Origin of the sequence: Corallococcus sp. AB045 (assembly GCF_003668895.1) — a bacterium.
Taxonomy (GTDB): Bacteria; Myxococcota; Myxococcia; order Myxococcales; family Myxococcaceae; genus Corallococcus; species Corallococcus coralloides.
Window position 1 is genome coordinate 1 of record NZ_RAWN01000049.1, and the last position, 53,531, is coordinate 53,531.

Genomic DNA, 53,531 nt, shown 5'->3' on the forward strand with positions numbered 1-53,531 from the left:
GCGCTCTGCGCATGTCTCGTGGGCTCGGAGATTGTATAAGAGACAGGGGCTTGGGCGGGGTGGCAGCGGGCTTGGGTCCGGCGACCGGGCCGTCCGGGGCCGCGTTGCGGAGCACCTGCTCGAACTTCGCCCAGTCCTCCTTGAAGTGCGCGGGGTCCGGCAGTCCCTGCTCGCGGTGCTTCAGGGACGGGGCCCAGCGCAGGGCGTACGCCTCGCCCACGTGGAAGCTGGGCGGGGGCGGCACTCCGTAGGTGGCCGGGTCGAAGAAGGCGTCATCCAGGTCGTCGAAGCCGTACGCGCGCGCCTTCTGGATGAAGTTGGGGATGATGCCGGTGGGCGCGTGGTAGCCCAGGATGTTCTCGTGCTCGTCCTTGGCGACGGGCGTGAAGACGAAGATGTCCTGGGTGCGGTACTCGCCCTTCTCGTTGAGGGGCAGCACCTCCGACAGGGCAATCGTCTTGCGGCTGCCGTCGTGGAGGCGCTCGCAGCAGATGACGAAGTTGATGGCGCTGGCCACCTGGGCGCGCACGGCGACCATGGGCAGCTCCACGGACGACATGAGGCACAGGGACTCGATGCGGCGCAGCGTGTCCGTGGGCGTGTTCGCGTGTGTGGTGGCCAGCGAGCCGCCGTGGCCGGTGTTCATGGCCTGCATGAGGTGGAAGGCCTCGCCGCCGCGCACCTCGCCCACCACGATGCGGTCGGGGCGCAGACGCAGCGCGGAGTGCAGCAGGTCTCCCATGTCCACGGCGCCCTTGCCGAACTTGTCGGCGGGGCGGGATTCGAAGGCCACGATGTGGGACTGGTTGAGCTGGAGCTCGGCGGAGTCCTCGATGGTGAGGATGCGCTCTTCGTCCGGGATGAGGGACGAGACGATGTTGAGCAGCGTCGTCTTGCCGGAGCCCGTGCCGCCGGCCACCAGCATGTTGAGCTTGGTGGCGATGCCGGCCTCGATGAGGCGCGCCATGGGCTTGGTCAGCGACTTGAACTTCAACAGCGAGTCGATGGTCAGCTTGTCCTTGAAGAACTTGCGGATGGAGATGGTGGTGCCGTTGCGCGCGATGGGCGGAATCACCACGTGGATGCGGCTGCCGTCGGGCAGGCGCGCGTCCAGGCGGGGTCGCTCCTCGGACAGGGGGCGGCCCACGAACTGGGCCATGTTGCGCGCGGCGCCGATCAGACCTTCTTCGGAGAAGAAGGCATCCGTCTTGATCAACCGGCCCTTGCGTTCGATCCACACGTCGGTGGGGCCGTTGATCATGATTTCCGACACCGACTCGTCGTCCAGGTAGGGGAGGACGGGCTTGAGAAAGGCGCGGAGCGACTCGGTGTACATCGTCATGGCGGGAGCAAGGCTAGCGCGCTCCGGCCCGGGCCCCAAGCTCCCGCCTTGAGTGCCTGCTCGCTTTCCGGTGCAGCGTTCCGGCACGATGCCGCCCAGGGGCGGTCATCCGCCCTCCGTTTTCGGGGAAGGAGTGCCAGCCCATGCGCGGTCCCTGGTGGTGCTGCCTGGTGTGCTGGCTTGGGGGCTGCGCGTCCTCCACCGTGCTCGACCCGGACCTCGTGCGGCCCGAGCCCGGACCATGAAGCGGCTGCTGCTCGTAGGCGTGGTCCTATGCGCCGGGTGCATGCGACGCGAGACGAGTCCGTCCGATTCGCTGGCGTCGGAGGACCGCTCCATCGTCTTCCCGGAGATGTTCGCGCGAGAGGCGCTGACCATCGGGGCGCCGGGGCAGCCGTACTCGCTGGAGGGCAGCCTGCTTCGGGCCATGGTTGTGGCGGCCGATGACTTCCTTCCCCGCCAACAGGAAGGCCAGCCCTGTTGGAGCAGGAGGGAGGCCCACCTCATCCGGATCCTCCGTGAAGGAGACATCGTCTTCATTCGCATGGACCTGGACCCGCGCGCCTGTGAACCCAGCGGGCTGCTGCTGGACGGAGGCGCCACCTACGCGGTCCGACTGTCGGACGGATGCATCCTGCGGCGGCTCCATGATGGCGAGCCGGATGGACCGCTCGTCCCTGGCGGCACCGATGCAGGTGTACCCACCGGCCCTTCGGACCCGTCCATCCCCGTGGGAGACACCTCCTGGGGCGAGCCGCAGCCCTCGTTTCCATCCCAGTGGCTGGATGCCGGGAGCCCCAATCCCTAAGCGGGCCGCCTCAGAACGCACGCGCTGGTCTAGGGTGCGGCCCACGGAGGGACACAATGAGCCTGGCGGACGGGTTGCCCGAGGACTGGAAGGAAGTACTGCAGGACGCCATCCACGCTCCGTCGTTCACGGAGTTGGAGAAATTCGTGCGCAAGGAGCGCCAGGAACACACCGTGTTCCCGTCGGAGGAGGACGTGTTCTCCGCGTTCCGCTTCACGCCCTACGCGGACGTGCGCGTGCTGCTCCTGGGCCAGGACCCCTACCACGGCCCCGGTCAGGCCCATGGACTCGCCTTCTCCGTCCAGCCCGGCGTGCCTCCTCCTCCCTCGCTCGTGAACATGTTCAAGGAACTCCACAGCGACGTGGGCGCGCCGAAGCCTCGCGACGGGTCGCTCATCCCTTGGGCGAAGCAGGGCGTGTTCCTGCTCAACACCGTGCTCACCGTGCGCCAGGCCTCCCCCAACAGCCACGCGAAGCACGGCTGGGAGCCCTTCACCGACGCCGTCATCCGCGCCGTCAGCGCCAAGGAGGACCCCGTCGTCTTCCTGCTCTGGGGCAAGCCCGCGCAGAAGAAGAAGGCCCTCATCGACGCGAAGCGCCACGTCGTCCTGGAGGGCGTGCACCCCTCGCCGCTGTCCGCCAGCAAGGGTTTCTTCGGCAGCAAGCCGTACAGCACCACCAACGCCGCGCTGAAGAAGCACGGCCAGCACACCATCGGCTGGGAGCTGCCCTCGTAGGAGCGTGTCGCGTGGGTTGGCTATAGTGCCTGCCCACGATGGCCACGACCTTCCTCGAAGACGCCGCACGCACCCAGGCCGCGGAAGCCGTCGCGGCCATTGAGTCCCAGACCGCCGCGGAGGTCGTGGTGTCCGTGCGCCGCGTCTCCGGCGACTACGCCCACACCGATGCACGACTGGGCGCGGCCGTCGCCTTCGTCATGCTGTTGGTCCTCCTGTTCATCCCGCAGGAGGTCCACCTCTTCGCCTTCCCGCCCGTGGTGCTCCTGTCCTACGCCGCGGGCGTGATGGGCGGCCGCCTGCTGCCGTCGCTGCGCCGCGCGCTCACCCCGCGCAAGCTCCAGGAGGACTCCGTGCGCACCGCCGCGAAGGCCGCCTTCACGGAGCTGGGCGTTTCGCACACGTCGCGCCGCACCGGCATCCTGGTGTTCGTCTCCCTCCTCGAGCGCCGCGTGGAGGTCGTCACCGACTACGGCGTGGACACCTCGCTCATGGGCGCCGAGTGGCAGGACGCGCTCACGCAGCTGTCCGCCGCGCTGTCCGCGTCCACCGCGCCCGAGCCCTTCCTCCAGGCCCTGCGCCGCATCCAGGCACCGCTTTCGCGCGTGCTGCCCCGCCTGGAGGATGACGTGAACGAACTGCCGGACATGCCCGGAGCCGTGGCGTGAGGCGCGCCCACTCCGTCCTCCTCCTCGCCGTCGCGCTGTTCCTCGGGCTGGGCCTGGCCTCCCTCCCGGACGCCGAGGCGCGCCCTGGTGGCGGCAGCACCTACCGGGGCTCCAGCCGCAGTTCGTCCAGCTCCAGCAGCCGCAGTTCGTCGAGCAGCCGCAGTTCGTCCAGCTCCAGCAGCCGCAGCTCATCGTCCTCCTTCGGCTCCAGCAGCAGCCGGTCCTCGTACAGCTCCGGCCCTCGCTCCTACAGCTCCAGCGGTTCGTCATCCTCGGATGGCGGTGGAGCGTTCGGGGGCTTCTGCCTGCTCATCGTCGTCATGGGCGTGGTGGCCATCGTCGTCATGAACCTGAAGACGGGCGCGAGTGAGAAGGACTGGAGCACCACCACGCCCCATGCGCCTCCGCCGCCCCAGCGCCAGGGCTCGCTGCGCACGAAGCTCGCGCGCCTGGCCCGCGTGGGGCCCAAGGGTTCGGACGGGTCGACGCAGCCGTTGGATCCGGAGTTCTCCATCGTCCTCTTCGAGGACTTCGTCTATTCGCTCTTCGCCCGCGTGCACGAGGCGCGCGGCGGCGGACGCCTGGACACGCTGGGCGGCTGGCTGTCCGACGGCGCCATCGCTTCGCTCCAGCAGTTGGGCACCCCGGACGCGGTGAAGGCCGTGGTGGTGGGCGCCGTCACCTACGAGGCCGTGGAGGGCGTGAGCGCGAACAGCCGGCGCGTCCGCGTCGTCCTGCGCTTCGAGGCCAACTACACGGAGGTCACCTCCGGCTCCGAGCAGAGCTGGTACGTCGCGGAGGAGTGGCTGCTGGAGCGCGACGCGTCCGCGAAGTCCCGGGCGCCCGAGGACGCGCGTGCGTTCAAGTGCCCGAACTGCGGCGCGCCGCTGGAGTCCGTGCACGGCCACAAGTGCTCGTACTGCGACACGGTGGTGAACACCGGCGAGTTCGACTGGGTGGTGACGCGCGTGGCGTCGCAGGAGCGCGAGCGGCGCGGCCCGCAGCTCACCGGCACCACGGAGGAGCAGGGCACGGAGCTGCCCACCGTGAAGGACTCGCGCGCGCAGGAGCGGCTGAACGCGCTGCTGCATGACGACCCGGAGGCGACGCCGCTGGCGCTGCGCAAGCGCCTGGAGTTCATCTTCCACGAGATGCAGACCGCGTGGGCCGCGCGCGAGTGGAAGGGCATGCGGCCCTTCCTCAGCGACAACCTCTTCCAGACGCAGCTGTACTGGATCAACGCCTACCGTGCGGCGGGCCTGCGCAACATCACGGAGAACGCGCACATCACGAACATGGTGCTCGCGCGCGTGACGCGGGATGAGTACTTCGACGCCGTCACCCTGCGCGTGTTCGCCTCCAGCCTGGACTACACGGTGCGGGACCGGGACGGACAGGTCGTGGGTGGCAGCCGTTCCCGCGAGCGCGCCTACAGCGAGTACTGGACGCTCATCCGCGGCCGGGGCGTGCAGGGCAAGCCCTCCACTCAGAAGCAGTGCCCGTCGTGCGGCGCGCCGCTGTCCATCAACATGGCGGGCCACTGCACGCACTGCCAGGCGCGCGTGACCTCCGGCGAGTTCGACTGGGTGCTCAGCCGCATCGAACAGGACGAGTCGTACCAGGGCTGAGCCACGGTCCTTCATGCACACGCTCCATGGGTTTTCGTTGCTCGGTCTCCTCGTCGCGGCCACTGCGGCCGCCTCGGCTCCCCAGTCCTTCGGTGCCTGGTTCGATGCGCGCGTGAAGGCGGAGAAGGCCTTCGTCCGCGAGCGCTTCCAGGTGGACCTGGATGGGGATGGCCAGGAGGACGACGTCGCCTGCTACGTCTTCGAGACACCCAAGGAATGGGTCACCACCGCGCCTGTCATCCTGGTGGGGCTCGCCACCGGTGAGCGCTTTGCCTTGCGCGGCCAGGGGCTGGGCCCCGGGTTCGCCGAGTGCCCGAGGGCTCTCCTCCCGAGCGCGGTGAATCCCCTGAAGCTCCTGCTCGTTGGCATGAGCGCCCCGACGGGCTTCCGGGCAGAGGCATTCCTCCGCTTCGACAAGAAGGGGCCGCTGCTGACGAGCAGCAGGACCCTGGATCAGCACCACATCCAGGTCGTGGACCTGGTGCGGCAGGAAGCGGAGCGCATCTCCTTCGAAGCGGGCAATGCCACGCCCACGGACGGCGGCGACATCGATTCAGGCCAAGAGTCGCCCCCCGTGCGGTCCGCCGCGATGCTCGCCTCCGGCACGAAGGTTCCGGCGCCCCCCGCGCCGGTCTGGCCGAGCTGGGGCTCGAAGGACTGGGGAGGCCCCTCGGATGCGAACCTGAAGGTGCAGTGGCTGCGCAAGGGCGACGCGGTGACGCTCATCGCGTCGCTCCAGGACGACCATCCGGTGCCGGCCACCGACACCCGCGTGAAGGCCATCCTCGTGGCGGATCACCTGGAGCTGTGGTGGCGCGAAGGGAAGGCGGGTTCCGCGCGTCCGGTGCGGTTGGGCGTGGCACGCACCGCCGATGGAAAGCCCGTGGCCACCTGGCTCCAGCCGCCCGACCGCAAGGACACGTCGCTTCCTCCCGTCCGGTGGATCGCTCCTGACCGGCTGGAGGTGGACCTTCCCCTGAGCTGGATTCTGGCCAGGCCCCTGACGCCGACGGGAACCCTCCCCGGCGACCTGGAGCCGCCGTCGGAGAGGACGGATCTCACGGTCGCTTTCTCCGATAATGATGGCAAGGGACCGGAGACGCTCCTCTCCACCACCGAGGTGCGTCCTGGCGGGGAGGCCTTCAGCTTCCTCTTCATCGCTGAACCGGAATGCCCCTACCCCCGGCTGAGCAAGCGCGTGCTCCAGTGGGTGCCCGTCAGTCAAGGCACCACGCTGCGTGAGCTCGTCTGGTAGTGCCAGCCGGCCGGGCGTGGAGTTCCCCGGGACATCCATGCCGGGGACACTAGGATGCGGTGCATCATGACCGCGCCCTTCCTCGCTGCCACCCTTGTTGAACCGCTGGAACCCGGGCACTACCGCTCGCGCTACGAGGCGCCCTGGTATCAGGGCCGGGGCGCCTACGGCGGCGTGGTGGCGGGACAGGTGCTGCGCGCGCTGGAGCACCACCTCAACGACGCCAACAGGCAGGTGCGCTCGTTCACCGTGCACTTCTGCTCGCCCGCGGCGGAGGGCGTGGCGGACCTGCACACGCGCATCGAGCGCGCCGGCAAGTTCGTCACCCACGCCACCGCGCGGGTGGAGAGCGGCGGCGTGGTGGTGGCCGTCGCCACGGCGACCTTCGGCGCCGCTCGCGGTGGAGCCCCCGAGTACATGGACTTCGTCATGCCCAAGGTGCCCGCGCCCGGGGCGCTCACGCCCGTCCCCGACGACGTGCCCATGCCGGACTTCTGCCGCTTCTTCGAGTACCGCTATTGCGTGGGCTCGGCGCCGTACTCGGGCGGGCTCGAGGCGGAGGTGGGCGGGTGGCTGCGGCCTCGCGTTCCCACGGCGCTGGACTCGGCGCTGTGCGTGGGGTTGATGGATGCGTATCCGCCGTCCGTGCTGTCGCGGCTGGACGGCTTCCGCGCGGCGGCGTCCGTGGACTTCAGCGTGCAGTTCTTCCAGCCGTTCCCGGTGAAGGGCGTCGCGCCAGACGCGCACTTCCTGCGCACCGGCCGCTCGCGCCAGGCGGCGGACGGCTACACGGAGGAGACCCAGCTCCTCTGGGCGGAGGACGGCACGCTGCTCGCGCAGTGCCGTCAGCTCGTCGCCGTGCTCGGCTGATCAGGACACCAGCTCGGCCACCACGGCGTGGTGGTCGGAGACGGCGGCGGGCAGACGCTCGTAGCGGGTGAAGCGCAGGGCGTGGGAGATGAGCACCTGGTCCAGGCGCTGACGCGCGTGCGGAACGGGATACGTGGGCTCGCCTTCGGAGGGCGTGTGCAGTCCCAGCTCCGCGCACAGGCGGACCACGGGACCGTCCACGTCCTCCGCGTTGAAGTCGCCCATCACCACGCGAGGCCGCTGTGGCCGCTGGCGCAAAGCGTGGACGAGCTGGTCCACCTGCCGCCGCCGCACCGCCGAGGAGAACGGATCCAGGTGCAGGGACACGAGCTCCGGTCCGTACTCTCCGGAGAGCGTGGCCACGACGTAGCCCTTGTCCACGCGCCGGTCGCGCCCGAAGTGCGCAGTGTCGCATGACTCCAGCGGCAGCCGGCTCATCAGCGCGGTGCCCTGCGCGAACAACCCGGGGACGCCGGAGTGCACGCCGTGATGCACGTGCGGATACCCGGCCTGCTCCGCGATGCGGGCCACCTGATCCACCCGTCCGCTGAAGAGGCTGGAGCGGTCCGCCTCCTGCAACGCCACCACGTCCGCGCCTTCTCGCGCGAGCAGCGCCGCCACCCGGTCCAGCGTGCCCAGCAGCGCGGACCGCCGCCGCAGGAAGGGCATGGGCACGGCGAACGGCGCACCGTGTGCCACGTTCAGGGTGAGGACCTTGAGTCGCACGGGCCCGATGCGCGCGGAACGGCTCAGGCGGCGATCTGCTTGCGCAACAGCCGCGTCAGCTCCGCGGGATCCACCGGCTTGGGCAGCAGCTCCGCGCCGTAGCGGATGGCCACGGGCAGCAGGTCATCCAGATCCGAGTGGCCGGTGAGGAAGATGAACGGCGCGCGGCACTCCTGCAGCTCGCGCATGGCGACAAGCACGTCGGAGCCGTTCATGTCCGGCATGTTGTAGTCGCACAGGATGGCGGCGATGCCGGAGAGGTCCAGGTGGAAGGCCTCGACGGGGGACTGCACCGTGAGCACCGTGTAGCCCGCACCCCGAAGGGTGTCGCCCACGGTCGCGAGCACGAAGAGGTCATCGTCGATGACCAGCACGGTTGGCATGGGCGGTCCTCCAGCGCCTGAGTGGCGCGCCGATGCGCACGAGTGTATCCGAGCCCGCGCGTCCGCGCGCCACACCCCACCGGGCAAGTCGCGGGGTCGAGACCACCCCCGTCGTAGGGTGTGGGCGTGGCGGGCCCATCAGGGCTCTCAGTGTTTCGAGGGCGTGACAGGGGACGGGATGAGGATGAGCTGCTCCTGGGGTGGGTTGAGGTATTCGGCGCCGGTCTCCGTGATGACGGCCATCTCCTCCACGGAGAGGATGCGCAGCGCGTCCGGGCTGCTGCCGTCCTTCCACGCGTAGAAGCCGTCGAAGGCGAACACCTGTCCGGGCTGGAGCTTGCGCAGCGCGGAGCCCGCGGGCGGCTTGCCGGACGCCGCGCCGGACAGGGCGGGGCCTGCGTCGTGGGCCCAGTAGCCCACGGGATGACCGGTGCCCCACATCACGGGCTCGGAGCCCGCTTCACGCATCCAGTCGCGCTGGGCCTTGTCCACGTCGTAGCCGCGCACGCCGGGCTTCATCGCCGCGAGCGCGATGCGGCTGCCCTTCTTCGACTTCTCCCACTTCGCCAGCGCCTCCGCGGGAGGCTGCTTCTCGCCCGGCGCCAGCACGTACGCGAAGCGCTGGATGTCCGTCACCCACGTGCCACCCACGCGGATGCCGAAGTCCGTCTGGATGAAGTCCCCCGGCTGGATGACGCGGTCGGTGGCGTTCGAGTGCCCGCGCGTGGGCCCGCTGTTCACGTTGGGGTTCTGGTCCGGCTGCCACCCGTCACCCACGCCCAGCTCCGCGATGCGCTTCTTGAGGAAGCGCGCCACGTCCGAGTCCCGCGTCTTGCCGGGCACCACCGTGCGGTACGCCTCCTCCTCCAGCTTCGCGGTGATGTCCGCGGCCTTGCGCATGATGTCCACCTCCTCGGGCGTCTTCACGGACAGCCACTCGGAGACCAGGTCCTCGGAGGACACCAGCTTCTTGCGCAGCGCGGGGGACAGCGCCGCCTCCAGCTTCGCGCGCTGCGTGGCGGACAGCCCGTCCGCGATGGACATCCGCTCCGACGAATTGATGGCCACCTTCGCCGGCTTCGCCTTGGACAGCCGCGCGGCGATGAGCGCGTTCACGTCCGCGCCGCGCTCGAAGGCCACCACCTCGTCCACCACGCCCATGTCCCGGAGCGCGGTGGCCTCTCCCTCGGGGGAGAGCGCGGTGGAGCGCAGCGTGTCGCCGTCGCGCAGGAACAGGAACGCGGCGGTGCCTCCCGCGTTCTCCCCGCCCACGTGGGCGGCGAGCGGGTCGTTGTCGTTCTCGCGGCAGAGCACCACCCACGCGTCCACGCCCGCGCGGGCCATGGCCTGGGGCAAGAGCTTCTGGAGGCGCTCCTTGCGCACCCGGGGCCACGCGCCTTCCGCGGCGGGCACGGCGGGCGCGGCGTGGACGAGGGAGGCAGACAGCAGGGCGGAGAGGAGGACGGGCCGGACACGCGTCATGGATGCGCTCTTCCTGGTGGGGGAGGGCGCGGATTGTTTCACGGCTTCGTCGCGCGACAACCCACACGCCGTGCACCTCGCCGGTGCTTCACCCGGAAGTCCCGGTGTCCGGTGTTCAGCGCGGGACGAGCGTGCCCTGGAAGTTCACGGGCATGGGCACCGCGGCCAGCCGCATCCGCACCGCGCCGGGGTCCTTCAGCTGGATGCGGTAGCGCAGGATCAGGAGCCGGCAGAGGAGCATGAGCTGCGCGGTGCCCAGCCCCGCGCCAATGCACGCCGTGGGCGCCCAGCCGAAGGGAACGTAGCTGGACCGGGGACAGGCCCCGTGCGGTGCCTCGGGGAGCCAGCGCTCCGGCGCGAAGGTGTCCGGCGCGTTCCAGTGCTTCGGGTCATGGTGCAGCAGGTACGGACTGACGATGAAGCGCTGGCCCTTCTTGAGCCGGGTCTCGGCGACCTGGAGGTTTCCGGTCGCTTCCCGCGTCATGAACATGGGCGGGCCCCACATCCGCAGCACCTCCTTGACGAAGCGGTGGGTGGCGGGCGCGGTGCGGGTGGGGTCCTCCAGGAAGTCCGCCGCGGACAGCGGCGCCAGCTCCTCCACCAGCGGGGCCACGCGCTCCGGCTGATGCGTCAGTTCGTACAGCAGGCTCGCGGCCGCGGCGCCGGGCGGTCCCGCGATGGCGGTGATGACGGCGGTGACGGCGTCGACGGCGCGGTCCACGCCCAGCGTGGGCAGTAGCTCCACGATGGGGTCCAGCAGGTCCGCCTGACGGGGACGGCGGCCGGAGGCGCGTCCACGCAACTCGCGGCGCACCGCGTTCCCGCTGCGCACCTGCCCGAGGACGAAGCGCAGCTCCTCCCATCGCGTCGCGCCCGAACCTCCGGCGCCCAGCAGCCGGCGCAGCTTGAACTCCTGGTCGCGCTGCACGAGCGCCAGGTCCGCCGCGGGCAGGGCCTTCACCACCACCGGCAGCAGCGAGCCGGTGACGACCTCATGCGCGGTCCACATCAGGTCCAGCGGCCGGTCCAGCCGGGCCTCCAGCAGCGCCACCATGCGCTCCTCGAGCTGGCGCAGCCCCTCTCCATCCGAGAGCCGCCGCAGCTGGGTGAGCCACGCGGCGCGAATGTCCTTCCAGGAGAAGGGCTCGCTCTGGCGGCCTCGCACGACGTCGCTGAGCTTGTCCGCCAGGGACAGGTCGGCGAAGTGGCACGCGTGGAATCCGCGAGCGGCTTCGGGTTCGAACACGCCCAGCTCATCCGGTTGGATCCACAGGACTCCGCCCTCCGCGGCACACCGCGCACGCAGCTCGCGAACGAAGTCCGGCTCCTCGGGTGCCGCGTCCATGGGGACTCCCCTGGAGAAGGAGGCGGACGGGATCCGCCTCCTTCCGGAAGAGGTCAGATGCTGCGGTACATGACCCAGATGTACTTGGAGTCCTTGCGGCGGATGGACAGCGCGGTCAGCAGGGCACGGGCCAGCTTCTTCATGGGCATTACCTCCTTCTGCGGGTTGCTACAGGGGAAGCGGCCGGACGCTCAGCGTGAAGCGCGGCGGCGCCAGCGCGGGACCGAAGTGGGGGCGGGCTCCATGCGCGGTGACCGTCCACTGGTAGGTGCGGGACAGGATGCGCAGGACGTCCTCCACCAGCTCCATGGAGAGGAGCGCGGCGGGACAGGTGTGTGTGCCCCAGCCGAACGGGATGAACGCCGGCGGGGACCGGACGCCGTCCCACCGCTCCGGCCGGAAGGACTCGGGCTCCTGCCAGTGCGACGGGTGCCGGTGGACCAGGTAGGGACAGACGACCACCGTGTCGTCGGGCGTGACATCCTCGCCCGCCACGGCGTGGGCCTTCGCCGGCCGGACCGACAGCATCCAGGCCACCGGCCACAGCCGCAGCGCCTCGCGGACCACGCCGGACGGATCCGCGTCCGGACGCGGATGCGTGCCCCACAGGTAGAGCGACCAGCCCAGCGCGAAGCCGACCGAGCCCGTCACCGCGAACACGCAGGACAGGAACACCTCCGCCAGGAGCGCCTCGGACGCGTGGACGTCCGCCGCGCGCACGACGACGTCCAACAGGTCGGAGGGCGCCGCGCCACGCCGCTCGCGCCGGGCCCGGATGGCGTGGACCAGCTCACGGCGCACGCGCCGACGGAAGCGCCATCGGGTCCACCAGGAGGTGCGCTCCCGGACGCCGGCCAGCACGGCGCGCTCCACCACCGCGCCCACGATGTTCCGCAGCGATTCCGGACTGCCGGGGGCCACGAGCGCGTCCGCGAGGTGCCGGTACATCAGCCGGTTGCCTGCGTGAGGCCATTCGCTGGTGGGTGAGAGGGATTGGCGGAGTGTTTCCGGGAGCAGCTCCGCGCGCGAGGCGAGAAAGGCTTTCAAGAGCGACCGGGCTTCCCGTCCAATCTCTTGCTGCACGGCGCGGGGACCCAGCATGCCTTCAGCGGTCTGGAAGAAGTCCGCGTGCTCCTCGTACAGCCCGCCGCCATTGACGAGCACGGCCTTGGCCGCCGCCGGCTCCGCGACGCAGAGCTGCCGCCCGGGTAGCCAGAGCGCGTCACCCCCAGCGGGGAGCGATTGCTCCATGAATAGCAGGGGATCGTCGTGGAACCGGACCTGGGGCTGCTGTCGCGACATGCGTCGGGCCTCCCTTCCTGGCGTCCGGTCTCCATCCGCCGGGAGGGAGGGTCGTTCAATGGCTTGAAGAATGACAGACGGAAGGGTGGGGAGTTGTTCGTGGCTGGATTGTCATTGGCGGGGGCGTCCGGGAGTGAACGCCAGGCCTGCCCTGGGGTCGCAGGTGTGGGCGGATGCCTGTCATTGCCCAGGCACCGGCGGGAGGGCGCGAAGAACGCCAGGGCTTGCGACCGTGCGCGTCGTCTCCAACCCCGGAGTCGCACATGCGTGTCGAAGAAACCAGTGCCGCCGCGGAGTACGTCCAGGGAAACGAGGACCGGGAGCTGCGACGGCTGATGCTCCAGGCCCAGGTGTACGCGCCGTTGACGGAAGGCGTGCTGCGCGGGGCCAGCCTCAGGCCCGGCATGCGCGTGCTGGACGTGGGCTGCGGGGTGGGGGACGTGTCCTTCCTCGCCGCGGAGCTGGTGGGCCCCACGGGCGAGGTGGTGGGCGTGGATCGCGAGGCCCGCGTCCTCGCCTGCGCCCAGCGCCGCGCCGAAGTGCTGGGCCTGCCCCACGTGCGCTTCCAGCAGAGCAGCCTGGAGTCCCTGCCTGTCGGCGCCCCCTTCGACGCCATCGTCGGCCGGCTGGTGCTGATGTTCCAGCCGGACCCGGTGACGTTCGTCCGCCGCATGGCGGAGCACCTGCGCCCCGGCGGCGTGCTGGCGCTGCACGAGCTGGAGCTGGCGGCCATGGGCCTGGCGCACCCGAAGCTGCCGCTGTTCAACCGCGTCTGGAACTGGATGCTGCCCACCTGCGAACGCGTGGGCATCAAGGTCCACATGGGCCTGGAGCTGGTGTCCACGCTGCGGCGGGCCGGGCTGGTGGTGGATGACGGCGTGGTGGGCGGGCGGCTGGGCGTGACGCCGGACGCGGAGACCACGCACGCCCTGGTGGAGACCGTGCGCACGCTGCTGCCCCACATGGAGCGGCTGGGCGTGGCGCTGGCCATGGAGGTGGACATCGACACGCTGGCCGCCCGCCTCACCGCCGAGCTGCGCTCCAACGGCGGCGTGCTGGTGCCCAGCCTCATGGTGGGCGTCTGGGGCCACCGTCCAGGCCCTGTCTAGCGAGGCCGTCTTCGCACGACTTCACGAGCGGCGGGGGAGTGGGTCGCTTAGAGTGGCCTCATGGCAAAGACGGCATCCCGCAAGTCCCCCGCGAAGGCCAAGAAGCAGCCCGCGCGCCCCGCCGCGCCCGCGAAGACACCGGCCCGGCCAGTGAAGGCGAAGGTGGAGAAGGTCGAGCCCCGCCGCGCCTCCGCGTCCTCTCCGAAGCCCCCCGTGCTGGAGGCCGAGCCCGTCTTCGACTCCAGCCCGGAGGTGGACCCCCGCGAGGCCGCGCCCAAGAGCCTGCCCGCTGGCGAACCGCAGGGCCGCGTGCTGCCCTTCGAAATCGACCCGGCCCAACTGGAGGCTGGCTTCAAGAAGCTCCGCGGCGAGCTGGTCCACTGGACCAACAAGGGCCGCTACACCAAGGTCCGCTTCAAGTTCCGGGGCAAGCAGCTGCTGCCCGACCTGCCCCTGGCCGCCGTCGTCGCCGCGGAGGGCCTGTCCTTCTACTGGGGCGGCATCCTGCGCGTGCTCGTGGCCAACGTCGTGGGCAAGAGCGTGTTCGAGGTGGAGCTGGTCAACGACGCGGACAAGCGTGTCCAGGCGGGCCGCGAGGCGCTCCTGTCGGGTGACGTGGACCAGGCACTCACGCTGTTCCGCGAGGCGCTCGCCATGGACCGCGACAACGCCGCCGCGCACCTCAACGTGGGCGTGGCGCTGAAGCTCCGCGGCGACCGCGAAGGGGCGCTCGCCGCGTTCGAAACCGCGAAGGCCAAGGACCCCGAGGGCGGTGTGGGCGCGGAGGCCGAACGGCTGGCCGCGAACCTCCGCCCCAAGGCCTGAAAAACGGGCCCGGAAACGGCCTCCGGTGGGGCTGAAAACGCACCGCCCGGATGTTCCATCCGGGTGCCCCGGAAAGGCCTCTTCCGACCCCTGGAACCGGGCGGGCGGGCAGCCGGGGCGAATCCCCCCTGTTTCCCTTATTGACTGAGGGAAATCCGGGGGTTACGAACACTCTCCCATCGGGCGGAGCCCCCCACGTGAGGGGCCCGTCCGCACCTTCCAGAGCCCATGGCTGACGACACCACCGACACGCCGGCAACGCCCCCCGCGCCTCCTCCGTCGAGCGGCGCTGGAGAGCTCATTCCCATCAACATCGAAGACGAGATGCGCCGCTCGTATCTCGACTACTCGATGTCCGTCATCATCGGCCGCGCGCTGCCAGACGTGCGCGACGGCCTGAAGCCCGTCCACCGTCGCGTCCTCTTCGCGATGAACGACCTGGGCAACCTCCACAACCGCGCCTACAAGAAGAGCGCGCGCGTGGTGGGTGACGTCATCGGTAAGTACCACCCGCACGGCGACTCTTCCGTCTACGACGCCATGGTGCGCCTGGCCCAGGAGTGGAGCCTTCGCTACCTGCTGGTGGACGGCCAGGGCAACTTCGGCTCGGTGGACGGCGACTCGCCGGCGGCCATGCGTTACACGGAAGTGCGCATGGAGCGGCTGGCGGAGGACCTCCTGTCGGACATCGACAAGGAGACCGTCGAGTTCGGCCCCAACTACGACGACTCGCTGGAAGAGCCGCTCGTCCTGCCCGCCAAGTTCCCCAACCTCCTCGTCAACGGCAGCAGCGGCATCGCGGTGGGCATGACCACCAACATCCCGCCGCACAACATGAACGAGGTCGTGACCGGGACGCTGCACCTCATCGACAACCCGGACTGCACCGTCCTGGACCTGATGGAGTTCATCGAGGGCCCGGACTTCCCCACCGCCGCCATCATCACCGGCCGCGAGGGCATCCGCCGCGCCTACGAGACGGGCCGCGGGTCCATGACCATCCGTGCGCGCACGGAGATTGAGACGAACAAGAAGGGCGACCGTGAGGCCATCATCGTCACGGAGATCCCCTACCAGGTGAACAAGGCCCGGCTCATCGAGAAGATCGCCGAGCTGGTGCGTGAGAAGAAGCTGGAGGGCATCAGCGACATCCGTGACGAGAGCGACCGTCAGGGCATGCGCATCGTCATCGAGCTGAAGCGCGATGCCATCTCCCAGGTGGTGCTCAACAACCTCTTCTCCATGACGCAGATGGAGACGACGTTCGGCGCGGTGATGCTGGCCATCGACGGTGGGCAGCCGCGCACGCTCAACCTGAAGGAGCTGCTGGACCGCTTCATCGCGCACCGCCGCGACGTGGTGACGCGCCGCACGCGCTACGAGCTGCGCAAGGCGCTCTCGCGCATGCACATCGTGGAAGGCCTGCTCGTCGCGCAGGACCTCATCGACCTGGTGGTCAGCCTCATCCGCGCGTCGCGCGACCCGGATGAAGCGCGCTGGGGCCTGATGAACATCCTGTCGCCGGAGCTGTACACGCGCGAGCGCTTCCAGAACCTGGACCGCATCGACTACGCGAAGGCCAAGGCGCAGATGGAGCTCTTGGTCAGCCGCGCGCGCAACGAGGAGCCGGCCTACGGCGGCCTGGAGCACAAGTACGAGGGCGCGGGCTTCAGCGAGGACCAGGCGCAGAACATCCTGGAGATGCGCCTGCAGCGCCTCACCGGCCTGCAGCGCGAGGAGCTCTTCAAGGAACTCATCGGGCTGGTGCGCGACATCGCGCGCCTGCGCGACATCCTCGCCAACGAGAAGAGCCTGCTCTCCGTCATCAAGGCGGAGCTGATGGAGATCCGCGAGCGCTACGGCGACAAGCGCCGCACGGAGATCACCGGCGCGGTGGATGACCTCACCAGCGAGGACCTCATCGCGGAAGAGACGATGGTGGTCACGCTGTCGCACACGGGCTACGTGAAGCGCTCGCCCCTGTCGGAGTACCGCGCGCAGAAGCGCGGCGGGCGCGGCAAGACGGGCGCGGGGACGAAGGAGGACGATTTCGTCACCAAGGTGTTCGTGGCCAGCACGCACGCGTACCTCATGCCCATCACCACCAAGGGCAAGCTGTACTCGCTGAAGGTGCACCAGATTCCGCAGGGCAGCCGCACGTCGCGCGGCAAGGCCATCGTGAATCTGGTGCAGTTCGGGGAAGGGGAGCGGCTGGCGCAGGTGCTGGTGACGCGCGACTTCCCGGAGAACCGCTACGTCTTCTTCGTCACGAAGAAGGGCGTGGTGAAGCGCACGGACCTGAGCGCGTTCGAGAACGTCCGGGTCAGCGGCATCATCGCGCTGGGCATCGACGAAGGCGACGAGCTGGTGGGCGTGATGATCACCGACGGCACCAAGGACATCCTCCTGTCCACGGCCACGGGCATGAGCATCCGCTTCAAGGAAGACGACGTGCGCTCCATGGGCCGTCAGGCCTACGGCGTGAAGGGCATCACGCTGGAGGACGGCGACGAGGTGGTGGGCGCGGACCTCCTGGACAAGGAGCCGGAGGAGGGCCAGGCGCCGGCGGAGCAGAGCAGCGCCATCCTCACGGTGACGGAGAACGGCTACGGCAAGCGCACCGAAGGCGCCGAGTACCGGCAGCAGGGCCGTGGCGGCAAGGGCATCATCGACATCAAGGCCACCGAGCGGAACGGCCGCGTGGTGGGCGTGGTGCAGGTGAAGGACAGCGACGAGGTGATGCTCGTCACCAACGGCGGCATGCTCATCCGCATGAAGGTGAAGGAGATCTCCGTCATCGGCCGCAACACGCAGGGCGTGCGCCTCATCGCGCTGGAGAACGGCGAGGAGAAGGTGATGGCCATCTCCAAGCTGCCCGAAGGCGAGGAGTCCGAGGACGAGGAGACGGAGGCCACCTCGCCAGTGGAGGCGTCCGGCGCCGAGGCTTCCCCGGAGGGCGCGCCGGTGGAGGAGGCTTCACCGGAGGCTCCGGCGGACGAGTCCGGCTCGGCTGGCTCGCCCGGCCCGGAAGGTGAGCCCGGCTCGGAAGGCTGAGTCCAGGCGGTAGGAACACGGGAGGGCCGGGCACGGGACGCGCTTCGATGCGCGCTCCGGGACCCGGCCCTCTTTGTTGGTGCGGAGCGGCTACTTCTGGGTGAGGTCCTTGGGCACGGTGAGGCCGGCGGTCTTCTCGTCGATCCAGAAGATGTTCATGACCCACCAGCGCTGGCCGTCGTTGAAGAGCTGGATGCTGTTGACGCCCTTGGCGATGAGCGGCCCGTCCTGCGTGCCGCGCGCCTCATAGGTGCTCATGACCTGCACCAGCGCGCCGAAGGCGTGCGTCTGGCGAGCAATCTCCTTCTCGAAGAAGCCGTGCGTCGCGGTGCTCTCCTGGCCCCATGTCACGTAGTCGTCCGGGGTGATGGGGCGGGCCGCCAGCGTGGTCGCGCCCGGCGGCTTCGCCAGCGGGATGAGCTGGGCGCCCGGATAGAAGAGGGAGCGGAAGCGCTGCCAGTCTCGAGGCGCGCCCGCCGGTCCGCTGATGACGTCGTAGAGGGCCTTGAGGATGGCGTCCTGGGACTTCACGTCCTCGGGCTTGGCCTTGGGCAGTTGGGCGAGCGCGGCCTGGGTGCGCTCCGCGGAGGCCTTGATTGGATTGGGCTTCTCCGGAGCGGCGGGGGCGGCCACGGCCTTGGGCTGCGGCGGAGGGGCAGCGGGGGCCTGGGCGAAGGACGCGGTTCCCAACAGGACGGCACAAGCGACGAGCAGGCGCGACATGGGGACTCCCGGAAGAGGGGAAGGGCGAAGAGCCTAATCCCACGGCGCGGAAGCACTCGCTGGGATTCCCCTCCGCGGAGCGCACCGCACGAACCTGTCCGACAGTCGGACAGGTTTGGACCGGGCCGGGCGGGAGGTGGGCTCCGGGGACGCCCGGGGCTCGGGCCATTCGAGCTGGGGAGCCACGTCCGCGTCGTCCGGCAGTCCCCAGCGATGGGACCCGGTGCTTGGCCCGGCCGGTGCCGCACCGTAGTGTGCCCGCCGTCATGGCCTTCCTTTCGCTCGATGCCCTCACCCTGAAGTTCCTCGGTGCCGCCGCCCCGGCGGTGCGGGACGTGTCGCTGGCGCTGGAGCCGGGCGACGCAGTGGCGCTGATGGGCACCTCCGGCTCCGGGAAGACGGCGCTGCTGCGGCTGGTCGCGGGCCTGGAGCAACCGACGTCCGGCACCATCACGCTCGCGGGCCGCGTGGTCGCCGGGCCGGACGTGTTCGTGCCCCCCGAGCAGCGCCCCCTGCGCCGCGTCCTCCACGACGCGGAGCTCGAGTCCGGCCTCACCGTGCGCGACGTGGTGATGGGCGTGCAGCCCAAGGGCGAAGGCCTGGCGCACGCGCGCGGCATGCTGGCGCTGTTCCAGCTTGAAGACCTGGAGGCGCGCGCCTGCGGAACGCTTTCAAGGGGACAGCGGCAGCGCGTGCTGCTGGCGCGCGCGCTGGCCTCTGGCACGAAGCTGCTGGTGCTGGATGAGCCCTTCGCCGGCATGGACGCCGGCCTGCGCGCCAACATCCTCGGAGAGTGGCGCCGCGTGCTCAAGGCGCGAGGCGCCGCGGTGCTCTTCGCCACGCACGACGTGGGGGACGCGCTGGCCTTCGCGGACCGGCTGGTGCTGCTGCGCGCGGGCACGGTGGAACAGCAAGGCACACCCGAGTCCGTCTACGAAGCGCCGCGCAGCGCCTTCGCCGCGTACTTCCTGGGCGGCACCAACCTGCTGCCCGGTTCAGGCTTCGGCCGCGTCGCGCGCACGGCGCTGGGCAACCTGCCGCTGAGCACGGAGGCGCGCGGCGAGGTGATGCTCTCCCTGCGCCCGGAAGCACTGCGGCTCGTGCCCGACACGGACGGCGTCGCGGTGGGCGGCGCCTTGCGCGCGGAGGTGCTGGAGCGCGCGTTCCGGGGCGCGCACGTGGACTTCACCGTGTCCTGCGCGGGCATGGCGCTGGTGGTGCGCGCCGCCGCCTCGGCCCCGTTTCGCGAGGGCGGCCGTGCCCGCCTGGAGGTCGCGGGCCGCGCGGACGTGCTGGAGGAGACATCTGGGCTCGCCCGCTAGTGCACCAGGCGTGCAAGCACCCGGCACGGATGGTGCAATCACCCGCGTTCCCCATGCGTAGGGAGGGGTATGAACATCGCAGGCCTTCGAGGAATGGGAACCCGCTTCTTCCACTACGTGCGCGACCCCCAGGTGGCGACGTGGCGCAAGCTGGCCGGGCTGCTGGCTGTCCTGTACTTCGTGTCGCCCGTGGACGTGATTCCGGACTTCATCCCCGTGTTCGGCTGGCTGGACGACCTGGGCGTGCTGTCCGCCGCCGCGTTCTTCATGGTGCGCGAGGTCCAGCGCTGGCGCCCCGGCACGCCCGCCGGTGAGCCGGCGTTCGACGGACTCCCGCGTGACGAGGAGGGCCAGACGCGCGTGCCCACAACGCTGCGTCGGCACTCCTAGCCGTCAGTCGTTGCCGCCGCGGCGGTCCTCGAAGTGCACGAAGTCGATGAGGAACGTCGCGGCCACCACCAGCGTCCGCACGTGCGGGTCGTGCAGGCTGTCGAACCGGACGCCGAAGTTGTCGGCGTCCGTGAACATCTCCTTGCCGAACCCGCTCCACTTCTTCGCGATGGTCCCCACCTCGCGGCCCTGCTGCTCCACGTTGAACGTCCAGGGCCTGAAGAACGGCCCGCTCAAGTGGGCCAGCTCCTCGTCGTTGGGCCCGAGCACGTCATAGGCGCGGGTGAAGAAGCGGAAGCGCTGCTGGATGGCGCCCAGGTGCCGTCCCTCGCCGTCCTCCACCTCCAGCCGGGACAGCCAGAAGCGCCACGGGCGGCGCAGCCGCAAGAGCGTCTCCCCTCGCGAGGACTTGAGCTCCATCGTGAAGGGCCGCTTCGCCTTGAGGAAGCCGCGCAAGAGGAACAGGCCCAGCCCGCTGCCCACCTCGCCCGCGTAGAAGAGCGGGCGTCCGTCGTCGCCCACCACCTCGTAGCGGTTGCGGCCCTCGAAGCCGGTGAGGATTTCGCCCCACTCCTTCACCTGCCGCACACGCAGCGTGTGCTCGTCACGCAAGAGGGTCAGCGCCTGGGACTCGACGGGCATGGATGGCTCCGGGAAGGCCGAAGGAGGACGGCGGCCGCAGTCTAGAACTGTCCGAGCACCGCGAGCCCCATCCCCCCATGGCGCCCCATGGCCGCCGGGACGACGGAGACGGCCGGGACGTCATCGGGCGCATCGAAGTCACGCGTGAGGAACGTCGCGGTCCCCAGGCCGGCCAACACGCCCACGGCGGTCCCCACCAGCAGGGCGTCCCCATGGTCGTTGTCCAGCACCAGGAACAGCGCGCTCAACCCCATCAGGCCGCCCAGGATGCCGCCCGCGTCGATGAGCAGCACCCGGCCCCGGGAGATGTCCAGGTGGCGCGACACCAGCGCGAAGGTGAGCAGGCCCGCGCCCACCACGCCCTGCTCGATGCCGATGAAATCGCGCGTCTCGCCGCTCTGGGTGGCCATCAGCAGCCCCGCCACCACGCCCGCCCACAGGCCGCCGGAGTTCGTCAGCGACACCTGTCCTGCCGTGGGCCGCGCGAACTCCGCCACCAGGATGCCCAGGCCCGTGAAGCCCAGCGCCCCCACCATCACCGCCCCCGTGGCGCTGTCCCCGTCCAGGTCGAACGAGCTCATGGAGGCAAGGCCATAGCCGAAGCCCCACACCGTGCCGGAGTTGATGGCCGCCGCCTGGCCCTGTGTCAGCCCGCTCCGGGTGGCGAGCAGCGAAATCGCCGCCCCCGCGCCGCCGCCCAGCAGCGACACCGCCACGTACGCGCGCCCGTCCTGGCAGTTGGAGATGGCGCACAGCAGGATGCCCTGGGTGATGCCGTGCAGCGTCTGCACGACGGTCAACGACGCCCGGGCCCCCTTCGACGGTCCTTCCTTCGAGAACACCTCTGGCTCCGCCTCCACCGGCCGCGCCAGCGTGTCCTGCGCCAGCCGCGCGCCCGGCTCCAGCCGCGTCCGCGCCAGCCGCGTCAGCTCCGGCGCGTACGGATGCCCGGGGCACACCCGCATCACGCGCTCCAACAACTCCAGCGCCTGGGCATCCTGTCCGCGCACCAGCGCGTCGAAGCCCGACGCGTAGTCGGACTCGGCGGCGCAGGACTCCTCGCTCGCCACGAGCGGCGGCGCGGAGACAGCGCCTGAAGACGTGGCGGCGGGAGGTGCCGTGCCTTCCCGGGGCGAAGGCCCGGGCTGTGCTGCGACGAGGACGGCCAGGACGAAGGGCGCGAGGACCATGCGAGCACCCACCCTAGTCGACCCCGGTGAAAAGGCGGGAGACCCGGGACCCCGGTCCTCCTGGAAAGGAGGCACGGGGCCCGGGTGACGCCACGCGGCGGCCTACCGCGTCGCCAGCGTCTCCATGTGCTGGCGGAGCGCGGTCATGTCCCCCAGCCGTCCGTCCAGGCCCGGAAGGGGCTTCGCGGCCTGCTCGATGCGGCCCCGCGTGCGCGGACCCGCCGCCACCAGCCACGCCACACCCAGCGCCAGCTCCGCCACGTCCGGCGCCTGGCCCAGCTGCGAGGCCAGCGCGAGCAGCGCGTCCACGGCCTTCTTCACCTGCGCGCCGTGCAGCGGGTGGCTGCTGGTGATGCCCTCGCGCAGGAGCACCAGGAGCACCCGCGCGGTGGCGCGAGCCTGACGCACCGGCTCCGGCCCCTCACCCGTGCCGGCCCACAGCCCGTTCGCGAGCTGCTGGCCCAGGAGGCCGCCCACGTCCTCGGTGGGGATGGACGCTTCCGCCACGGACAGCGGCAGGACCTCCTCCTGCTCGTAGAACACCTCCGCCTTCTGCTCGCGCCGGGCCTCCAGCTCCGGAGCGGACTCCAGGGTGCGGTCAGCGGCCTTGCGCGGCTTCGCGGCGGACATCAGCCGGTCGAAGAGGCCGCCCTTGTCCTTCTTCGCGTTCTTCGCGGACTCCTGCTCCATGGGCGCGGCCCTGCCTCCCATGGGCCCGGAGCCATCCGCGAACTCCGCCTGGAAGGAGGACCCGGTGGTGGGCTCCGGCCCCAGGTTGCGCGCGGGCGCGGGCGCGGACGCGGGCGCGGGCGCGGCCATGCTCGGAGGCGGCGGAGGCACCGCGCCGCCCCGGGAACGGCCGACCCCTCCGGGCATCGCCGCGGGCGCGGGCATCGACTTCGAGGCCATCCGCTTCATCACCGGCGCCCGTGCCGGCGGGAGCGCGTCCACGAGCCCGCCCTCCGGCACGTATTCGTCGTCCTCGTCCCGAGCGACCTGGTTGAACATGCTCCAGCCCGCGGGCGCGTTCACCGGCACCACGCGCGTCTCCGGCGTGCCGGACGCGCGGCGGTCACCCTGGCGCTCCTCCACCACCACGAAGGACGTGTACTGCGTGGCCAGCTGGTGCTCGATGGCGAGCCGCACGATGCGCTCCTTCATCGCCTCCGCGCGCCGGCCCACCAGCCCCGCGTCCATCCAGCCCCGGATGCGCTCGGCGGCCCACAACTTTTCCACCACCGGCCGGTCCGACTGCGCGGGCAGATCCAACCGCACCGTGAGGGAGAAGGGCTCCCGGCCCGACTTCCCCTTCAACGTCACGCTGCCCGTGCCCGCCTGCGCATAGCGCCCGAAGAGCGTCCACGGCGTGCCGTCCACCAGCGGCGGCAGCGTGGCCGGTGCCAGCTCGCTGGCCTCCACGCCGTCGAAGCGGACCTCCAGGTCGGTGACGCGCGGCGCGAGCGCCCGCGAGAACTGCGCCACCACCTTCTCGTCGATGCGCTCCCCCGGGTGGATGAACTCCACCGCGCCATCCGTGCGCCGCGCCAGGTCGCGCAGCAGCGCGTCGCTCACGTTGGTGCCGATGCCGAACGAGAACACCCGCCCCATCCCGCGCGCCGCGAGCACCGCGTCGAGGATCTCGCTCTCGTTGCCCACCTGCCCGTCCGTCAGCAGCACCACCACGCCGTCCGGCGCCGCCTTCATCGCGGTGACCATGGGCTCCAGCAGCTCCGTGCCGCCGTAGGCCTTCAGCCCCGCGACCCACGCGTCCGCCTGCTCCAGCGTGCGCTGGGTGAACGGCACCGTCTGCGTGGAGAAGGATCGGAACGAGTTCTCGAACGCGATGACGTTGAAGCGGTCGCCTTCACGCAGGTGGCGCAGGCACAGCCGGAGCGCGGCCTGGGCCTGGGGCAGGCTGTCGCCGGACATGGAGCCGGACGTGTCCACCACGAACACCACCTCCTGCCGGGGCGGCGTCGTCGCCAGGTTCAGCAGGTCCGGCACCACCGTGAGCGCGAACGTGCCAGGACCTTCCGCCTTCCGGTGCGTGACCACGGGCGTGAGCATCACGTCCGGGTTGGCGTTGCGCATCGTGAGCACCACGTCCCGGTCCAGCGCCACCTCGTTGCCCGCGAAGTTCTTGAGGAACGAATCGCGCTGCAGGTTCACCCGCATGCGGGTGCCTTCCTTGGTGACGGTGATGCGGTGGGACGGGCTCTCCACCACCACGTCACGGCCCACGTCGACGAGCAGGTCCATGCGCAGCCCGTAGTCCACGTTCAGGCTCGTGGGCGGGGTGATGCGGTCCGCGTCCGGCACCCGCGTCGTCGGGGCCGCGCTGCCGTGACCGGTGCGGTCGCCGTGCACCGCGCCGGGGATGTACCGGGGCGCCACCAGCGTGGGCAGCATCCAACGCACGCTGCCCTCCTCCGAGGTGAGCGTCTGCAGGAACTCCACCTCCACCAGCGTCTCCTCGCCCGGCAGCAGGTTGCCCACCTGCGCGGTGAATACGTTGGCGCGCTCCTGGTCCAAGAGCGCCGCGCCGTGACCTTCGGTGATGGCGTCGTCGTAGGCGCGGAAGGCGGCCTCGCGCTCCTTCACCACGCCGGCCACGCGGCGGCCCGCGCACGTCATGGAGAAGGCGCTGAGCGTCGCGTCGGAGGGCAGGGGGAAGGTGTAGATGGCCTCCACCGGCTTCTTCTCGTCGTTGCGGTAGCGCTGCGTCACGCGCACCCGCGCGTGCCCCCCGAGCAGCTCACCGGTGACTTCCACTCCCTGCAGGGGCACCTGGGCCCCCTCACGCGTGAACAGCCCACACTTCGCCTGCTCGTTCATGACAGCGTTCCTTCCTGGAACTCCTCGATGAGGGCGCGCACCCGCTCCGCCAGCGCCCGGACCTTCGCTTCCGCCTGCTCCGACACGTGCAATTCCAACCCCGGCGCCAGGAGCCAGCGCTGGTAACGCGCCACCTCCACCGTCGGGTCTTTTCCCGGGCGCTTCGGGGGCATCCGGGGGACCTCCTCCGGTACCGGCGGCGTCCCCGGGCCCACCGGCGTCTCCGCCAGCCGGCGCAGCTCCTCCGGCGACAGCCGCAAGAGCTCCGCCTGGATGGCGTCCAGTGGCAGGAACCGCGCCTGGAGCACCCGGATGGCCTTGAGCCGCACCCGGTGCTCCTCTCCGTAGACCGTGTCCGGCCCCTTGAAGGGCGGCGCGGGCAACAGGCCCCGCTGGACGTAATAGCGGACCGTGCGGGGCGAGACGCCCACCTCCTCCGCCAGCGCGGCCAGCTTCCACTCCGTCTGTGTCTTGGGCGTGCTCACGAACCTGACAGTAGGTTGTGACAGTTGAAGTGTCAAGACATCGGTGGCGATTCGTCAGCGGCGGTGTCGGGATGCGGGAGGTGGCGGCCGGGCGGGCGGTGGGACAGAAGGGGGCCATGAACGTCGGCGTGGACGGCCTGGACCCCTCCTCCATCCAGCTCATTGGTACGGCGGTGACGCCCGCGGTGATGGTGTCCGGGTGCGGCATCCTGGCCACCGGCCTGGACAATCAGATTTCGCGCATCACCGCGCGCATGCGGGACATGGTCCGGGAATGGCGCACGCTGCCGGAGGGCCATGCGCGCCGGTCGCTCCTGCGCGAGGAGGTGGCCATCATGGACCGGCGCCACGCCATCCTCGCCCGGGCCATTGGCTTCACCTACGCGGCGCTGCTGTCCTTCGTGGTGACGTCGCTCCTGTACCTGCTGCGCCGCAGCGTCGCGGTGCCGGAGGGGCTGCCGGTGATGTCCTTCTCCCTGGGCGTGGGGCTGTTGGGTTCCACGGCGGTGCTGGCCCTGGCGTCGCTGCGCTTGAGCCGCCGCGCCATCACGCTGGAGGGCGCTGAGCTGTTTCGTGACGGGCGGCCGGGCGGGCCACCAGCGCCCTGAATTTGTTCCGCAGCGCACGCGAAGGTGCTAGCGGGTGCCTCCGAGACGCGCGGGTCTGGTACGTCCCGGCCCGCGCGCCTGGTAGCGCGCAGGATTCCGCAGCCTCTTCAGGCTCAACCCTCACCGTGGAGCACGTGAACATGGCAAACGCCAAGGTCTTCTTCGACATGTCGATTGGTGGCCAGCCCGCCGGCCGCATCGTGATGGAGCTGTTCTCCGACGACGTTCCCAAGACCGCCGAGAACTTCCGCGCCCTGTGCACGGGTGAGAAGGGCACTGGCCGCGCTGGCAAGGCGCTGCACTTCAAGGGGACGCCCTTCCACCGCGTCATCCCGAACTTCATGTGCCAGGGCGGCGACATCACGCTCGGCAACGGCTACGGCGGCGAGTCCATCTACGGTGAGAAGTTCGCGGACGAGAACTTCAAGCACAAGCACACGGGCCCGGGCATCCTCTCCATGGCCAACGCGGGCCCCAACAGCAACGGCTCGCAGTTCTTCCTCACCACGGCCAAGACGGATTGGCTCGACGGCAAGCACGTCGTCTTCGGCAAGGTCGTCGAGGGCATGGACGTGGTGAAGAAGATTGAAGGCGTGGGCAGCCAGTCCGGCGCGACGCGCCAGCCCGTGAAGATCGAAGACAGCGGCCAGCTGTAATCCCGCCGCTTCGTCTCACCCGAAAGGTCCATCCGTGCCTCGCGCGCGGGTGGACCTTCGTCGTTTCAGGACGGCCCGTGGGACGCCTCCTCGTCCTCCTCTTCGTGGGCCTCCTCCGGGTGGAAGGGCCGCGCGGGCACGGCGCCGAACGCGCGCAGCAGCTCCAGGGGGATGGGCAGGATGGTGTGGTTGCCGCCGCTGGTGATCTCCACCAGCGTTTGCAGGTAGCGCAGTTGGAGCGTGGCGGGGTTGCGGCTGAGCACGTCCGCGGCCAGGGCGAGCTTCTCCGCCGCCTGGTGTTCGCCTTCCGCGGCGATGATCTTCGCGCGGCGCTCGCGTTCGGCCTCGGCCTGTCGCGCGATGGCCCGCTGCATCTCAAACGGCAGGTCGATGTGTTTCACCTCCACGTTGGAGACCTTCACGCCCCACGGGTCGGTGCGCGCGTCGAGCACCTGCTGCAATTCGTGGTTGATGCGCTCGCGCTGGGACAACAGGTCGTCCAGCTCCACCTGGCCCAGGATGGCGCGCAGCGTGGTCTGCGCAATCTGGCTGGTGGCGTAGAGGTAGTCCTCCACCTGGAGCACGGCCTTGTCCGCCTGGATGACGCGGAAGTAGACGACGGCGTTGACCTTCACGCTGACGTTGTCCTTGGTGATGACGTCCTGCGGGGGCACGTCGCGCGCCACGGTGCGCAGGTCGATGATGACCATCCGCTCGACGAAGGGGATGAGCCAGCGGAAGCCCGCGCGCTTGAGGCCCACGTAGCGCCCCAGCCGGAACACGACACCGTTCTGGTACTCGGTGACGATGCGCACACCGGAGACGAAAAGGAGGAACAACACGGCCAGGGGGAGGAGCCACCCCAGCGCTCCGACCAGCTCGTTCATGGCATCTGCTCCGCGACGGTGAGGGTGAGCCCTTCCACGGCACGCACCACGACCTGGGCGCCCTCGCGGATGGGAGTGAAGGAGACGGCGCGCCAGCGCTCGCCGTGGACGAACACCTCGCCGCCCGAAGGCGTGACGGGGGCCAGCGCCGTGCCGGCCTCGCCCACGAGCCCCGCGTCGCCGCCCCGCTGCGGCAGCTTGCGCGTCTGGGCGCTGCGGTATGCGACGAAGGCCGCGGTCCCCGCGAACACGAGCGCAGTGGGCAGCATCACGCCCCACGACATGCGGAAGGACGGCTCCACGAACCAGCCCGGTTCGAAGCGGTCCACCAGGAACACACCGCCCAATATCAACAGGCCCACGCCCGCCGCGCCCAAGAGGCCGCTGGTGACGAACAGCTCCGCGAGGATGAGCCCCACGCCCATCAGCATCAGCACCAGCGCCCCCGAGCGCACCGGCAGCGTCGCGGAAGCCATCAACGCCAGCACCAGCGCCACGCCGCCGATGAGCCCCGGCGCCACCGCGCCCGGATGGGACAGCTCCACCACCAGGCCCAGCACCGCGACGAGGAACAGCAGGTAGATGAGGGACGGCTGCGCGAGCGCATGCACCACCTGCTGTGACAGCCCCGGCTCCAGCGACACCACGTGGGCCTCGCGGGTGGCGAGCGTCACGGTGTCACCGCCCGCCACCTCCACGCGGCGGCCATCGACGGCGGAGAGGAACGCGGCCTCGGTGGGAGCGACGAGCTCCACCACGCGAAGCTCCACGGCGCGGTCCGCGGGAACGCTGGCGCTGTCGCGCACGGCGGCCGCGGCCCACTCCGGATTGCGGCCCCGCTGCCGGGCGATGCCCTCCGCGAAGGCGACCGTGTCGTTCTCCACCTTCCGGGCGAGCTCCTCGCCACCCACCTGCTCCACGTCCTCGCCCCCAAGACCCACGGGGTGCGCCGCGCCGATGTTCGTCCCCGGCGCCATGGCGCTCACGTTCGATGCGAGCGCGATGAACACGCCCGCGCTGCCGGCACGTGAACCGGAAGGCCCCACCCACACGAGCACGGGAACGCGTGAGCCCAGGAACGCGCGCACCACGGCGCGGGTGGCTTCCAACGAACCGCCCGGCGTATCCAACCGCACGAGCAGCGCCGAGGCTCCCCCGTCCTCCGCGCGCTTCACGCAGTCCGCGAGGTACGCGCCCGAGCCGGTATCCACCACGCCCTCCAACTCGCACCGCGCGACGAAGGACGGTGATGCGGGAGCCGCCGGAGCGGCGAAGCCCACGAAGAGGAACGCCAGGAGCCAGCCCCAGAGGACGTGACGGCGCCAGCTCATCCTGTCGACGTGGTCCCGCATGTCCGCCCCCCGAATGCGCGCCCCTCGCGCACACGCACTCGGACAACGATGTGCATCGGACCTTCGGATGACCGGCTCGAGAAGCCGGGGGCCCGGAGGGCAGGCGGGCAGGGAGGGCCCGGCGCCCAGCTTGTGCATCCAATCCTGGACGTTGAAGGGGATGCGCGTTGCTGGAGGAGGACGCACCTCCTTAGGTTCAATCTCTCGCTCTTCTTCCAGGAGGTTTCATGCGCCGTGCCGTGCTGCTCATCGCTGCTCTGGGCCTGACCGCTGCAGCGGTGGCCTGCAGGACCACCCAGCCCCCGGGGACGGAGGACCAGATGCCCATCCAGGGACCAGACACGGTCCGCGAAGAAATCCAGAACGTGCCCAACGAACCGGCGGGCCCCGCGGGTCCCGTCAATGCGCCAGACGTGGACGGTGGCATCCCCGAGGGTGGCGGGTAGTCTTCCGCGCCATGACGGCGGAGACCACGGTCTACAGGGCGGAGCGTGTGTGGACGCTCGATGCGGAGCGTCCGCGCGCGGAAGCATTGGCGGTGCGTGACGGAAGGTTGCTCGCGGTGGGGACGCTCGCGGAAGCGCGCGCCGCCGCGGGGCCTGGAGCGCGCGAAGTGGACCTGGGCCGCGCCACGGTGGTGCCCGGCCTGGTGGACGCGCACGCGCACCTGCACGGTCTGGGGAAGAGCCTGACCACGGTGCGCCTGGAGAAGGCGCCCTCGGTGGAGGACGTCCTCCAGCGCCTGGCGAAGGCGCCCGCGTCGAGCTTCCAGGGGGACTGGTTGCTCGGTAAGGGGTGGGACCAGAACGAGTGGCCCGGCGCCACGTTCCCCGGCCGCGAGGACCTGGATGCGCGCTTCCCTACGACGCCGGTGTTCCTCATGCGAGTGGATCATCACGCGGCCTGGGTGAGCGGCGAGGCGCTGCGCCGCGCGGGCATCACGCGGGACACGCCGGATCCGCCAGGAGGCCGCATCCTCAAGGGCGCGAACGGCGAGCCCACCGGCGTCCTCGTGGACAACGCGATGGACGTGGTGGAAGCCGCCATTCCCGCGCCCACGCGCGAGCAACTGGAAACCCGGTTGCGAGCCGCCATGGAGCGGTGCGCACAGGTCGGGCTCACGGGCGTGCACGACGCGGGCATGGACCTGCAGGCCTTCCGCACGTTGCAGGCGTGGGACGCCGCGGGGACCTTGCCCCTGCGCGTGTATGCGATGGCGGCGGGGCAGGGGGAGCAGCGTCACGCCTATCTGGAGCAGGGGCCGTGGCAGGGGCGTCACCTGTCCATGCGCTCGGTGAAGTTCCTGGCGGATGGAGCGCTGGGGAGCCGGGGCGCGGCGCTGCACGACGACTACAGCGACGAGCCCGGCCAGCGCGGCCTGTTGCTCCTCTCTCCCGAGGAACTCGAAGCGCGGGCTCGGGCCTTCATGGCGCGGGGCTTCCAGGTGTGCATCCACGCCATTGGAGACCGTGCCAATACATTGGTCGTGGACGTCCTCCTGCGAGGCGCGGAGCGGACGGGAACGCAGGCCCTGCGTCACCGCGTGGAGCACGCGCAGATTCTTCGGCTGGAGGACATCCGGAGGTTGGGCGCGGCGGGCCTGGTGGCCAGCGTGCAGCCCACGCACGCCACCAGCGACATGCCCTGGGCACAGACGCGGCTGGGGCGCGAGCGGCTCCGGGGCGCCTACGCCTGGCGTACGTTGAAGGACGCGGGCGCGCACCTGGCATTGGGCAGTGACTTCCCCATCGAGAACCCGGACGTGCTCGCGGGGCTCTACGCGGCGCGCACGCGGCAGGACGCGAAGGGCTGGCCGGAGGGTGGCTGGTATCCGGAGGAGCGCCTGAGCGCGGCGGAGGCGCTGGAGGGCTTCACGGTGGGGCCCGCGTGGGCGTCCTTCGAGGAGGCGCGGCGCGGAAGGCTGAAGCCCGGCCTGGACGCGGACTTCGTCGCGCTGTCGGAGGATCCGCTGGAGGGGCCCGCGGCGGCGCTGGTGGACGCGCGCGTGCTGGCCACGGTGGTGGCGGGCGCGGAGGTGTTCCGGGCGGCCGGGTGACGCAGGCTCACCCGCCGAAGATGTGCGAGCGCGCGGCCTCGGCGATGGCGACGACGGCGGGGTGGCGCAGGCGGCGCTCCACGGTGATGGCGTAGAAGCACTGCTCGATTTCGTCGGTGTGCCCGATGGCGGTGACGTTGAACTGCCGCTGCACCTCGGCATCGATGATGGAGGGCATGGCGAAGATGCCGTGCCCCTTCTGTCCGAAGGCCTGGAGCAGCGCGCTGTCATCGAAGTCACCGGCGATGAGGGGCCGGATGCCGAGCCGCTCGAACCACAGGTCCAGCGAGCGGCGCACCGACGACTCCTCCGACGGCAGCAGCATGGGCGCGCCGTCGAGCGAGCGCGGGAAGTCCTTGCGCAGGTGCGCGAGCGGTTGGGCGGCGAAGAACGTCACGCCGCACTTGCCCAGCAGGTGGTTGAAGGACCGGACGCTGACGGGCTCGGAGCCAGGCGCGTCCGCGAGCACCACGTCCAGCTCATGCAGCGCCAGCTGTGCGAGCAATTGGGGCAGGGGGCTCTCGCGGCAGATGATGCGCAGCGAAGGTCCGGCATCCAGCGCGGGCTTGAGCAGCTGCTCGGCGACGAGCTTGGGGATGACGTCGAGCACGCCCACGTTGAGGCGCAGCTGCTGGCCGGTGGGCAGACCGGAGACGACGTTCTTCAGCTCGTTGCCCAGGCGGAAGATTTCGTCCGCGTACCGCATGACGGTGCGGCCCACGTCGGACAGGACGAGCTTGCGGCCCTTGCGCTCGAAGAGCTGGTGGCCCAGGGACTCCTCGAGGAGCTTGATTTGAGCGCTGATGGTGGGCTGGGCGAGGTGCAGCTCTTCACTCGCCTTGGCGATGCTGCCCGCCCGCGCAACCGTCCAGAAATACAGGAGATGGTGGTAGTTGAGCCACGCCATGACTTAGGAATAACCGAAGGTTTTCATCCAAACTAGCTAATTTTCTTAAGTGTCGCCTCCGCTTATTTCTACGTCCGTCACCGCGCGATGGGTGCGCGGGGGACTGCTTGGGGAGGTACGCGTCATGGAAGCCATCTACGAGGAGCTCGAGTCCACGGTGGAGGGTGTGGAGACCGAGGTGGACTCGGCGGAAGTGGAGATGCGGGTGCGGGGGCACCTGGAGCTGGTCCGCCGGCTGGCCTGGAAGTACCGCTGGACGGGCCTGTCGTTGGAGGAGCTGATGGCGGAGGGCAACGTCGGCCTGGTGGAGGCGGCGCGCCGGTTCGAGGAGCGGGGAGTGCCGTTCGGCGCCTACGCGCAACAGTGGATCCGCGCGCGCATCCGGGCGTACGTGTCCCGCACCTGGAGTGTGGCGGGGGGCCGCGCGCCGTGGATCGTCTTCCAGCTCCGCCGCGAGCGAGCGCGGCTGGAGGCCCGCTGGGGCGAGGGGCACCCGGAGGTGACGAAGCGGCTGGCCGAGGCGCTGGGCAAGAAGGAGGAGGACGTGGTGCGGGGGACGGACGCGCTGGCGAAGGACGTGTCCCTGAACGCGCCCCTGGGCCTGGAGGGGGACGTGACGCGGCTGGACATGCTGGAGTCGGACGAGGACTCGGCGGAGGAGCAGGCGGACCGGGGCGCCTGGGCGGAGAAGCTGCACCAGAGCGTGGCGGCGGCCTGGCCGGAGCTGGACGCGAGGGAGCGGGCGCTGGTGAAGGAGCGGATGCTGGTGGAGGACGGGGTGAGCGCGGAGTTCCTGGCGAAGCGCTTCGGGGTGACGGCGGTGCGCATCCGGCAGATCGAGCAGGGGCTGCGCCAGAAGCTGCGCCAGCGGCTGACGGCGGGCTGCACGGCCTGGGACGGCGAAGCGCCCCGGCTGGCGGCCTGAGTGTCGGGCGAGGAAGAGGGTTGGCGGAAAAGGGGTTGACGTCGCGGGCCAGTGACCGTAAATCGGCGCTGCCGCTCGCGGTGCGCGGTTCGCCCAAGTAGCTCAGTCGGTAGAGCAGGGGACTGAAAATCCCCGTGTCGGTGGTTCGATTCCGCCCTTGGGCACACCAGTAAGAAGAATCTGAAGGGCGTCGGACTCCGGTCCGGCGCCCTTTTTCTTTTGTCCGCGCTGGTGGGCGGCGCCGTTACGGAGGGCTGATGCGCCCAGGGGCGCCATTGGCGCCGGCCACGGTGTGGCAGGAGCCGCAGGCCCCGGTGCCCTGCGCGCTGTTCATGGCCCACTGGGTGCCGCCGTGGGTGACGCGGGCGGTGTAGGGGAGCGCGAAGTCCTTCGCGTCCTCGGCCTTGAGGAAGAAGTTGCCGGAGGCATTGGCTGTCAGTGTGTAGGCCTTCTGTCTGGCGTCGGTGATGACGACCTGGGCGCCCTCGAGGCCCGCGCAGTCGTCCGCCTCGTGCGCGGTGGCCTGGACGGTCCCCGCCACCACGAACTTCGGCCCCTCGCCCCGGTCTGTATGGCATTGGATGCAGTTGCCACCGGGATGCATGAGGGCGTTGCCGCTGTCGCCGCCCGTCCACTTCATGCCCGTGGAGCACTCGGAGGTGCTCACCGCTTCCAGGCTGCCTCCGCCGCATCCCGTGAAAAGACTACCCACCGCCAAACACAGCATGAATATCGAGGGGATGCGTTGTGACATGTGTCACCTCTGGGAGGACTGTGTGTCATTCGAGGCCTTCGCCTCCGCGCTGTCAACGGCACTCCCGGTACGTGGCCCCGCGGGGTGGGGTGGGAATACGGAATGGACCCGGGTGCACATCCGGGCGCGACGCGGTAGATGGGTGTCCCGGAGGTTCATCAACGCAATGGACGCGAACGTGGTGGCGGAGCTGGAGAAGGCGGGCGTGAAGGTGGAGGACCCCATGCGCCTGTTCATCCCCGTGGAACGGGACGAGCAGGGCCAGGTGAAGCCCGTGGGCGACGAGGTGCCCGTGCGCTTCGGTGACGTCACCGCCCACGTGCGCCTGCAGCCCATCTCCGCGCTGTGGACCGGCGACAAGCAGCCCCCTGACTTCACCCGGCCTCCCTTCCCCGAGTACGAGCCTTTCTTCTTCCTCCTCGAGGCCACCGCCGCCGGCTTCTGCCGCGACACCCGCCACGCCGAGGTCGACCAGGAGTTCTCCCAGCTCTACCGGCACCTGGCGCGCCGGCCCGACGGCCACCACAAGAACCCGCTCTTCTCCTACCTGCGCGCCGCCGCCCGCCTGTACCTGTCCCTGCGCGACGTCAGCCATGCGGAGTTCGAGGCCGTGGCCCAGCGCCTCCACCAGTCCGCCAAGCTGCACGCGGGCCACGTCGGCAGCACGAACTACTTCCAATCCGTGCTGCGGCAGGTGCTGGGCGCATAGCGTCCGTTGGGAGCGCTCGCCGGGCCGCCGGGTGTCCCCTCGCGGCGGATCCGGCGTGACGACTTGAAGACAGGGCTCGCTGGGAGGCTACCCCATGGGTAGCTTTCCGGCTTGATGCTCTCCTCTTCCTCCTCCGCACCAGAAGTCTTGCTCGAGCAGCGCCTCACGGTGGACCACCTCCGCGAGGTGGCCGGTGAGCAGGTACTCGAGCAGGCCCGGCGGTTGCTCGCCCGGAGAGCGGTGGACGTGTATCCGCCTTCGCTGGGCCGCCTCCAGGGAACCGTCACCGAAGGGCGCGTGCACGCGTTCAACGCGACCATCACCGCGGACCCTGATTCCGAAGAGCTGCTGCTGGGGTGTGAATGCGACAGGTACTGGAACGAAGGGGTCTGCGCGCACGCGATCGCGGTCGGGCTTGAGTGGATCCGCGCCTCCGCTCCCCGTGGGCGAAAGCGCGTGTCGCCTCCTCGACCCACGCAGCCCGCCTCCCCGCGCCTCGCGAAGGCCCCTTCACGGCCTGCTACGCCCGACGCAGTCCAGGCATGGCTCGTGGAGCACCACGCCGAGCGTGCCCGAACGGTGCCCGTGGCGGTGCTGGCGCCCCTGTTGCCCGGGCCCTTCACCCGACGCTGGCTCCCCGTGCTGCGCAAGGCCACGGTGGTGGATGCGCTGGAGGGCACCTCGAAGCTGCGGCGCTTGAAGGACGCCAGCAAGGACGTCCTCGTGGAGGCAGCCTGGCACTGGGTGCGTGCCGAGGCAGGACGCGTCTCGCGGGGACTGACCCGTGAAGCCTCCGCGAAGCCCTTGCCGCCGCTGACGGATGACCGCCTCGCGCCGCTGAGGGATGTGCTGACGCGGGCCCGCGCGCGGATCCGCACCCAGGCCATGCCCCGGCTGCTGTCGCCATCACCCACGGTCACCCTCCAGGAGCGCCCCTTGCGGCTGCTCGTGACGGAGCCGGAGCTGGCGGCGTGGACGCCCCCGGGGCCGCGCGCGTCCGGGGAGGACGGGGGGCACGTGGTGCTCGACCCTCGCGCCCTGATGGAGGGACGTCCCGGACTGTCCTGTCCGTGCTCCCCCCATGCGGCGGAGGCTTCCTGCGTCCACGCCTTGACCGCGGTGGACGCGGCGCTGGCGTTCCTGGTGCTGCCGAAGCAGGCCTCGCACGCCGCGAAACTGTCGGAGGGGCTGTTCGAAGCGCCGGGCCGTGAGCTGCTGTCCACGCTGGAGGCGTCGCTTCTGGACCGGGCGCTTCACGCCACTCCCTTGACCGGAGACTTCGTCACCTTCCGGCTGGAGCCCGAGCCGTCGCGCGGCTGGCGGCTGCGGCCCTACCTGCACGTGCCCGCGAAGAAGGGCGGCCTTTCGCAGGGGCGCGCCGTCACCTGGTACGACCGCGACAAGGCGCTCCGGACGCTTCAGGAGCCGGATGAACGCCATGCCTGGTCGCTCCTCGACACGGAAGAGCGAATGGGCAGGAATGGCATGTACCTGGGGGCAGGCTTCGATGCGGCCGCGCCCTACACGCTGCTGCTCCAGGCCCTGCGCTCGCTCGCGCACAGCCCCCGCCTCCGCCTGGCCGGGGCTCCGGACGCGGTCGTGCGGGTGCGAGAAGCGCCGCTGGGCTTCGCCCTGGAAGAGGACGCAAAGTCCCTGCGCCTGCGGCCGGCGGTGGACGGACGCCCCGTGGCCGCGGAGGCCCTGACGCCGCCTCCCGATGGGCCGCAGGCGCCCCAGCCCTGGCTGCTCGTGGAGCCCGGCGAGCCGAGCGTCACCCTGGTGTCCGTTCCCCCTGGCGCGGTCCCACTGCTTGAGTCCCTGGCTCGCCACGGCGCTTACGTGTCCGAGAGCCAGCGCGAGGCATTGCTGGGGCACCTCTCCGCGCTGGAGGCGGCTTTTCCCGTGGCGCTGCCCCCGTCCCTGGAGCCCCGCCTCGTGGAGGCCAGCCCGGGCCTGCTGGCGCGGCTGCGCGCGGTGGAGGACTCCGCGCTGGAGGTCTCGCTTCTCGTCAGGCCCCTACCGGAGGCGCCTCCCCAGCCCGTGGGCGAGGGCGCTCCCGTGCTCCGAGGCCTGCGCGGCAAGGAGCGCGTCATGGTCCGGCGCGACCTGGACGCGGAGCGGAAGGAGGCGGACGCGCTCCTCGCACGTCTGTCATTGCCGGCCGGGGTGTATCACTTCACGCGCGACACCGCGGAGGATGCGCTCCAGCTCCTGGAGGCGCTGGAGCCGCTCGCGGGCCCCTCGGTGCGCGTGGAGTGGGCGGAGCAGCCGTGGACGGTGACGCGCGTGGAGACCGCGAACGTCCGGGTCCAGGTCCTGCGGGAGCACGACTGGTTCGGCGCGAAGGGGGGCGTGGAGCTGGACGGCACACGCGTGGAGCTGGCGGTCCTGCTGGAGGCCGTGCGCCGCCGCCAGCGCTACGTCCCGCTGGGGAAGGGACGCTGGATGCGCCTCACGGAGGCGCTGCGCGAGCAGCTGACCCCGCTCGCGGACGTGGCCCATCCGGGGCGCAAGGGGCTGGAGGTGAGCGCCGCGGCGGCGCCCGTGCTCGACACACTGGAGAAGGCCGGCGCGCGAGTCCAGGCGCCTCCGGACTGGCGCCAGCTGGCGAAGCGCATCCGCGATGCCCACGCACGTCCGGTGCGCGTGCCCCGAAGCTTGAAGGCGGAGCTGCGCGACTATCAGCGCGAGGGCTTCACGTGGCTCGCGAAGCTGGCCTCATGGGGCGCGGGCGCGTGCCTCGCGGATGACATGGGATTGGGCAAGACGGTCCAGGCGCTGGCCCTGCTGCTGTCCCGCGCGGCGATGGGGCCCGCGCTGGTGGTGGCGCCCACGTCCCTGCGCGGCAACTGGATGCGCGAGGCCGACCGCTTCGCGCCGTCCCTTCGAGTGCATGTCTGGCAGGACGCGGAGCGGGACGCCCTGCCATCCCTGCTGGGGCCCCGGGACGTGCTGATCATCAGCTACGGGCTGCTGACGCGGGATGCGGCGAAGCTCGCGGACGTGACGTTCGCCACGCTGGTGGTGGATGAAGCGCAGGCGGTGAAGAACCCGGACACGGCCCGGGCCCGCGCGCTGCGCGGCGTGAAGGCCGAGGCCCGCGTGGCCCTCACCGGCACGCCCGTGGAGAACCGCCTGTCCGAGCTGTGGAGCCTCTTCCACTTGCTCTTCCCCGGCCTGCTGGGCGGGCGCGAGGCCTTCCACTCGCGGTTCGCCGTTCCCATCGAGCGGGACCGGAGCGCGGACGCGCGCGCGTCCCTGGCCCGGCTGGTGCGCCCCTTCCTCCTGCGCCGCACGAAGGCCCAGGTGGCACGCGAGCTGCCCCCGCGCGTGGAGACCGTGGTGCCCGTCACGCTGTCGGACGCCGAGCGGCGCGTGTACGACGACGTGCGGCTCGCGGCCCTGGCCCGGCTGGGCGAGGGGACTCCTGGCGGGGACCAGCGCTTCGAGATGCTGGCCGCGCTCACCCGGCTGCGATTGGCCGCCTGTCATCCCCGGCTGGTGGATCCGGACACGGGGCTGTCCTCCTCCAAGCTGGAGCGCGTGCTGGAGCGGGTGGACGAGCTGCTGGCGGAAGGGGGCCGCGCGCTCGTCTTCAGCCAGTTCGTGCGCCATCTGGCGCTGGTGCGCGACGCGCTGGAGGCCCGGGGCATCTCGTTTCAGTACCTGGACGGGCGGACGCCCGCGGCGGAGCGGCAGGCGCGCGTGGAGGCCTTCCAGCGAGGGGAGGGCGCGCTCTTCCTCATCTCGCTCAAGGCGGGCGGCACCGGCCTCAACCTCACCGGCGCCGACCATGTCCTCCACCTGGATCCATGGTGGAACCCCGCGGTGGAGGACCAGGCCTCCGACCGGGCCCACCGCATCGGGCAGACGCGCCCCGTCACCGTGTCGCGGTTCGTCTCCGAAGGCACCATCGAGGAAGCCATCCTCGCCCTCCACGCGGAGAAGCGGGACCTGGCGGACAGCCTGCTGTCGGAGGCGGACGGCGCCGCCGCCTTGTCCCCCGCGCAGCTCCTGGGGCTGCTGCGCTTTGGTGGAATCCGCGAGGATTGAGCCCATCTGGAATAGGGTGCGCCTTCGCCCGTTCCCGGGCGCCGCCGTGGTCCCTCCCCAGGAGCAAGGATGTTCCGTCCGCCGTTGTCGTGGTTCGCCTGTCTGACCCTCCTGGGTGCGCCCCAGGCCGGGGCCCAGGCCGTCTCCGAGCCTTCCGCGAAGCCCGCCGCTGCCTCCACCCCCGCCGCGAAGCTGGGCTCGGACATCCAGGCCCGCACGCTGAAGAACGGGCTCACCGTCATCGTCTGGCCGGACCACGACATCCCCAACGTGGCGCTCGCCAACTGGTTCCGCGTGGGCAGCCGCAACGAGCGCCCCGGCATCACCGGCCTGTCCCACTTCTTCGAGCACATGATGTTCAACGGCGCGAAGAAGTACGGCCCCGGTGAGTTCGACCGCGTCATGGAGGCCAACGGCGGCTCCAACAACGCCTTCACCTCCGAGGACGTCACCGTCTACCTGGACTGGTTCCCGGCCTCCACGCTGCCCCTCATCCTGGACCTGGAACAGGACCGGCTCCAGTCGCTCTCCTTCGACCCCAAGGTCATCGAGTCCGAGCGCGGCGTCGTCTACTCCGAGCGCCGCTCGGGCGTGGACAATGACAACAACGGCGCGCTCCAGGAGCAGCTGCAGGCCACCGCCTTCGTCGCGCACCCGTACCAGATCCCCGTCATCGGCTGGCCGTCCGACATCGAGTCCTGGCGCATGGAGGACCTCCAGGCCTACTTCAAGACGTACTACGCCCCCAACAACGCCACGCTCGTCCTCGCGGGTGACCTGGATCCGGCCCGCGTCTTCGAGCAGGTGGAGGCCACGCTGGGCACCATCCCTTCGCAGCCCGCGCCTGAGCCCGTGCGCACGAAGGAACCCGAACAGCAGGGCGAGCGGCGCATCGTCGTGAAGAAGCTGGCGCAGTCCCCGCTGCTCCAGGTCGCCTACCACGGCCTCGCCGCCAACGACCCGGACATGGAGACGCTGGAGCTGCTGGGCCTCATCCTCACGCACGGGGACTCGTCGCGCCTGCACCGCAAGCTGGTGGACGAGGCGCGCGTGGCCATCCGAGTCCGGAGCTCCACCGCCGGGGGCTTCGACCCGTCGCTCGTCTGGTTCTCCGTGGACCTGACGCCGGGCGGTGACCTGGCGAAGACCGAGGCGCTGCTCACCGCGGAGCTGGCCCGCGTGGTGAAGGACGGCGTCACCGACGCGGAGCTGCGCAAGGCGCGCAACGTGGCCCTGTCCACCTTCTGGCGCAAGCTGGAGACCAACAGCGGCCGCGCCCGCGAATTGGGCAACGCCGCCACCTTCCGGGGAGACTGGAAGGCCCTGCTCGACGCGCCCGCGCGCTACGAGCAGGTCACCCGTGACGGCGTGAAGGCGCTGGCCGCCCGCATCCTCAACCCCGACCACCGCACCGTGGGCTGGCTCGTCCCCACCACGGCTCCCGCTGCCCCGGCCAGCAAGGAGGCCGCGCGATGAGTGCTCCCTTCCGCCTTCGTTTCCCGGGTCCCCACATGATGCGCTCCGCCCTCGCCGCGTTGCTGTTCACCTCCGCGTGCGCGACCACGCCGACGCCCGCTCCCACCGCCGCGCCCACGCCGCCTTCCCCGGCGCCGGAAGCACCGGCCACGCCCGCGCCCCAAGTCCCGCTGTCCACGAAGGGCGTGACGCTGCCGGAGACGACCTCCGTCACGCTGAAGAACGGCGTGCGGTTGCTCCTCGTGGAGAAGCACGAGCTGCCGCTGGTGTCCTTCAGCGCGTGGCTCAAGGGCGGCGCCGTCACCGACCCCGCGGGCAAGGAGGGCCTGGCCGCGCTCACCGCCGAGCTGCTCCAGAAGGGCGCGGGCTCCCGCAACGCCCAGCAGTTCGCCGACGCCGTGGACGGCGTGGGCGGCGAGCTGGAGATCACTCCCGGGCGCGAGGCGCTCGTCCTCAACGGCAGCTTCCAGTCCCGCGACACCGCGCTGATGGTGGAGCTGCTGTCGGACATGCTCGTGCGCCCGCGCTTCGACGCGCAGGAGCTGGAGAAGGCCCGCGCGCTGCGCGTGTCGGAGATCGCCTCCGCCAAGGATGGCGACCCGCGCATGCTCATCGGCGTGTACTTCAACGCCTTCCACTTCCCCTCGCACCCGTACGGCGGATCCGCGGTGGGCAGTGAGGCGTCGCTGCCGGGCATCAGCCGGAGCGACGTGCTCGGCTGGGCGAAGGCGAACCTGGGCGGGGACCGGCTCATCCTCTCCGTCGTGGGCGACTTCGACGCGAAGCAGCTGGCCGCGAAGCTGGAGGCCGCGCTGGGCGGATGGGCCCCGGCGGCACAGTCGTTCGCCGCGGTGCCTCCCACCGCGCCCACGAAGGGCCGCCACGTGCTGCTGGTGGACAAGCCCGACGCCACCCAGACCTACTTCGCCATCGGCAACACGGGCATCCGCCGCACCGACCCGGACCGCGTCGTGGCGGAGCTGGGCAACACCGTGCTGGGCGGCCGCTTCACCTCACTGCTCAACACCGAGCTGCGCGTGAAGACCGGCCTCACCTACGGTGCGCGCTCCGCGCTGGCCACGGCCTTCCAGCCCGGCACCGTCATCCTCACGTCCTATACCCAGACGGCTTCCACGGGCCGTGCCATCGACCTGGCGCTGGATGTGCTCGCGCGCTACCGCCAGGACGGCATGGATGACGCCATGCTCGCCTCCGCCAAGGCCTACGTGCTGGGGCAGTTCCCGCCGACGCTGGAGACCGGGGAGCAGCTGGCCATGAAGCTGTCGGAGCTGGCCTTCTACGGCATGAGCGCACAGGACGTGAACGGGTTCGCGGACGCCGTGTCCGCCTCCACCCGTGGCAGTGTCCACACCGTGCTCCAGCGCGTCCTGCCCGCCCAGGAGGACCTGACGTTCGTCCTCATTGGCAAGGCGGAGGCCCTGCGCGACGTGGCCCGCAAGTACGGGCCCGTCACGGAGATGAAGATCTCCGACAAGCGCTTCGCCCCGCCGGCGGCGCCGGGCCGATAAATGTCAGACGGAGGTGGGCGCAAGTCTTGAAGTGCGCCCACCGGAATTACCCCCTAAAAAGTAAATATCCAGCAAGTCAGACCCTTCGCGTATAGGTCGCAGTGTCTGGTCGGGGCCGGGACCGGACAACCACTGCAAAATTCCTGTCACGAAGGGGCATCCATGTCCTTGCGACGTCTGTCTTTGTTGCTCGTCCCCACCTGCGCGGCCTGGCTGGGCTGCGGGGAAGCTGCGCCTTCCTCCGAGGATGTGAACCCTCCCGGAATCGCCATGGACCCCCGCGAGGGGACCGCGGTCATCGTCAACGAGGACATGCTGCCGGGCTGTGGTGAGCCCGACGCGGGCTCCGGGCCAGTGGACGCGGGCACGTCCGTGCTGGTGACGGCGGACACCCGCTTCCACTCCAGCGCCGGGGTGACGGTGGTGCCCCAGAACCTGTCCGGGCGCGACCTGGAGATCCTCGTCCCCAATGGCATCTCCTTCGACCGGTACACCGGCACGCCGGTGGCGGGGGGCATGCGCTTCGACAACGTTCCGGAGGGTGAGTACTTCCTGCGCTCGAGCCAGAGCTACTTCCTCACGCGCGAGCGCCACTTCGACCTGGGCGTCAACCGCATCGGCCGGCCGGACGCGGTCTATCTGCCGCAGACCGACTCCCCCGTGTCCGCGGAGCTCTTCAACCTGGATCCCTGGCAGGACTATTCGTCCATCTCCGAGCCGGGCAGTTCCGTGCAGCTCATCAGCGCGGACGTGGACCTGTACAGCTCGTTGAACGTGTGGGCCCAGGCCGGCGACACGTCCATCGTCGACCCGTACTCCTCCGCGTTCTTCAGCACCGGCTATGGGGCGCCCGTCCTGGATGCGTCGAAGGGCGACCGCATCTACGTGAACCAGTTCAACTCCGTGCAGGCCGGGACGCTGCCGAGCGGCGGGACCCTGGCGTACCAGTCGCTGGTGAGCAGCGCGCACCTGCCGTCGTTCTCGTTCACGCCGGACGGCACCACTCCACTGCCGCTGGCGGCCACGTTGCAGCCCGTGAGGCAGACGCCCTTCTCCCTGGAGTGGCGCCTGAACGAGTTCACCCGCTGGCGCTCGGACGCGAACCCCAGCGGCACGCTCAACTATCCCTCGTTGTCGCTGGTGCCCGCGCCGTTCGGCTACCAGGACGGCTGGGTGGGCTATCAGGGGGAGCTGTTCAACATGTGGCTGCCGCGCGGTGAGGATGGCGTCATCGCGAGCCGGCTGGCCTACGGCAATCCCTATCCGTCCAGTTGGGGCGTGGTGGGCTCCGCCGGCTATTCGTTCCGGTCCCCGACGCCCGTCGTCATCGGGAACCGGACCCACTACCCCAGCGGCAGCATCTTCGTCACCGACCGGATGGACCATCTCATCGCCGGTCCCATCCAGCCGCCCGTCTCGCCGCCGCGGGATCTGCGCATCGACGGCGTGGACGCCTATGTGTCGCGCGTAGTGGGCACCAACCAGCCCCTCATCTCCTGGCGGCCTCCCGTCCTGGGCACGGCCCGGAACTACGTGGTGTCCGTCATCCAGTTGATCGGCACCTACGCCGCCAACCCGACGCTGCGCTTCTACGTGCCCGGTGACCGGAGGCATGTCCGCCTGCCGCCGGGCCTGCTGCTGCCCGCGTCGACCTACTACGTGCGGGTGAGGGCGGAGGGCTCGCCGAACTATGAGCCCTCGCGCTCTCCGTTCGTCACCGGGGAGCTGCTGCCCATCATCACCGCGGAAACGTTCAGCGCCGTCATCACCACGCCGTAGTCCCGCTGTGGCGGCCCGCTACCGCGCAGGCTGGCGGTGGCGGGCCATGCACTGCTGGTAGCGGGCGTCCACCGACTTCGCGAACCACGCGGTGGAGCGCTCCCCGCTCAGCTTCACGCTCTTGAGCGTCACCTGGGGCAGCTGGGCGTAGGCGGGCGCCTGTCCCGTCCGGTTCGCGTACACGCGCTTCACCGCCAGGTACGTGTCCGTCTTCTCGAAGTCCGCCGTCTTCTCCTCCTCCACGTCCCGGCGCACCCGGCGCTCGCTCAGGTCCGGCGCGTAGCGCTGACGGAAGAGGAGCAGCGCCTTGAGGCTCTGGCTGTCCTCACCGCGCGGCTCGCCCTCCTTGTCATACAGCTGGAGGTCGCCGTCGGTCGCCAGGGCGACGCCGGTGAGCCGGCTGACCTGGGCCTGGAGCGCGGCGTTGCGCGAGCTGTAGACGCCGCTGTTGTAGTCCGCGAAGCGGTAGAGCGGTGCGTCGTACGCGGCCTCGAAGCCCAAGAGCCGGGCGGTGCCGTAGCGCACGCCACCCGCGCGTGTGTAGAGCGACTCGCGCACCGCCACCGGATCCTCGTCCGGGCCCGCCTTCTGCACCGCGTAGCGCACGCTGACCTGCATGGAGCCCGCGGTGGTGACGGGGTTCTGCCCCGCGAACGAGGACGGGCCGAACAGCGAGCTGGCCAGGTCCGCGGCCGCGTACGCCGCCGGGTACTCCGCTTCGTAGTACGCCAGCATGTCCCGGAAGAGCCGGTCCAGGTCCCGTTCGGTGCGCAGGGTGTCCAGCCGCGCCCCGAAGGTGCGCTTCGCCCCCTTCGGCTTCGCCGCGAGCACGTCCCCCAAGAGCCGCCGCCCCACGGGGCCCAGCCGTCCCGCCGTGCTGTCCAGCTTCTGACGCACCATCTTGGGCAGCCCCGGCACCGCGGGGTCCGCCTGGAAGCCGGACTCCTGTTCGATGATGGCCAGCACCTGACACACCTCCGGCGCCGCGGCGGGAATCGCCTCCGCGTCCAGCGCCGCCAGCACGTCGCCCGCCCAGCCCTCGCGCTCCGCCCCCTTCACCTTCGCGGGCAGCAGCCGCGCCACCTGCGCCACCGACAACGTGGGCGGCGCTGGCACCTGCGTCACCACCGGCGCCCGGGACGCGCACGCAGTGAGCGTCAGCAGCACCCCCACGCACAGCCCTTCCGTCCACCTGCGCCCGGCGCTCCGCGTCATGTCAGCCCCCTGAGGCATCCTTCCGCCCGTCTCATGAAACATTTTTTGAGACATCCTGGGGGCAGGTCCGTTCCCTCCGGAGAGCCGGTGAAGAGCCGCAAGGTTGTTGAAATTTTCCAGAACGGCAATTCAGGTTCTCTAGGCTTGGTCGGATGGGCTGGTGAAAGTGGCTAAACGTACTTTCCCCAAAAAGTAGTTGCTCTGATGATTTCAAGTGTGTCACGTATCATCCCGCTGTTTCTTCATGGAGGTATCGCGTTGGCTCATCGACTGTTGAAGACGATTGGCGCGGCCTGGTTGGGCGTGGCTCTGACGGCGTGCGGTACGCAGGGCTCCTCGGGGGAAGAGGTGCAGGCGCCTGAGCAGGAGAGGTCGGGCGAGGACATCCAGAGCACGCTGAACGCGCTCGGTGGTGCCCAGGTGGTGGGCGTGCACGCGGACGGCATCCCGGACAGCATCCAGGGCGAGCTGGGTCGGGTGGAGCGGACGCTGAACACGCTGGACGCGAGCCGCCAGGCGGTGGCGCGTGTGGCGCCGGCGTTCCGGCTGAACGCGGATGACATGGTGCTGCGCAAGTCGCGCACCGACGAGATGGGCAACCAGCACCTGCGCTTCACGCAGACGAAGAACGGCCTGGAGGTCGTCGGCGGCGAGCTGGTGGTGCACGTTCGTCCGGACGGCTCGGTGTACGGGGCGAACGGCTCCGCGCGTGACGGCCTGACCGTGTCCGCGCTGCCGCGCATCGCGGCCGTGTCCGCGCGTGATGCGGCGCTGAGCGCGACGGTGGGCACGGGCCTGGAGGCCCAGGGTGCTCCCCGCCTGGTGTACGTGCGCACCGAGGAAGGCGCGCTGCGCCTGGCGTACGAAGTGACGGTGACGGGTGAGAACGACCTGATGCCGCTGCGCGACCGCGTGTACGTGAGCGCCCAGGACGGCTCCATCGTGCTGCGCGCGCCGGAGATCCACTCGGCCATGAACCGCCGGGTGTACAGCGCGAACAACGGCACCAGCACCCCGGGCACGCTCAAGCGCAGCGAGGGCCAGGCGGCCATCGGTGACTCGCATGTCGACATGAACTACGACATGCTGGGCTACACCTACGACTGCTACAAGGTGCTCTTCAACCGCGACTCGCTGGACAACGCGGGCACGGCGCTCATCAGCACGGTGCACTACAGCACCAACTACGTGAACGCCTACTGGGACGGCACCCAGATGGTGTACGGCGATGGCGACGGCGTGAACTCCATCGAGCTGGGCAAGGACGCGGACGTCACCGTCCACGAGCTGACCCACGCCGTGACGGAGTACGAGTCCAACCTCACGTACTCCGGCCAGTCCGGCGGCCTCAACGAGGCGATGTCCGACACGTTCGGCGCCGTCTGCGAGAGCCGCGTGAACAACTGGAGCACGGCGGCGGCCATCTGGATGGTGGGCGAGGACGTCTGGACGCCGGGCACGGCGAACGACGCCTTGCGCTACATGGACGACCCGGCGAAGGACGGCGTGTCCAAGGACTGGGCGCCCAACGTGACGTCCGGCACGGACGTGCACTACAGCTCCGGCGTGCCGAACCTGGCGTTCGCGCTGCTCTCCAAGGGTGGCACGCACCCGCGCGGCCGCAGCACCATCAACGTGCCGGCCATCGGCGTCGAGAAGGCCGCCCGCATCTGGTACTACGCCAACACCAACCTCTTCACGGCGAGCACCACGTTCGTGCAGGCCAAGAACTGGACGGTCCAGGCCGCCGCGGCGCTGGGCTACACCGCGGCCGAGCAGGCTGCCGTGACGGCCGCCTGGGAAGCGGTGGGCGTGGGCGTGACGGTGCCGCCCCCGACCTCCACCCCGCTGACCAACGGCACCGCGGTGACGGTGGGCGACAGCACGGGCAACAACAAGTACTACTCGCTGGTGGTCCCCGCGGGCGCCACGGCCCTGACGTTCACCATCTCCGGTGGCACGGGTGACGCGGACCTGTACGTGAAGTTCGGCGCGGTGCCGGACTCGTCCACCTACGACTGCCGTCCGTACGCCAGCGGCAACGCGGAGACGTGCACCATCACCAACATCCAGGCGGGCACGTACTACGTGATGCTGAACGCCTACTCCACGTACGCGAACGTGTCGCTGAAGGGCAGCTTCACGCCCCCGAGCGGCGGTGGCGGCAACGTGCTGCAGAACAACGTCCCGGTGACGGGCATCTCCGGCGCCTCCGGCTCCTTCACCAGCGAGTGGATCACCGTGGACGTGCCGGCGAGCACGAAGGTCACGTTCTCCATCGCGGGTGGCACGGGCGACGCGGACATGTTCGTGCGCTTCGGCTCCTCGCCGACGACCACCACGTACGACTGCCGTCCGTACCTGTCCGGCAACAACGAGTCGTGCAGCGTCACCAAGACGACCGGTGGCAAGTACTACGTGAAGATCCGTGGCTACACCGCCTACTCGGGCGTGACGCTCAAGGCCATCTGGTAGTCGCATCCGCATCCATCCCGGCTCCCTTCGCGTGAAGGGAGCCCGGGACGAAGACAGGCACCCGGGGAGCCGCATGGCTTCCCGGGTGTCGTCGTTTCAGGTGTTGGAGGAAGCGTGGACTAGCGCCGCACCTGCACGTCGCGCGCGACGGTGCGGCCGCCCATGAGCACGAACCGCGCGCGCACCGGGGTGCCCTCCTGGAGTTCCTTGAGGGGCACGCGCTGGCCCTGGCGCAGGCCGCGGCTGCGCTGGTCGAGCTGGAGCTCGTAGACGGTGCCCTCGCCGTCGCGCACGTGCAGGGTGTTCCTGCCCACGCGCGTCACCCGGCCGCTCACCGTGCTGGACGCGATGACGACCTGCTCCAGCGGCCGGTTGGCGGAGGTGTCCGTCACCGCCGCCTGCGCCGCCTTGGCCGCGCCCTCGTACCAGGACTCGTCGTCGCTGGCCTGCACGGCCTGGGCGCCAATCATCACCCGGCCCTCGGCGGGGGCCTGCGTCGCGGGCGTGCCGTCCGGGTTGGCCTGGGGCCGCGGTGGGGCGTTCGGGTTCGCCTGGGCGGCCTGCTGGGGCCGGGCGGTATTCGGGTTCGCCTGGGTGTTCTGACGGGCCGGGGCCTGTGCCGTGGTGCGTTGCGCGGGCTCGTTCACGCGGGGGCCTGACAGCGGCCGGGCACCGGGTGGCGGCGCCGTGTCCGGAGGCACCTGCGCGTTCGCCGTGGGCAGCGCGTCCCCGCTTGGGGCGCGGTTGCCGTCCACCGTGTTCCGCGCCAGCGCGGGCGTGGCCGGGACCATCAGGCCGCCGCTCGCGGAGTCACGAGCCTGCATCGTCGACGGTGCCGCCGGCACCGTCGTGTCCTCGGTGTCATGCTCCTGACAGCCGGAAGCGAGCGAGCACAGCCCCACCATCCCCAACCACATCCAACGTCCACCCATCCGCCAACCCTCCCGCAGGCGAACCTGCGGACGACCCCCTGTCGTTGCAAGCGTCCGGCGTGCCGCGGGGTGTTGGTTTCTGGATGGCGGAGGCTACGCGGGGAACGTGGTGGCCACGGCGCGCACGTGCTCTCGCACCAGCGTCCTGGCGGCGAGCAGCTCCGTTGCATCCGAGGGCGTGTAGCCCAGGCACAGCACCACGTCGTCCTCGGGGGCCGCGCGTGTGCCCATCGCCGCGTAGTCGAGCGAGCGCGGGGTGGGCTCACCTTCCGTGTCATGGATGAAGCGGCCGAACACGGTGGCCTGCCCGTCGCGGCCGGGCGCCGTCTCCTTGAGGGCGAAGAGGCGGCGCACGGCGGCGAGTGATTCGGGGCGCTCGCGCAGGCGGTCCGGGGACGCGGGGCCTCCCAGCTCCCACTCGAGAAGCTTCAGGCAGCCGCGCACGAACTCCACGTCGGTGATGACGAGCCCGTACAGGTACCAGTCCGCGCACGCGGCCTGGACCAGCCGGGCCTGCGCGTCGGTGAGCCAGCCGAAGGACGGACAGGTGAACGTCTCGCAGATGGTGGCGCGGTAGACGCCGCAGTCACGCAGGTCCGTGCCGCCCGTCACCAGCGGGTGGCCCAGGCAGCCCACGCGCTGGTGCTCCGCGTCCAGGAAGCCCAGCAGGGGACACACCCGCACGATGGGGAAGAGGGCAGGGGCGTCCCGGTTCGCGGTGAGCTCGTGCGCGGCCTCGGCGTAGGCCTCGGGGGTGTGGGGCGTGCGGGAGAGCCGCTCCGTCTGCGTGGTGAGCCGCCGGGTCAGCGCCGCGCGTGAGTGGTCGCGGAAGTTGTAGAGGCCGCAGCAGGCGCCGCATGAGGCGCCCGCGCCGGGCTGGCACAGGTGGAAGGAGACGGACATGTCAGAACCAGTCCGGGCGCATGCGCGCGTAGGAGTCCTCGCCCGTGCGGCACAGGTGGGCGAGCAGCGGCACGCGCGGCACCTCCACCGCGAACCAGTACTGCGCGGCGGCGAGCTTGCCCTCGTAGAAGGCGGTGTCCTCGGGTGAGGGTGCGCGCGAGAGTCCCTCCTTCGCGGCGGCTCCTTGCGCGAGCCAGCGCCACGCCACGGCCACCACGCTGAAGAGCTCCAGGAAGTCCGTGCTGTGGCGGAGCATCACGTCCACTTCCCCCGCCATGCCGCGCGCGCCCAGCTCCAGCGTGAGGGCCGCGGCCTGCTGGAGCGCGTCCTCCAATGCATCGCTCCATGCGGACTCCACGCCTGCCGCACGGGCTCGGGCGGTGGTGGCCCGCACCTCCTCGTCGAGCGCCTGGAGCGCGGCGCCGCCCTCCGCCACCGCCTTGCGCCCGAGCAGGTCCAGGCCCTGGATGCCGGTGGTGCCCTCGTGGATGCTGTTGAGCTTCTGGTCGCGCAGCCACGCTTCCGGCAGGTACTCGCTGGAGTAGCCGTAGCCGCCGTGAATCTGGAGCGCGAGCGCGTTGGCTTCGAAGCCCTTCTCCGCGGGGAATGTCTTGGCGATGGGCGTGAGCAGGTCCAGCAGCAGCTGCGCGCGCTTGCGCGTGGCTTCGTCCGGGGCGTGGTGCGCGAGGTCCGCCTGCGTGGAGGTGGTGAGCAGCAGCGCGAGGCCGCCCTCCACGATGGCCTTCTGGCGCAGCAACATGCGCCGCACGTCCGCGTGTTCGATGATGGGGGACTGGGCGCGCGTGGTGTCGCGGATGCCGGCGGGGCGGCCCTGGGGGCGCTCTCGCGCGTAGGCGAGCGACTCCTGGTAGGCGACGGCGGCGGTGGACACGCCGTTGAGGCCCACCATGATGCGCGCCTCGTTCATCATCTGGAACATGCACGCGAGCCCGCGTCCGGGCTGGCCCACCAGCCAGCCGTGACAGTCATTGGCCTCGCCGAAGTTGAGGACGAGGCTGGGCAGGCCGCGCCAGCCAATCTTGTGGATGACGCCGGCCACCTGGACGTCGTTGGGGACGAAGGTGTCCCCCTGGGGCCTCTTCGCGGGCACGGCGAAGAGGGACACGCCGCGCGTGCCGCCCTCCGCGCCCTCGATGCGGGCGAGGGTGAGGTGCACGACGTTGTCGGTGAAGTCCTGGTCGCCGCCGCTGATGAAGATCTTGGAGCCCTGGAGGCGGTAGGAGCCGTCCGGCGCGGGCGTGGCGCGCGTCTTCACGTCCGCGAGGCTGCTGCCGGCCTGGGGCTCGGTGAGGGCCATGGTGCCGGTCCACTCGCCTCGGTACAGCCGGGCCATGAAGGTGTCGCGCAGGAAGGGCGTGCCGAAGACCTCCAGCAGGTGCGCGGCGCCAATCGTGAGGCCCAGGTAGCCATAGGCGCTGAGGTTGGCGGCCATGAGGTAGGCGCTGGCCACGGCGTGCACGGTGAGCGGGAGCTGCTGGCCGCCGACGTCGGGAGGGCGGGTGGCGGTGAGCAGGCCCAGGTCGACCATGCCGGCGTAGAGCGAGCGCATGGCCGGATGGACGCGCACGCGGCCGTGTTCGAAGACGGGCGGGGCGGCGTCCATGGGCCGGTAGGTGGGGGCGAGCACCTCACGGGCGAAGCGGCGGGTGCTGTCCAGGAGGAGCGCGAAGGTGTCGCGCGAGTGCTCCTGGAAGGCGGGCAGCGCGCAGAGGGCGGTGGTGTCCAGCGCTTCGTAGAGCTGGAAGTCCACGTCGCGGTCCGACAGCAGGGGGTTGGGGCGGGGCACGCTCATGCCCTGGTTCCCTACCAGGACGCGATGGGGTCGTCGAAGTCATCGTACGGCGGGCATTCACCGCCGGACGTGGGCGGAGCGGCGTCCGGGCGGGGAGCTTCCGGGGGCAGCGAGGGCTTGGGCTTCCAGGTAGGGGATGGGGGGCTGGGGCGTTCGATGCCGGTGGTGTCTGGCATTGGCGCACCTCCATGTGGGGTGTCCCTGCGAATCTCTGGCAAAGGTGTGTCCCATGTCTGTCCATTGCCAGGCGGGGGGCCCCGGGGTCGCAGACACGGGTGGGGACGGACAGGGAGACAAGGTCCCGCAGGGCGTGTCGGCTCAGGCCTGCGGGAGGGGCAGGCGCGACGTACCGTTGGAGGTGGAGGTGGTTCAGATGCTCATCGTCGGCGCGATGGTGGTGGGAATCCTGGTGATGATGCTGGTGATAGGTGGGGTCATCGTGGGGGGGGCGCTCGCGCACAAGAACGCGCGTGAGGATGACGCGCGGTGGGCAAGGGAAGACGCGGAGCGCGCGGCGCGGCGCGACCGGGACAGGTCCGGGCCCATGGGTGGGGAGCCCGTGCACGCGTGAAAGCGTGATGGGCCGGGCATTGGTCTTGAAGGGGCATGCGGCTAGGGTGGTCCGTGTGCGGCCGAGTGCCTGAGCCGCTACAGCGGATCGGGTCCCTTGATGAAACGCATCTGGCCATTGTTCGTGCTCATGACGGCTTGCGCGAGCGCGCCCGCCTCCAATGAGCGCTACGTCGAACCTGGACGGGGCGAACCTGTGCGAGGGCCCTGGCCGGAAGTCGCCTCGTTCGAAATGCCGACGGGTGATGTCACCATCCCCATCGACCTGCTCAGGGACGTGGCTGACGCGTTGCTCAAACTGCCTGGTGCGAAGACGTGTGACGTCGGCAGTCAACGGCCCATTGTCGGACTCTCCATGGAGTACTGCTCGACGGTTTACGTCGCCGGGACGGAGGATGCGTTGTCCTGGCGGGTCACGAAGCCGCTTCGTGGGTCCTATAACGGATGCCTGCCGTCATCCGACGTGACGGACAGCGAGCATTCCGCCGAGCAGATTTGGATCGTGGGCTACATCCACAATCATCCGTGCGGGACGCCTCCCTCCACCCTCGACCTCACGGTGTGGCCCACGGATGCATTCGCAGGCAAGCCCGCGTTGGCGGAGTTCCGGATGATCCCGGGCAACCCTGCTCCCGCGATGTTCAAGGGCCAGGCCCTCCTGATGGCCTCGGCCCTCGTCGCGGAGCGGGCGGATGGTTCGCGCGTCTTCCTCCGCTATTTTCCCACCGGTGAGATCGAGCAATGGAGCCAGCAGGAGCGCCGCTGGCGGCTTCTGGGAACATGCGTCCCGACGCGAACCCGTTACAGCTCCGCGCCGCTGTGCCGGGACGGAGCAGTCCAACTCCTGGCCGAATAGGAACTGGGATGAAGAAGGTCTGTGCGCTGTTCGGCTTCGCGGTGATTGCGACGGGATGTGCCGCCCAGGCTCCTGCCTGGAAGGGGACTGTTGAATGGCCTGACGAGCAGTCCGCGAAACTCGTGGGCCAGCCCCTGGAGGGAGGAGCCGTTCTCGCGGCCGCAGGCGCCATCCGCGAGTTGATCCGCACCAACCCCTATCCGCACCTGTTCGAGGGTTGTTCGAGCCCGGAGCAGGGACTGGTGGCTGTGGTCTTCACGGGACCGACGGAGGGTCTCTACTACGTGAGGGTGATCCACGACTTCGTCCGATGTCGTGGGGCGCGATTCCGCCTCCTGGATGGTTGGGATGTGTATGCGGTCACCCCTCAAGGCCAGGTCGTCGCGAAGGATCCGCTGGGGCCAGGGGAAGCCCGGCCGTCATCGGCTCCGGATGCGGCGCCTCCTCCGGCGACTCCCGCGCAAGATGCTCCGGCCCCACCGCCCGCACCGGAGCCACGGGTTCCTGCTCCTACCGGGGACGCGGAGCGTAGTAGCGGCGCAGCCAGCGGCTGAGGCCGTCCAGGCCGGGGAAGAGGACCCGCTCGGTGATGTTGGCCTGGTCGAGCTTGTCCCGGATCTCCCACTTGAGCTGCGCCGGCACCACCAGCCTGCGCACGCCCTGGTGCTGGTGCCCCAGGAACTCGTTCAGGCTCAGCCCCGGCCCGTTCATCACCGAGAACAGCGCGAACTGATTCACGATGCGCGCATCCAGCGACGGCGGCTCGAAGAACAACACGAACGGATGCTCCCCCAGCCCGTCGAACGTCGCCAGGTCCCCCGCCACCGTCGCCAGCATCTCCGCCGTGAACACGTCCGCCCCCTCCAACCGCAACTGCTCACGCAGCGGCCGGGGCAACTGCTGGTTCGTCTGGTGATAGTCCACGCACCAGACCGCGCCGTCCTGCTCCAGCAGGTCCATGCGCTCCGTCATGAAGTGCAGCGCCACGTAGGGACTGAACGTCCAATCCAACAGCCGCGTCGGCATCCCGTGATGCTGCGCCAGCGCCAGCCAGTCCCAGATGGACGTCAGCCGCTCCGTGCCCGGCACTCCTCGCGCGTACTTGCGGAAGGCCCGCAGCAGGTCCCGCTCCAACCGCACGAACGCCCCCTGGCGGTTGAGCGTCGCCGTCAAATCCAACGTCGCGTCCGGCACGCCCCGGAACACGAAGCTCGTGCGGAACCGGCCCAGCGGCTCGTTCCATGAGCCCGCGAACACCAGGTCCTGCAACTCCAACCAGGATGTGACCCGACGCTCCTGCATCCGCTGCCCCCTCGCCGCCTGACAAGGTGGGCCCTGTCCTCCCGGAACGCAGGGGCCGGGCGTCCAGGACGCCCGGCAGGCTCAATTACAGGGATTGAAACAAAGACACCCTACGGCTGCCCGAAGTTCGCGGGCTGCGTGAAGGCAAACGAGCTGGCACCCGGCGCCTTGTCCTGCTGGAACAGCGGGCACTTGGCGCAGGTGAAGCTCTCCCAGTCCTGACGGACCGCCACGTCGATGCAGCCGCCGTAGAAGCGGCAGTGGACGTTGCGGTGCTCCTCGATGGAGAACGTATCGGCCCGCAGCGGGAGGTGGAACTTGGTGGGACGCGGCTGTGGACAAGGCATTGGATTCTCTCTAGCCCCCCTCGTGGGTGCTGATTCCCTCTACTGACTGGTGCGTCGCGTCATTCCCGGCCATCCGTCGCCCGGACACTGAACGCCTGCACCCCGCCTCATCGCTGCCAGCAGAAGACCGTGTGGGTGTGACACATTCAAAAGGCACAACAGCCTAATGACGTCGGGCGTCCCTGGCCCGTCCCGCCAGGATGTCTGCCTTCACGCGGAGCAACCAGCCGGGCGGGCCGTCGGAATCTTCACGCCCGGAGCGCTTTCCCGCGAGAATGTGGCGCGTGAGCTCCCCCGCCCGACCCC

Annotated in this window: 46 protein-coding genes and 1 tRNA gene; 25 read left to right on the forward strand and 22 right to left on the reverse strand. The window is 70.3% G+C overall.

Annotation, left to right across the window (positions count from 1 at the left end; all coding sequences use genetic code 11):
- The coding region (locus tag D7Y21_RS14325; RefSeq protein ID WP_233612099.1) for a CpaF family protein at nt 1–1,342 on the reverse strand (1,342 nt) is incomplete at its 3' end.
- A 286-nt stretch (nt 1,343–1,628) separates the two neighbouring features.
- Between D7Y21_RS14325 and D7Y21_RS14330 the strand changes: the two genes are divergently transcribed.
- The 6 genes from D7Y21_RS14330 to D7Y21_RS14355 all read left to right on the forward strand — a co-directional run bounded on the left by D7Y21_RS14330 (nt 1,629) and on the right by D7Y21_RS14355 (nt 7,308).
- Nucleotides 1,629–2,150: a hypothetical protein gene (locus D7Y21_RS14330; protein WP_147469280.1), complete on the forward strand. Its 522-nt coding sequence runs from the start codon at nt 1,629–1,631 to the stop codon at nt 2,148–2,150.
- Between the two features lie 56 nt (nt 2,151–2,206).
- Nucleotides 2,207–2,887, forward strand: a complete 681-nt coding sequence (locus D7Y21_RS14335) for a uracil-DNA glycosylase (RefSeq protein ID WP_121713798.1) — start codon at nt 2,207–2,209, stop codon at nt 2,885–2,887.
- A 38-nt stretch (nt 2,888–2,925) separates the two neighbouring features.
- Nucleotides 2,926–3,555: a TPM domain-containing protein gene (locus D7Y21_RS14340; protein ID WP_121713800.1), complete on the forward strand. Its 630-nt coding sequence runs from the start codon at nt 2,926–2,928 to the stop codon at nt 3,553–3,555.
- A complete protein-coding gene (locus D7Y21_RS14345; RefSeq protein ID WP_121713802.1) occupies nt 3,552–5,183 on the forward strand; it encodes a TIM44-like domain-containing protein in 1,632 nt (543 codons plus the stop codon). The genes D7Y21_RS14340 and D7Y21_RS14345 overlap by 4 nt, the downstream gene beginning before the upstream one ends.
- A gap of 13 nt (nt 5,184–5,196) precedes the next feature.
- A complete protein-coding gene (locus D7Y21_RS42690) occupies nt 5,197–6,438 on the forward strand; it encodes a hypothetical protein (RefSeq protein WP_233612100.1) in 1,242 nt (413 codons plus the stop codon).
- A gap of 66 nt (nt 6,439–6,504) precedes the next feature.
- A complete protein-coding gene (locus D7Y21_RS14355) occupies nt 6,505–7,308 on the forward strand; it encodes an acyl-CoA thioesterase II (RefSeq protein WP_121713840.1) in 804 nt (267 codons plus the stop codon).
- Here D7Y21_RS14355 and D7Y21_RS14360 read toward each other — a convergent pair whose 3' ends face one another.
- From D7Y21_RS14360 to D7Y21_RS14380, 5 genes are all read right to left on the reverse strand, one after another.
- Complete coding sequence (locus D7Y21_RS14360) at nt 7,309–8,034, reverse strand: endonuclease/exonuclease/phosphatase family protein (RefSeq protein ID WP_121713804.1); 726 nt, start codon at nt 8,032–8,034, stop codon at nt 7,309–7,311.
- 23 nt (nt 8,035–8,057) lie between these two features.
- On the reverse strand, nt 8,058–8,417 hold the full coding sequence (locus D7Y21_RS14365; protein ID WP_120562357.1) for a response regulator: 360 nt from the start codon (nt 8,415–8,417) through the stop codon (nt 8,058–8,060).
- Between the two features lie 147 nt (nt 8,418–8,564).
- Nucleotides 8,565–9,899 (reverse strand): Xaa-Pro peptidase family protein, encoded by a 1,335-nt coding sequence (locus D7Y21_RS14370; protein WP_120562356.1) that lies wholly within the window; start codon nt 9,897–9,899, stop codon nt 8,565–8,567.
- A gap of 115 nt (nt 9,900–10,014) precedes the next feature.
- The gene (locus D7Y21_RS14375) at nt 10,015–11,244 is read right to left on the reverse strand and encodes a cytochrome P450 (RefSeq protein ID WP_121713806.1); all 1,230 of its coding nucleotides are present in this window, start codon (nt 11,242–11,244) and stop codon (nt 10,015–10,017) included.
- Between the two features lie 168 nt (nt 11,245–11,412).
- Nucleotides 11,413–12,546 carry a cytochrome P450 gene (locus D7Y21_RS14380; RefSeq protein ID WP_199735422.1) on the reverse strand — a complete coding sequence of 378 codons (1,134 nt, stop codon included), beginning with the start codon at nt 12,544–12,546 and terminating at the stop codon, nt 11,413–11,415.
- A gap of 263 nt (nt 12,547–12,809) precedes the next feature.
- On the opposite strand from D7Y21_RS14380, the gene D7Y21_RS14385 reads away from it, so the two are divergent.
- The 3 genes from D7Y21_RS14385 to gyrA all read left to right on the forward strand — a co-directional run bounded on the left by D7Y21_RS14385 (nt 12,810) and on the right by gyrA (nt 17,534).
- Complete coding sequence (locus tag D7Y21_RS14385; protein WP_158627287.1) at nt 12,810–13,655, forward strand: class I SAM-dependent methyltransferase; 846 nt, start codon at nt 12,810–12,812, stop codon at nt 13,653–13,655.
- A 60-nt stretch (nt 13,656–13,715) separates the two neighbouring features.
- Nucleotides 13,716–14,480 carry a tetratricopeptide repeat protein gene (locus D7Y21_RS14390; protein WP_120562353.1) on the forward strand — a complete coding sequence of 255 codons (765 nt, stop codon included), beginning with the start codon at nt 13,716–13,718 and terminating at the stop codon, nt 14,478–14,480.
- Between the two features lie 228 nt (nt 14,481–14,708).
- A complete protein-coding gene (gene gyrA, locus D7Y21_RS14395) occupies nt 14,709–17,534 on the forward strand; it encodes a DNA gyrase subunit A (protein ID WP_120562352.1) in 2,826 nt (941 codons plus the stop codon).
- A 90-nt stretch (nt 17,535–17,624) separates the two neighbouring features.
- Here the strand turns inward: gyrA and D7Y21_RS14400 are convergent, their stop codons facing one another.
- On the reverse strand, nt 17,625–18,257 hold the full coding sequence (locus D7Y21_RS14400) for a nuclear transport factor 2 family protein (RefSeq protein ID WP_120562351.1): 633 nt from the start codon (nt 18,255–18,257) through the stop codon (nt 17,625–17,627).
- A gap of 266 nt (nt 18,258–18,523) precedes the next feature.
- Here D7Y21_RS14400 and D7Y21_RS14405 point away from each other — a divergent pair, with 266 nt between their 5' ends.
- Together D7Y21_RS14405 and D7Y21_RS14410 are read left to right on the forward strand one after the other, a co-directional pair.
- Nucleotides 18,524–19,579 carry an ABC transporter ATP-binding protein gene (locus D7Y21_RS14405; RefSeq protein WP_121713844.1) on the forward strand — a complete coding sequence of 352 codons (1,056 nt, stop codon included), beginning with the start codon at nt 18,524–18,526 and terminating at the stop codon, nt 19,577–19,579.
- Between the two features lie 93 nt (nt 19,580–19,672).
- Nucleotides 19,673–19,969, forward strand: a complete 297-nt coding sequence (locus tag D7Y21_RS14410) for a YkvA family protein (RefSeq protein ID WP_233612101.1) — start codon at nt 19,673–19,675, stop codon at nt 19,967–19,969.
- Nucleotides 19,970–19,972: 3 nt separating this feature from the next.
- Here the strand turns inward: D7Y21_RS14410 and D7Y21_RS14415 are convergent, their stop codons facing one another.
- From D7Y21_RS14415 to D7Y21_RS14430, 4 genes are all read right to left on the reverse strand, one after another.
- Nucleotides 19,973–20,611, reverse strand: coding sequence for a phospholipid scramblase-related protein (locus D7Y21_RS14415; RefSeq protein ID WP_120562349.1), 639 nt, complete (start codon nt 20,609–20,611; stop codon nt 19,973–19,975).
- Nucleotides 20,612–20,652: 41 nt separating this feature from the next.
- Nucleotides 20,653–21,801, reverse strand: a complete 1,149-nt coding sequence (locus D7Y21_RS14420; protein ID WP_121713811.1) for a hypothetical protein — start codon at nt 21,799–21,801, stop codon at nt 20,653–20,655.
- Between the two features lie 102 nt (nt 21,802–21,903).
- Nucleotides 21,904–24,636: a VIT domain-containing protein gene (locus D7Y21_RS14425; protein WP_121713813.1), complete on the reverse strand. Its 2,733-nt coding sequence runs from the start codon at nt 24,634–24,636 to the stop codon at nt 21,904–21,906.
- Entirely contained in the window at nt 24,633–25,121 is a 489-nt protein-coding gene (locus D7Y21_RS14430) for a MerR family transcriptional regulator (RefSeq protein ID WP_121713815.1), read from the reverse strand. The genes D7Y21_RS14425 and D7Y21_RS14430 overlap by 4 nt, the downstream gene beginning before the upstream one ends.
- Nucleotides 25,122–25,237: 116 nt before the next feature.
- Here D7Y21_RS14430 and D7Y21_RS14435 point away from each other — a divergent pair, with 116 nt between their 5' ends.
- A complete protein-coding gene (locus D7Y21_RS14435) occupies nt 25,238–25,729 on the forward strand; it encodes a DUF2721 domain-containing protein (RefSeq protein WP_120562345.1) in 492 nt (163 codons plus the stop codon).
- Nucleotides 25,730–25,869: 140 nt separating this feature from the next.
- On the forward strand, nt 25,870–26,385 hold the full coding sequence (locus D7Y21_RS14440; protein WP_120562613.1) for a peptidylprolyl isomerase: 516 nt from the start codon (nt 25,870–25,872) through the stop codon (nt 26,383–26,385).
- Nucleotides 26,386–26,450: 65 nt separating this feature from the next.
- On the opposite strand, the gene D7Y21_RS14445 is transcribed toward D7Y21_RS14440, so the two are convergent.
- Together D7Y21_RS14445 and D7Y21_RS14450 are read right to left on the reverse strand one after the other, a co-directional pair.
- Complete coding sequence (locus D7Y21_RS14445; RefSeq protein ID WP_120562344.1) at nt 26,451–27,272, reverse strand: slipin family protein; 822 nt, start codon at nt 27,270–27,272, stop codon at nt 26,451–26,453.
- Nucleotides 27,269–28,624, reverse strand: coding sequence for a nodulation protein NfeD (locus D7Y21_RS14450; protein WP_121713817.1), 1,356 nt, complete (start codon nt 28,622–28,624; stop codon nt 27,269–27,271). The genes D7Y21_RS14445 and D7Y21_RS14450 overlap by 4 nt, the downstream gene beginning before the upstream one ends.
- A 227-nt stretch (nt 28,625–28,851) precedes the next feature.
- Here D7Y21_RS14450 and D7Y21_RS14455 point away from each other — a divergent pair, with 227 nt between their 5' ends.
- Nucleotides 28,852–29,070, forward strand: a complete 219-nt coding sequence (locus tag D7Y21_RS14455; RefSeq protein WP_120562342.1) for a hypothetical protein — start codon at nt 28,852–28,854, stop codon at nt 29,068–29,070.
- A gap of 11 nt (nt 29,071–29,081) precedes the next feature.
- The gene (locus D7Y21_RS14460; protein ID WP_121713819.1) at nt 29,082–30,680 is read left to right on the forward strand and encodes an amidohydrolase; all 1,599 of its coding nucleotides are present in this window, start codon (nt 29,082–29,084) and stop codon (nt 30,678–30,680) included.
- A gap of 7 nt (nt 30,681–30,687) precedes the next feature.
- Here D7Y21_RS14460 and nhaR read toward each other — a convergent pair whose 3' ends face one another.
- Nucleotides 30,688–31,587: a transcriptional activator NhaR gene (nhaR, locus tag D7Y21_RS14465; protein WP_014393518.1), complete on the reverse strand. Its 900-nt coding sequence runs from the start codon at nt 31,585–31,587 to the stop codon at nt 30,688–30,690.
- 124 nt (nt 31,588–31,711) lie between these two features.
- Between nhaR and D7Y21_RS14470 the strand changes: the two genes are divergently transcribed.
- Together D7Y21_RS14470 and D7Y21_RS14475 are read left to right on the forward strand one after the other, a co-directional pair.
- Nucleotides 31,712–32,512 carry a sigma-70 family RNA polymerase sigma factor gene (locus tag D7Y21_RS14470; RefSeq protein ID WP_120562340.1) on the forward strand — a complete coding sequence of 267 codons (801 nt, stop codon included), beginning with the start codon at nt 31,712–31,714 and terminating at the stop codon, nt 32,510–32,512.
- A gap of 91 nt (nt 32,513–32,603) precedes the next feature.
- Nucleotides 32,604–32,676: transfer RNA gene (locus D7Y21_RS14475), tRNA-Phe, on the forward strand.
- Nucleotides 32,677–32,756: 80 nt separating this feature from the next.
- Here D7Y21_RS14475 and D7Y21_RS14480 read toward each other — a convergent pair.
- On the reverse strand, nt 32,757–33,179 hold the full coding sequence (locus D7Y21_RS14480; protein WP_121713820.1) for a hypothetical protein: 423 nt from the start codon (nt 33,177–33,179) through the stop codon (nt 32,757–32,759).
- Between the two features lie 253 nt (nt 33,180–33,432).
- Here D7Y21_RS14480 and D7Y21_RS14485 point away from each other — a divergent pair, with 253 nt between their 5' ends.
- From D7Y21_RS14485 to D7Y21_RS14505, 5 genes are all read left to right on the forward strand, one after another.
- Entirely contained in the window at nt 33,433–33,975 is a 543-nt protein-coding gene (locus D7Y21_RS14485; protein WP_120562338.1) for a hypothetical protein, read from the forward strand.
- A 147-nt stretch (nt 33,976–34,122) separates the two neighbouring features.
- Nucleotides 34,123–38,028 (forward strand): DEAD/DEAH box helicase, encoded by a 3,906-nt coding sequence (locus tag D7Y21_RS14490; RefSeq protein ID WP_233612102.1) that lies wholly within the window; start codon nt 34,123–34,125, stop codon nt 38,026–38,028.
- Nucleotides 38,029–38,097: 69 nt separating this feature from the next.
- A complete protein-coding gene (locus D7Y21_RS14495; protein WP_120562336.1) occupies nt 38,098–39,504 on the forward strand; it encodes a pitrilysin family protein in 1,407 nt (468 codons plus the stop codon).
- 35 nt (nt 39,505–39,539) lie between these two features.
- The gene (locus D7Y21_RS14500) at nt 39,540–41,033 is read left to right on the forward strand and encodes a pitrilysin family protein (RefSeq protein ID WP_233591456.1); all 1,494 of its coding nucleotides are present in this window, start codon (nt 39,540–39,542) and stop codon (nt 41,031–41,033) included.
- 270 nt (nt 41,034–41,303) lie between these two features.
- Entirely contained in the window at nt 41,304–42,812 is a 1,509-nt protein-coding gene (locus D7Y21_RS14505) for a fibronectin type III domain-containing protein (RefSeq protein ID WP_121713824.1), read from the forward strand.
- Between the two features lie 18 nt (nt 42,813–42,830).
- Here D7Y21_RS14505 and D7Y21_RS14510 read toward each other — a convergent pair whose 3' ends face one another.
- The gene (locus tag D7Y21_RS14510; protein WP_121713826.1) at nt 42,831–44,027 is read right to left on the reverse strand and encodes a DUF1615 domain-containing protein; all 1,197 of its coding nucleotides are present in this window, start codon (nt 44,025–44,027) and stop codon (nt 42,831–42,833) included.
- 258 nt (nt 44,028–44,285) lie between these two features.
- On the opposite strand from D7Y21_RS14510, the gene D7Y21_RS14515 reads away from it, so the two are divergent.
- Entirely contained in the window at nt 44,286–46,502 is a 2,217-nt protein-coding gene (locus tag D7Y21_RS14515) for a M4 family metallopeptidase (protein WP_121713828.1), read from the forward strand.
- A gap of 119 nt (nt 46,503–46,621) precedes the next feature.
- Here D7Y21_RS14515 and D7Y21_RS14520 read toward each other — a convergent pair whose 3' ends face one another.
- The 4 genes from D7Y21_RS14520 to D7Y21_RS41780 all read right to left on the reverse strand — a co-directional run bounded on the left by D7Y21_RS14520 (nt 46,622) and on the right by D7Y21_RS41780 (nt 50,326).
- Nucleotides 46,622–47,434, reverse strand: a complete 813-nt coding sequence (locus tag D7Y21_RS14520; protein WP_233612103.1) for a hypothetical protein — start codon at nt 47,432–47,434, stop codon at nt 46,622–46,624.
- 93 nt (nt 47,435–47,527) lie between these two features.
- Entirely contained in the window at nt 47,528–48,337 is an 810-nt protein-coding gene (locus D7Y21_RS14525; protein WP_121713833.1) for a hypothetical protein, read from the reverse strand.
- Between the two features lies 1 nt (nt 48,338).
- Nucleotides 48,339–50,150 carry an acyl-CoA dehydrogenase gene (locus D7Y21_RS14530; protein ID WP_120562330.1) on the reverse strand — a complete coding sequence of 604 codons (1,812 nt, stop codon included), beginning with the start codon at nt 50,148–50,150 and terminating at the stop codon, nt 48,339–48,341.
- Nucleotides 50,151–50,161: 11 nt separating this feature from the next.
- On the reverse strand, nt 50,162–50,326 hold the full coding sequence (locus D7Y21_RS41780) for a hypothetical protein (RefSeq protein ID WP_158627288.1): 165 nt from the start codon (nt 50,324–50,326) through the stop codon (nt 50,162–50,164).
- 197 nt (nt 50,327–50,523) lie between these two features.
- Here D7Y21_RS41780 and D7Y21_RS41430 point away from each other — a divergent pair, with 197 nt between their 5' ends.
- Nucleotides 50,524–50,721: a hypothetical protein gene (locus D7Y21_RS41430; protein ID WP_147443139.1), complete on the forward strand. Its 198-nt coding sequence runs from the start codon at nt 50,524–50,526 to the stop codon at nt 50,719–50,721.
- A gap of 99 nt (nt 50,722–50,820) precedes the next feature.
- Entirely contained in the window at nt 50,821–51,576 is a 756-nt protein-coding gene (locus tag D7Y21_RS14540) for a hypothetical protein (RefSeq protein WP_233612104.1), read from the forward strand.
- Between the two features lie 510 nt (nt 51,577–52,086).
- On the opposite strand, the gene D7Y21_RS14550 is transcribed toward D7Y21_RS14540, so the two are convergent.
- Both D7Y21_RS14550 and D7Y21_RS14555 read right to left on the reverse strand, forming a co-directional pair.
- Nucleotides 52,087–52,878 (reverse strand): FRG domain-containing protein, encoded by a 792-nt coding sequence (locus tag D7Y21_RS14550; RefSeq protein WP_120562326.1) that lies wholly within the window; start codon nt 52,876–52,878, stop codon nt 52,087–52,089.
- 110 nt (nt 52,879–52,988) lie between these two features.
- The gene (locus tag D7Y21_RS14555; protein WP_014393541.1) at nt 52,989–53,225 is read right to left on the reverse strand and encodes a hypothetical protein; all 237 of its coding nucleotides are present in this window, start codon (nt 53,223–53,225) and stop codon (nt 52,989–52,991) included.
- Nucleotides 53,226–53,531 lie beyond the last annotated feature (306 nt).

Excerpts from the sequence above, each read along its gene's own strand:
- D7Y21_RS14330 (WP_147469280.1), top strand. The coding sequence starts at position 1,629 with ATGCGACGCGAGACGAGTCCGTCCGATTCGCTGGCGTCGGAGGACCGC.
- D7Y21_RS14335 (WP_121713798.1), top strand. The coding sequence starts at position 2,207 with ATGAGCCTGGCGGACGGGTTGCCCGAGGACTGGAAGGAAGTACTGCAG.
- D7Y21_RS14340 (WP_121713800.1), top strand. The coding sequence starts at position 2,926 with ATGGCCACGACCTTCCTCGAAGACGCCGCACGCACCCAGGCCGCGGAA.
- D7Y21_RS42690 (WP_233612100.1), top strand. The coding sequence starts at position 5,197 with ATGCACACGCTCCATGGGTTTTCGTTGCTCGGTCTCCTCGTCGCGGCC.
- D7Y21_RS14355 (WP_121713840.1), top strand. The coding sequence starts at position 6,505 with ATGACCGCGCCCTTCCTCGCTGCCACCCTTGTTGAACCGCTGGAACCC.
- D7Y21_RS14365 (WP_120562357.1), bottom strand. The coding sequence starts at position 8,417 with ATGCCAACCGTGCTGGTCATCGACGATGACCTCTTCGTGCTCGCGACC.
- D7Y21_RS14370 (WP_120562356.1), bottom strand. The coding sequence starts at position 9,899 with ATGACGCGTGTCCGGCCCGTCCTCCTCTCCGCCCTGCTGTCTGCCTCC.
- D7Y21_RS14375 (WP_121713806.1), bottom strand. The coding sequence starts at position 11,244 with ATGGACGCGGCACCCGAGGAGCCGGACTTCGTTCGCGAGCTGCGTGCG.
- D7Y21_RS14380 (WP_199735422.1), bottom strand. The coding sequence starts at position 12,546 with ATGTCGCGACAGCAGCCCCAGGTCCGGTTCCACGACGATCCCCTGCTA.
- D7Y21_RS14385 (WP_158627287.1), top strand. The coding sequence starts at position 12,810 with ATGCGTGTCGAAGAAACCAGTGCCGCCGCGGAGTACGTCCAGGGAAAC.
- D7Y21_RS14390 (WP_120562353.1), top strand. The coding sequence starts at position 13,716 with ATGGCAAAGACGGCATCCCGCAAGTCCCCCGCGAAGGCCAAGAAGCAG.
- gyrA (WP_120562352.1), top strand. The coding sequence starts at position 14,709 with ATGGCTGACGACACCACCGACACGCCGGCAACGCCCCCCGCGCCTCCT.
- D7Y21_RS14400 (WP_120562351.1), bottom strand. The coding sequence starts at position 18,257 with ATGTCGCGCCTGCTCGTCGCTTGTGCCGTCCTGTTGGGAACCGCGTCC.
- D7Y21_RS14405 (WP_121713844.1), top strand. The coding sequence starts at position 18,524 with ATGGCCTTCCTTTCGCTCGATGCCCTCACCCTGAAGTTCCTCGGTGCC.
- D7Y21_RS14410 (WP_233612101.1), top strand. The coding sequence starts at position 19,673 with ATGGGAACCCGCTTCTTCCACTACGTGCGCGACCCCCAGGTGGCGACG.
- D7Y21_RS14415 (WP_120562349.1), bottom strand. The coding sequence starts at position 20,611 with ATGCCCGTCGAGTCCCAGGCGCTGACCCTCTTGCGTGACGAGCACACG.
- D7Y21_RS14420 (WP_121713811.1), bottom strand. The coding sequence starts at position 21,801 with ATGGTCCTCGCGCCCTTCGTCCTGGCCGTCCTCGTCGCAGCACAGCCC.
- D7Y21_RS14425 (WP_121713813.1), bottom strand. The coding sequence starts at position 24,636 with ATGAACGAGCAGGCGAAGTGTGGGCTGTTCACGCGTGAGGGGGCCCAG.
- D7Y21_RS14435 (WP_120562345.1), top strand. The coding sequence starts at position 25,238 with ATGAACGTCGGCGTGGACGGCCTGGACCCCTCCTCCATCCAGCTCATT.
- D7Y21_RS14440 (WP_120562613.1), top strand. The coding sequence starts at position 25,870 with ATGGCAAACGCCAAGGTCTTCTTCGACATGTCGATTGGTGGCCAGCCC.
- D7Y21_RS14445 (WP_120562344.1), bottom strand. The coding sequence starts at position 27,272 with ATGAACGAGCTGGTCGGAGCGCTGGGGTGGCTCCTCCCCCTGGCCGTG.
- D7Y21_RS14450 (WP_121713817.1), bottom strand. The coding sequence starts at position 28,624 with ATGCGGGACCACGTCGACAGGATGAGCTGGCGCCGTCACGTCCTCTGG.
- D7Y21_RS14455 (WP_120562342.1), top strand. The coding sequence starts at position 28,852 with ATGCGCCGTGCCGTGCTGCTCATCGCTGCTCTGGGCCTGACCGCTGCA.
- D7Y21_RS14460 (WP_121713819.1), top strand. The coding sequence starts at position 29,082 with ATGACGGCGGAGACCACGGTCTACAGGGCGGAGCGTGTGTGGACGCTC.
- nhaR (WP_014393518.1), bottom strand. The coding sequence starts at position 31,587 with ATGGCGTGGCTCAACTACCACCATCTCCTGTATTTCTGGACGGTTGCG.
- D7Y21_RS14470 (WP_120562340.1), top strand. The coding sequence starts at position 31,712 with ATGGAAGCCATCTACGAGGAGCTCGAGTCCACGGTGGAGGGTGTGGAG.
- D7Y21_RS14485 (WP_120562338.1), top strand. The coding sequence starts at position 33,433 with ATGGACGCGAACGTGGTGGCGGAGCTGGAGAAGGCGGGCGTGAAGGTG.
- D7Y21_RS14495 (WP_120562336.1), top strand. The coding sequence starts at position 38,098 with ATGTTCCGTCCGCCGTTGTCGTGGTTCGCCTGTCTGACCCTCCTGGGT.
- D7Y21_RS14500 (WP_233591456.1), top strand. The coding sequence starts at position 39,540 with ATGATGCGCTCCGCCCTCGCCGCGTTGCTGTTCACCTCCGCGTGCGCG.
- D7Y21_RS14505 (WP_121713824.1), top strand. The coding sequence starts at position 41,304 with ATGGACCCCCGCGAGGGGACCGCGGTCATCGTCAACGAGGACATGCTG.
- D7Y21_RS14510 (WP_121713826.1), bottom strand. The coding sequence starts at position 44,027 with ATGACGCGGAGCGCCGGGCGCAGGTGGACGGAAGGGCTGTGCGTGGGG.
- D7Y21_RS14520 (WP_233612103.1), bottom strand. The coding sequence starts at position 47,434 with ATGGGTGGACGTTGGATGTGGTTGGGGATGGTGGGGCTGTGCTCGCTC.
- D7Y21_RS14525 (WP_121713833.1), bottom strand. The coding sequence starts at position 48,337 with ATGTCCGTCTCCTTCCACCTGTGCCAGCCCGGCGCGGGCGCCTCATGC.
- D7Y21_RS14530 (WP_120562330.1), bottom strand. The coding sequence starts at position 50,150 with ATGAGCGTGCCCCGCCCCAACCCCCTGCTGTCGGACCGCGACGTGGAC.
- D7Y21_RS41780 (WP_158627288.1), bottom strand. The coding sequence starts at position 50,326 with ATGCCAGACACCACCGGCATCGAACGCCCCAGCCCCCCATCCCCTACC.
- D7Y21_RS41430 (WP_147443139.1), top strand. The coding sequence starts at position 50,524 with ATGCTCATCGTCGGCGCGATGGTGGTGGGAATCCTGGTGATGATGCTG.
- D7Y21_RS14540 (WP_233612104.1), top strand. The coding sequence starts at position 50,821 with ATGAAACGCATCTGGCCATTGTTCGTGCTCATGACGGCTTGCGCGAGC.
- D7Y21_RS14550 (WP_120562326.1), bottom strand. The coding sequence starts at position 52,878 with ATGCAGGAGCGTCGGGTCACATCCTGGTTGGAGTTGCAGGACCTGGTG.
- D7Y21_RS14555 (WP_014393541.1), bottom strand. The coding sequence starts at position 53,225 with ATGCCTTGTCCACAGCCGCGTCCCACCAAGTTCCACCTCCCGCTGCGG.